The sequence below is a fragment of the Amycolatopsis sp. NBC_01286 genome, from assembly GCF_035982555.1.
Classification (GTDB): Bacteria; Actinomycetota; Actinomycetes; order Mycobacteriales; family Pseudonocardiaceae; genus Amycolatopsis.
The window spans coordinates 229,557-286,354 of the sequence record NZ_CP108428.1; the positions used below are offsets into that span (position 1 = coordinate 229,557).

A 56,798-nucleotide genomic window follows, 5' to 3' on the forward strand; every position below is an offset into this window, starting at 1 on the left:
CAGGACGGCACCCGCGCTGGGGAACCAGCCGAGCCGCACGCTCCCGCCGTCGGCGGGCAGCCCGGCCAGCTCACGCCCGGCGGCGTCGATCTGGTCCAGCACCGCGATCGCCCGGCGCAGCACGACATTCCCGCCCGCGGTCAGGCGGACCCCGCCGGGACGCCGGTCCAGCACCGGTGTCCCGGCCACGCGCTCGAGCGAGGCGATCTGCCGTGACACCGCGGACTGCGTGTAGCCCAGGGCCGCCGCAGCGGCGGTGAGCGTGCCGCGTTCGGCGACCTCGCGGAACACGCGGAGGGCCACCAGGGAGACGTCGCCGAAGTCCATGACGTTCACGCATACCAGGCTTGCCGATCTCTCGCTGGGCGCATGGCCCGGACGGACCTAGCGTGATGGCATGACACGTACCGCTGTGGTGACCGGAGCCAACCAAGGCCTCGGCTTCGCCCTGACCCAGGGACTCGCCACCCGCCTCGGCCCGGACGACCTCGTCCTGCTCACCGGCCGCGACACCGAGCGCGTGGCGGCCGCCGCCGAGCGCGTCGCCGCGAACCCCGCGACGCGCGCCCGGGTGGAAGGCCGCGTCCTCGATGTCTCGGACGCCGACGCCGTCACCCGCTTCGCCGCGGACCTCGGCGCGGCGGACATCGTGCTGTCCAACGCCGTCGGCCCGCTCGATCCCGGACGACCCCAGGCCGAGCAGGCCGACGTCTTCCTCGACGTCGCGAACGCCGGCACCCATGCGGTGCTGCGCTCGTTCGGCCCGATCCTGCGTCCGGGCGGCAGGCTGCTCGTCGTCGCCAGCTCGCTGGGCACGCTCGGCCACCTGCCCGAAGCCTTGCGGCCCCGGTTCGACGGAGTGTCGCTCGACGACGTCGAGCAAGCCGTCGAGGACTTGCGCGCCGCGATCCACGACGGCCGGGCGAACGAGCTGGGCTGGCCGGAGTGGATCAACGTGCCCTCGAAGGTCGCCCAGGTCGCCGCCGTACGCGCGGTGGCCGCGGAGCGCCGGGACCGAGACCTCGCGGACGGCACCCTGGTCGCGGCGGTCTGCCCCGGCCTGGTCGACACGCGGGCGTCGCGCCCGTGGTTCGCCGACTTCAGCCAGGCCCAAACGCCCGACCAGGCCGCACGTGCGGTGCTCGATCTGACGCTCGACGACCTCGACCCGTCGACGTACGGCGAGCTGGTCCGGTTCGGCGCCGTGCTGCCGTGGCACAGCGGCAACCCGACGCGACACGAGGAACTGACCCGCTAGCCGCGCCTGGGCAGGCCCACGCGCGACCGCCGGCCCGGGTCCCGTGCGACCACCGGTGACGACGACCACCGGTCACGCCCGGTTCAACGGCGCCGGCTCAGAGCACGCAGAACTCGTTGCCTTCGGGATCCGCCATCACGACGTGGTCCGGGCGGCCGCCCGCCTCGTGCTCCTGCTGCACCGTCGCGCCCGCCGCGATGAGCCGGGCGATCGCCTCGGCGACCCGCTCCCACCGCGTCTCCCAAGGCACCTCGCGACCGCCTCCCGCCTGGATGTCCAGGTGCAGCCGGTTCTTCACGACCTTGTCTTCGGGAACCTTGAGGAAGCTCAGGCTCGGCAGGACACCTTCCGGGTCGGCCAGGTACGCGCCGTCGTCCCATTCGTCCTCGGGGACCCCGAACTCGGTGAACCAGGCTTCCCAGCTCGCGAACCCGGCCGGTGGTGGCCGCTCGATGTAGCCGAGGGCCACCGCCCAGAACCTCGCCAGCGCGCGGGGCGCCGCGCAATCGATCGTCAGACTCCAGCGCACCGTCACCGGCGCAGCGTAGCCGCCAACAGCGCCACCGCCCCCCTCGCGACCGCGATTCCTCGTGCCGCGACGTGGTTTTCGTCCAGAGGCGTCACCGGGTCCGACACCATGACGCTCGTGACCAGTGACCGGCCGTCGGCCGTCCGGGCCAGGTAGTTCAAGGTCAGCACACCGGGTTCGCTGCCGCCCTTGAACCAGACCTCCGGGAACTTCGCCTTGTCGAGGCCGAGCCCGCCGTCGTTGAGCGACAGCGCGTGCCCGATCTCCGGTTGGTTCTCCTTCTGCAGCCCGGAAAACGCCCGGCAGATGTCGTCCGGGGAGCCAAACCACTCGAGCTGGTCGATCTTCTCGGGACTGGGCCAGGAGGCGAGTCCGGTGAGCGGGAGCCGTTCGAGTCCCGCGACCGCGGCGGGACGTGCCCAGCGTGGCAACGCCAGGTAGGCATCGGCGCGGGCCGGGTACTGCGTCGCCTTGAGCTCGAACAGCGCCTTGGTCGTCAGGAACGGGATGTTCGCCGACGGCCGCTGGTTGCCGAACGCGGTGACCTGCCGCTGCACGGCGTCGCGACCGAGCCGGCGGATCAGGTGGTCGGCAGCGGTGTTGTCGCTGATCGAGATCATCTTGTCGGCGTATTCCGACAGCGGGAGCCGGGTGCCGGCCGGCTGGTTCTGCAGCACGCCCGACGGCAGGCTCTTCCAGTCGTCGCGGATAGCGAGCTGTTCGGTCCAGGACGCCTTGTGCTCCGCGACCGCGGTGCCGAGCGCACCCAGGACGTAGAGCTTGAACGCCGAGCCCAGAGGCCGTTGCACATTGTCCCGCACGCCGTGTACGTCACGGCAGCGCCCGTCCGGCAGGATCTCCGACGCGCCGAACGAGACGCGCCCGCCGAGCGCCGCGAGCTGGGCGTCCACCTCCGGCCACGACGACGGCACCGGGTCGTCCGCGGTCGCCCGCAGCCCGTCGATCAGCCCGGCCTGGTCGACATGGAGATCCAGCAGGTAGTCGTCCGCCGGGCCGTGGACCAGCGCCTCGACGTGGTCGGGCGCCTCGGTGACGACCCGCTCCACCTCGAGCCGGCCGAGCCCGGTCAGTGCGGCGTTGATGCCCGCCGTGCCGCCCGCCGCGGTCACCAGGACCTGCGCGATGTGCTGCTGCAGCTCGGCGTCGGACACCGGGACGCGCCCGGTGGCGTCGACGACCCATTCAAGCTGGTCCCCCGCCGTGGGCACCTCGGCGGCGTGGGCGGCCGGAGCCACCAGCGGCGCGAGAACCGCGATCACGCCCGCGATTGCTGTTTTCATCGTTCCCCCTGTTCACAACTGTGCTCACAACTGTTCGGCCGACCGGATCCACAGCCCGGCCACCTGACCGTCCTCGCGGTAGGTCACCTGCACGGTCCGCTCACCGGCCTCGAAGGCCACCGGCAGGTGGACGATCGTGTAGTCCCCCGCCGACCGTGCGTACGCCTCTCCCATCCGTTCGTAGCGTCCGACCGATCCGGCCAGCTGCGTCCAGGCGAGCTGCAGCTCCTCTTCGCCGACCGACGCGAGCATGCGGTCGTCGAAGTCCCGGCGTACCTCGTGCCACCGGCACCCGACGAGCTCGAACACAAGCTCCTCGGCGAGGTGAATCGCGTCGGGCCGCTTCAGTTCCGTCATCGACGCGCCCGTCGCCGGATCGACCGGCCGGCCGAACCGCTGGAACGCGGCCTGCCGGCTGGTGCCCAGCAGGTCACCGATCTCCTGCCAGGTGTGCCCGGCCGCCCTGGCCGCGTCCACGGTGTCCCGCAGTGCGGCTTCCGCGTCGCGGACCTTCCGCAACGCCGCACCGACCGCGGCCAAAGGTTCGTCCGGCACGGTGTCAAGAGTGGATTGACGACCGGAAGTTGTCAAGTCGTTCTTTACGTGCGTTCGCTGCCTGCGGGCAGCGCTCCGGCACGTGGCGTCGCAGTACTGGCGATTTCGCCCAGCTCCGCGACGAGGTGGCAGCGGCTTGCCACACACGGCACATTTCATACGTTCGAGTGTAGCGCACGGAATACCAAACCGTGCTAATGTCGGCAGCACGAAATGACCGCGCCCACCACCTGGGAGGCGTGGCCGACCGAAGGGGAGGACGGTTACGGTGAGGACCGATGAGTGAACGCACCTGGGGTTTCCGGACCCGCGCATTGCACGCGGGCGGAACGCCCGACCCGGCGACCGGTGCGCGTGCCGTGCCGATCTACCAGACCACGAGCTTCGTCTTCGAGGACGCGGCCGACGCGGCGAACCTGTTCGCGCTGCAGAAGTACGGCAACATCTACAGCCGGATCGGGAACCCGACCGTGGCGGCGTTCGAGGAGCGGATCGCCAGCCTCGAGGGTGCGATCGGCGGTGTCGCCACCGGCAGCGGGCAGGCCGCGGAGTTCCTCACCTTCAGCGCGCTCGCCGAGGCCGGCGACCACATCGTGTCGGCGAGCGGTCTCTACGGCGGCACGGTCACCCAGCTCACCGGCACGCTCCGGCGATTCGGCGTGGAGACGACGTTCGTCAGCGGCGGCATCGACGACTACGCGGCGGCGATCACCGACCGGACCCGGCTGCTCTACACCGAGGTGATCGGCAACCCGGGTGGCGGCATCGCGGACCTCACCGCGCTGGCGGACCTGGCGCACGCCCACGACATCCCGCTGGTGGTCGACGCGACGCTGGCGACGCCGTACCTCTGCCGGCCGATGGAGCACGGCGCGGACATCGTGCTGCACTCGGCGACGAAGTTCCTCGGCGGCCACGGGACGACACTCGGCGGGATCGTCGTCGAGTCGGGGAAGTTCGACTGGGGCAACGGGAAGTTCCCCCGGATGACCGAGGCCGTCGAAAGCTACGGCGGCCTCAAGTACTGGGAGAACTTCGGCGAGTACGCGTTCTGCACGCGGCTTCGCGCGGAGCAGCTGCGGGACATCGGCGCGGTCCTCTCGCCACACTCGGCTTTCCTGCTGCTGCAGGGTGTCGAGACCTTGCCCCAGCGGATGGACGCACACGTAGCCAACGCCCGTGCCGTCGCCGAATACCTCGACGCGGACCCACGCGTGGCCTGGGTGTCCTACGCGGGGCTGCCGGCGCACCCACACCACGACCTGGCGAAGAAGTACCTGCCCGCCGGGCCAGGGGCGGTGTTCTCCTTCGGCATCGACGGCGGGCGCACAGCGGGCGAAAGGTTCGTCGAGTCGGTGGAGCTGTTGTCGCACCTGGCGAACGTCGGGGACGCCCGCACGCTCGTGATCCACCCGGCGTCGACGACCCACGCGCAGCTGTCCGAGGAGCAGCTCACGGCCGCGGGCGTGGGACCTGACCTGATCCGGCTGTCGGTCGGGCTGGAAGACGTCGAGGACATCCTCTGGGACCTCGACCAGGCCCTGGGCAAGGCGGTGGCCGGATGACGTATGCCGTGGGCGCTGTCGAGCGGCGCGCGATCCTGAACCGGGCGAAGTCGGTGACGCTGGTGGGAGCGTCCGCGAACCCGTCGCGGCCGAGCTACTTCGTCGCGACCTACCTGCTCTCGTCGACGCGGTACGAGGTCAACTTCGTCAACCCCCGCCTGGACACCCTGTTCGGGAAGCCGGTGTACGCCTCGCTCAAGGACGTGCCGGGCGAACCGGACCTCGTCAGCGTGTTCCGGAAACACGATGACTTGCCTCAGGTGGCCGAGGACGTGATCGACGCCGGCGCGCGGACGTTGTGGCTGCAACTCGGGTTGTGGCACGAACCGGTGGCCGACCGGGCTCGGGAGGCGGGGCTGGACGTCGTGATGAACCGGTGCGTGAAGATCGAGCACGCGCGGTTCGCCGGGGGCCTGCACCTGGCCGGGTTCAACACCGGCGTGATCAGCTCGCGGAGGCAGTCGGCACCCTAGGGAAGAGCGCACCCGTTCCCGTCGTTGGCCCCGGTATGACCGAGAAACTCGGGATCACCCTGTCCGGTGGTCCGACCGCACTCCTGGAACTGGGCGGCGTCCGGCTGCTCACCGACCCGACGTTCGATCCGCCGGGTGATCACTCGATCGGCCAGCGCGTGCTGGTCAAGACCGAGGACTCGGTGCTGACCGAGGACGCCGTCGGCGTGGTGGACGCCGTGCTGCTGTCCCACGACCAGCATCCGGACAACTTGGACGATCGCGGGCGCGACTACCTCAAGACGGTGCCGCTGACCCTGACCACCCCGAGCGGCGCCGAGCGGCTGGGCGGGACTGCGCGGGGCCTGGAGCCGTGGGAGGAGACGCAGGTCGGGCGGCTCACGATCACCGCGGTCCCGGCGTTGCACGGGCCTGACGGAGCGGAGCAGCTCGCCGGTGACGTCACCGGGTTCGTGCTCAGCGGCGAAGGCCTGCCGACGGTGTACGTCAGCGGGGACAACGCGTCGGTGGACCTGGTGCGGGAGATCGCGTCGCGGTTCAGCGTCGACATCGCGGTGCTGTTCGCCGGTGCCGCGAGGACGAAGCTGTTCGACGGGGCTCCCCTGACGTTGACCAGCGAAAACGCCGCCGCGGCGGCGAAGGTGCTCGGCTCGGCGAAGGTCGTCCCGTTGCACTTCCGGGGCTGGCAGCACTTCAGCGAAGGTCCTGACGTACTGAGGAAGGAGTTCGAGGCGGCCGGCCTGACCGACCGACTGGTGCTGCTCGAACCCGGGGAGCGCGCAGAGGTCTGATGTGGACCCGTGAGAGGCTGGCGGTATGGCCAAACCGACGCCGCTGCAGTTCCGGAACATCCTCGTCGCCCTCCTGGCGGCGGCGGGCTTCGTGTGGAGCATCGTGGCGGGTCTGCCGTGGTGGGTCAGCGCGATCATCGGCTGCGCGTGCGTCTTGTCGCTGGCCTCGGCCTACCTGAACCGTCCCGACGCGGGCTGACCACGGGTCGTCGACAAGGTTTACGGCACTCGTCGACGACCCGCGAGTTCAGGCGGGGATACCGCGCCGGGGTTCAAACACTGGACCGACGTGCTCCGCTGGAGTGTGACGCGACAGCCGTACGGCTCGGCAAAGAACACGCGACTCGTCACCCCGACGTGCGTGACCCAACCGACTTGCGCGACTTGTCGCACACGACGCCGACTCCCAAATGCGGGCCGTGCGAGCCTCAGCGGGTTTTGGCGAACCGGGCTTTCACGTTCGCGCGGCCCGTCTCCGTCAGGCGGCCGAACAGGCGCAGCCTGGCCAGGCCGCCGTCCGGGTAGATGTCCAGGCGGGCCTCTGTCACCTCGGGGCCGTCCGGTACGGCGAAGCGGTGGCGGGTGTCCGGCTGCAGGCGCGTCTTCGGCAGCAGCTCCACCCACTCGCCGTACGTGTCGCGACCGCTGATCGATGCCCAGCCCGGGGCGTTGCCCTTGAGGTTGCTCGTGTCCAGCTCGACAAACCGGACAGTGCCGGCGCCGGCCAGTCTGAAGGTTGCCCAGTCGTTGCCGTCGTCGCGGCGGCGGGCCGTCTCCCAGCCCTCCGCCTGGTGGGCCGCGAGACCCGGCGAGAGCATGTTGTTCGGCGACGAATAGAACATGTTGCTGCACCCCGTCACCAGGGCGCCGTTCTCCAGGGCCGCCAAGTCCAGCGCGTCGAGGTCGAGCAGGTCCGGGTCCGGGATCGGGGCGCCGTGGACGCGCAGGCGGGCGACGCCGCCGTCGGGGTGCTGGGTCAGGCGAACGTGGGTGTACCTGCGGGAACCGTTGACCGTGTGGAAGTTCTCCGTGTGGCCCGCCGCGGGCGCGCGGTCGACCAGGATGTCCCAGTCCGCCGTCGCCAGCTCGGCCGCGCTCGGGTAACCCGGCACCGAAGCCGCTTCGACCGAGACGAACGGCGGGTAGTTGCCCTTGAAGAACGCCGTGTCGACGACCACCCCCGTGACCGTGCCCGCCAGGCCGAGCCGGAGGATCGCCTCGTCGTCGCCCGGTTCGCGGTGGCGGCGGGTCTCCCAGCCGTCGTAGACCTGGCCCTTCGGGCCGAACGTCTCGGCGCGGTGCGCCGGCGTCCACGGGTTGACCAGGTTCTCCTTCTCGGCGAACAGCTCGTCGGTCGCCCACATCACGGTCCCGCCGAAGCGACGTGAAGCGAGGTCGGGCAGATCTGTCCACTCAGGACGGTCAGACAACACAGCCTCCATCTCAGCAGTTCCCCCGGGTCAGCAACGCCCCGAAGGGCGCGTCGCCGGTGATTTCGGTGCCGCGCAACCAGGTCGAGCGGACCACGCCGGCGAGCGGGCGGCGGTCGTAGGCGCTCACCGGGTTGCGGTGCTTCAGTTTCGCGACGTCGACGACGAACGCCTCGTCCGGCGCGAACACGCAGAAGTCGGCGTCGTAGCCCGCCGCGAGGTGGCCCTTGCGACGCATCCCTGCCTGCGCGGCGGGGTGCTCGGCCATCCAGCGGACGACGTCGGTGAGCGCGAACCCGCGTTGCCGCGCCTGCGTCCAGATCGCCGGGAGACCCAGCTGCAGGCTCGAAATCCCACCCCAGGCCTGCCCGAAATCGCCGCTGTCGAAGCGTTTCAGCTCCGTCGTGCACGGCGAATGGTCGCTGACGACGCAGTCGATCACGCCGTCGGCGAGCCCCTGCCACAGCTGTTCGCGGTTGGCCGCCTCGCGGATCGGCGGGCAGCACTTGAACTGCGTCGCGCCGTCGCGGATCTCCTCGGCGACGAAGCTCAGGTAGTGCGGGCAGGTCTCGGCGGTCAGCGCGACGCCGTCGCGGCGGGCCTCCGCCACGAGCGGCAGGGCTTCCGCGGACGACAGGTGCAGGATGTGCGCCCGCGCCGAGTTGCGGCGGGCCGCCTCGATCACGTGCGTGACGGCCAGATTCTCTGCCGCCCGCGGGCGCGAGTGCAGAAAGTCGACATAGCGACCGCCGTGCGGCTCGGGCGCCTCGTCGATTTCGTGCGCGTCCTCGGCGTGGACGATCATCAGCGCGTCGAAGGAACTCAGCTCCCGCAACGCTTCGTCGAGGCCGGCCGGGTCAAGTGGCGGGAACTCGTCGACGCCGGAGTGCAGCAGGAAGCACTTGAACCCGAAGACGCCGGCCTCGTACAGCCCGCGCAGGTCCGAGACGTTGCCGGGGATCGCGCCGCCCCAGAAACCGACGTCGACGTGCACCCGGCCGGTCGCCGCCTTGCGCTTGACCTCCAGGGCCGCGACGTCGACCGTCGGCGGCAGGCTGTTGAGCGGCATGTCCACGATCGTGGTCACTCCGCCCGCCGCCGCCGCGCGGGTGGCCGTCTCGAAGCCCTCCCACTCGGCGCGGCCGGGATCGTTGACGTGGACGTGCGTGTCGACCAACCCGGGCAGCAGAACGACGTCGTCGCCGAGTTCGACGACGCGGTCGCCGGTCAGCGAAGCGCCGCCGGGTTCGACGGCGACGATCCGGCCGCCGTTGACGCCGAGCGTCACCGGGACCTCACCCTCGGCCGTGACCGCCCGGGCTGCGCGCACCACAAGATCCATCCGAGAACCCTTCGCCGGGAGAAGTGACCACCGCCGATTTCACAGTACGGAAAGACGGTTTCGCACAACGACACTAACCACGGCTCGCGCCGCTCGTCAACGACGGACGCGGCGCGTTACGGTCACCTCGTGCGGCTTGAAGCGGAGTTCACCAGCGAACCGTTCCACGGCGAGGGTTCGCCGCCCGAGCACGCGCTCGCCGCGCGCGACGCGGCCGTGGAAGCGGGGCTGGACACCGACTTCGGGCCGCTCGGCACGCTCGTCCGCGGTGACGCGAAGGCCCTTCTCGAGGCCTTGCCCAGGATCACGCAGGCGGCGCTCGACGGCGGCGCCACCCAGGTCACGCTGCAGGTGCGCCAGGTCGTCGCGGCGGACGCCGGCGCCGCGGCCGAGGAGGGAGATCAACCCGGCGGACCGACCGAGCCGGAGGTCGTTTCCGCCGCCGACCAGCGCGATCCGACGACTGCCCGAGCTGCCGAACCGCACACGACGGACGGTCCTGTGGTCGCTCCACACGCGACGGGCGATCCGGCAGGCAAGCTGCACGCGGCGGGCGGTCCAACAGGCAAACCACACGCGACCGGCGGCCAGGCAGGCAAACTGCACGCGACCGGCGGCCAAGCAGGCAAGCCACACGCGACGGGCGATTCAGCAGACAAGTCGCACACGGCGAGCGGCCTGGCAGGGAAACCGCGCTCGACGGGCGATCCAGCAGGTAAACCGCACACGGCCGACAGTCGAGCAGGCGGAACGAACACGACGGGCGACCAGGCGGGTGGCCCGAACACGGCGGGCAGTCAGGCGGGCGAATCGCACGGCGTCGACAGCGCCCCATCCGTCGAGCTGAACGATGCGCTCGCCCGGCTGATCGCCGATGTAGAGCGCGAACTCGGCGCCGAACTGGGCGATCTCGACCGCGCCGGGAAGCAGCGCGCGGTGCGGCTGCTGCGCGAACGCGGCGCCTTCGGCCTGCGGAAGTCCGTCTCGTCGGTGGCCGACGCGCTGGGCGTCACACGGTTCACCGTTTACAACTATCTCAACCGCGAAGCCGACTGACCAGCGCTTTCAACAAAATGTTGACGGAACTCCGGCGCCGACGTACGGTCAGCGGGACGCCACTCACGAGGAGTTCCCCGTGCCGCTCACCCTCACCGATTTCAACACCGCCGACGCCGGCGACGTACGTCCGGCGTTGACGGCGTGCCTCGCCGTCCCCCGCTGGGCGGACGCGGTTCTCGACCGCAGGCCCTACGACAACCTCGACGCGCTGCAAGCCGCCGCGGACCTGCCGTTGAGCAGTGACGAGATCCGCCAGGCCATGGCCGCGCACCCCCGGATCGGCGAAAAGCCGAAGCAGCAAGGGACCGAGGCCGACTGGTCCCGCAGCGAACAGTCCGGTGTGGACAACGCCGACGAGTTCGCCGCCGCGAACGCCGAATACGAAGCCAAGTTCGGGCACGTCTATCTCGTCTGCGCCAGCGGGCGCAGCGGCGACGAACTGCTGAAGATCCTCCGCGAGCGCATCGGCAACGACCCGGCGACCGAGCTCGGCGTCGCCGGGCAGGAGCTGCTCAAGATCGCCGGCCTGCGGCTGGCCAAGGCGGTGACGGCGTGAGTCTGGTGACGACGCACGTGCTCGACACGGCGCAAGGCCGGCCCGCAAAGGGAATTACCGTCCGTTTCGAAACCGCCGAGGGCAAGCCGATCGCCGACGGGCGCACCGACGACGACGGCCGCGTCCGCGACCTCGGCCCCGAGACGCTGGAACCCGGCGTCTACCGGCTGGTCTTCGACACCGGCGCCTACCTCGGCCCGGACGCGTTCTTCCCGGAGGTGGCCCTCACCTTCCGGATCTCCGACGGCACCACGCACCACCACGTGCCGCTCCTGCTCAGCCCGTTCGCCTATTCGACTTACCGAGGGAGCTGAACCGTGGCCATCACCCTGGGCCCCAACCAGTACGGCAAGGCGGAGGTCCGCCTGGTCACGGTGCGCCGCGACGGCCCCGTCCACCACCTGAAAGACCTCACCGTGTCGACGTCGCTGCGTGGCGAGCTGGCCGCGACGCACCTGACCGGCGACAACGCCGCGGTGCTCGCGACCGACACGCAGAAGAACACCGTGTACGCCTTCGCGAAAGAGGCGCCGGTCGGCGAGATCGAGGACTTCGGCCTGCGCTTGGCCCGGCACTTCACCGGCACGCAGGGGAGCATCTCCGGCGCCCGGATCAAGATCGACGAGCACAGCTGGGACCGGATCACCGTCGACGGCGCGCCGCACGACCACGCGTTCAGCGGCGCCGGCAACGAACGGCGCACCACGGCCGTCACGATCCAGGGCGACCGCGCGTGGGTCGTGTCCGGGATCGACGGCCTGGTCGTGCTCAAGTCGACCGGCTCGGAGTTCCACGGCTTCCCGCGCGACGAGTACACGACGCTCGCCGAGACCGACGACCGGATCCTCGCGACTGCCGTCACCGCGCGCTGGCGCTACCAGGGCGACGGCATCGACTGGGCGGAGAGCCACCGCGAAATCCGGCGCGCGATGCTGGAGACCTTCGCGACGAAGCACAGCCTTTCGCTGCAGCAGACGCTGTACGCGATGGGCCAGTCGGTGCTCGAACGGCGGCCCGAGGTCGCGGAGGTGCGGCTGTCGCTGCCGAACAAGCACCACTTCCTCGTGGACCTGAGCCCGTTCGGGCTGAAGAACGACAACGAGGTGTTCTACGCCGCCGACCGGCCATACGGGCTGATCGAGGGCACGATCCTGCGCGACGACGCCGAGGACCCCGGCCCTGCTTGGGACATCCACTAGCGAGCGCCTGCCGCCTGCCGCCTCGCAAAAAGCAGCCCCCGCCCTCTCCGGGGGACCGGCCCCGCTTCCAGCGTATCGGGACCCTCCGACGGAGAGCCGTAAAAGCCGATGTCGGGGCCGGGTTGTCCACATCACGGGTGGGGTGTGGACAACCTGGGCCGGAGTAGCAAGTCCCAGGTCGGGGCGCGGATGGGTAGGCCGAGTGTGGAACGGCTTGGCTGAGGGCGCGGACACGATTGGTGGGATCTGCAGGATCGGCCGGACCTGCGGAATTTGGCGCCATCGGCGGGATCGGCCAGCTCGGCGGGACTTGGCAGGATCGGCAGGAACGGCCAGATCCGCAGGAACGGGCAGCTCGGCGCGATCGGCAGGAAACGGCGCGATCGACGGGATCGGCGGCGAGCGCGGGTCCGAGGTGGAGCGCCTCGAACGGCCGGGCGGTGCGGGGCGAGCCAGTTGGGTTGCGGACAGTTGCCGAGGGTAGGCAAGGGCATTGGCCTGGACCACACCTCGCCGGGCGTGGGCAAGCCCCGGAAGAGGCGTGGACATGCCGGTCGGGCATAAACCCGCCGCCGAAACGTGGGCGACAGACCGCGCGCGGCGAGCCGATCAAGCGGGCAGCAGTGGCTGCCGAGGCGCGAGCGGGCCGATCGAGTGTGGAGCGGACTGCTGAGGCATGGGCGAGTCGGCCGAGCGGGGAACAGACCGCTGAAGCGTGGGTGAGCCGATCGAACGTGGAGCGGACCGCCAAGGCATAGGCGAGCCGACCGAGTGAGGAACAGACCGCTGACGCGTGTGCGAGCCGATCACGTGCAGAGCGGACCGCCAAGGCATAGGCGAGCCGACCGAGCGGGGAACAGACCGCTGAAGCGTGAGCGGGTCGATCGAGCGTGGAACAGACCGCCAAGGCGCGGGCGAGTCGGCCCAGCGTGGAGGGGACTGCTGAAGCGTGGGCGAGCCGGCCCAGCGGGGAACTGACTACGTGGCGCGGGCGAGCAGACCGAGCGTCGATCCCGCCTGCGAGACGTGAGCGAGCCGACCGAACGCGGATCCCGCTCGCCGAGCCGCGGGGCAGGACGCCTGGAGTTGATAGAACGCTCTAACGACCGCGTATCCTCTAACCGTGGCAGGGACCAAGGAACGCATCATGGCCGCCGGGGCTGAGCTTTTTCGGCGCAATGGGTACAGCGGTACCGGGCTCAAGCAGATCGTCAGTGAGGCGAATGCTCCCTTCGGCTCGCTCTACCACTTCTTTCCCGGCGGGAAGGAGCAGCTCGGTGCCGAGGTCGTCCGGAGTTCCGGGCTTGCCTACATCCAGCTGTTCGACCTCTTCATCGACCCGGCACCCGACCTGATCAGCGGGATCGAGGCGTTCTTCGCCGCCGGGATCGCGACGCTCGAAGCCACCGACTACGTCGAAGGCTGCCCGATCGCTACCGTTGCTCTCGAGGTCGCGAGTACCAACGAACCGCTGCGGGAAGCCACCGCTGACGTCTTCACCGCGTGGATCGACGCCGGGACCGAGAAGTTCGCCCGGTTCGGGCTCGGCCGGGAGGCCGCACGGACGCTCACCATCTCCGTCGTCAACAGCCTCGAAGGCGCCTTTGTCCTCTGCCGGGCGCTGCGGGACACCGAGGCCATGGCCGTCGCCGGCGCGACCAGCGTGGACGTCGCCAAGCGGCTTCAGGGCGAGCAACTTTAGTCGGGAATCCAACAAGAATACTCAAAATGGCGCTTGACCGATCAGCATCGGACATCAAGGCTGCAGAGTGGTCTAGTCCTCCTGCCTCAACACCGTCGTTCGGTTGGAGCCGCCATGCGCCGTGTCCTCGCCGTCCTCGCCACCGCCGTCGCCGTCATCGGGATCACCGGTCAACCCGCCGATGCCCTGGAAAACGGGCTCGCGAGAACACCCCCGATGGGGTGGAACACCTGGAACACCTTCGAGTGCAACATCAACGAGACGCTCGTCAAGCAGACCACCGACCTGATGGTCAGTTCCGGGATGCGCGACCGCGGCTACACCTACGTCAACCTCGACGACTGCTGGATGACCAAGAACCGGGACGGCGCGGGCAACCTCGTCGCCGACCCGGCTAAGTTCCCCAGCGGCCTCAAGGCGCTCGGTGACTACATCCACGCGCGCGGGATGAAGTTCGGGATCTACGAGAGCGCCGGCAGCGAGACCTGCCAGCACTACCCCGGCAGCCTCGGCCACGAGCAGACCGACGCCAACAGCTACGCGAGCTGGGGCGTCGACTACCTCAAGTACGACAACTGCGGCAGCCCCGGCGGCGAAACCCAGCAGGACTACGTCCGCCGCTACTCCGCGATGCGTGACGCGCTCAAGGCCACCGGCCGCCCGATCGCCTACAGCATCTGCGAGTGGGGCAACTTCTCCCCCTCGACCTGGGCACCCGATGTCGGCAACCTGTGGCGCACCACCGGCGACATCACCAACAACTGGGGCAGCATCGACTCGATCTACCGCCAGAACGTCGGCCTCGCGTCCGCCGCGAAGCCCGGCGCCTGGAACGACCCCGACATGCTCGAGGTCGGCGACGGCATGGACTTCCAGGAGGACCGCGCGCACTTCACGCTCTGGGCGGCGATGGCCGCACCGCTGATCGCCGGCGCCGACCTGCGCTCCGCGAGCGTCGCGACCTTCTCGACCTATCTCAACTCGGACGTCATCGCCGTCGACCAGGACTCCCTCGGCAAGCAGGCGACGCGCATCTCGTCGAGCGGCGGGCTGGACGTCCTGCGGAAGCCCCTCCAGGACGGGGACGTCGCCGTCGTCCTGTTCAACGAGAACACCACCACGAAAACCGTCTCGACGACGGCCGCCGCGGCCGGGTTGCCCAGCGCGTCGAACTACCGGCTGACCAACCTGTGGTCGAAGGAGCTGACCACCAGCACCGGCACGATCAGCGCCGCCGTCCCGTCGCACAGCACCGTGATCTACCGCGTGAAGGCCAACGCGAGCGGCTCCAGCATCGGCACGGCCAAGGCGCTGCAGGGCGCGTCGTCGTCGCGGTGCGTCGACATCAACGGCAACCTCACGACGCCCGGCACCAAGGTCGACATCTGGGACTGCGACGGCGGGTCGAACCAGTCCTGGACGTTCACCAGCGCCGGTGAGCTGAAGGCCAACGGCCTCTGCCTCGACGCCGACGGCGGTGCGACCGCGGCCGGGACCAAGCTGATCGTCTGGACGTGCCACGGCGGCACGAACCAGCAGTTCAAGCTGAACGTCGACGGCTCCATCAGGGGCACGCAGTCCGGCCTCTGCGTCGACGTCACCGGCGGCGACAAGCCCGCCGGCAACGTCAACGGCACTCAGCTCGAACTGTGGGGCTGCAACGACGACGCCAACCAGAACTGGTCCCTCAAGTAGTTCAGGTCCCCGTCAGGTGTTCGGGCCGCACCGGGACGCGCGTGAGCGCGAGCCCGGTCGCGGCCCGGATCGCCGCCACGATCGCCGGGGTCGACGAGATCGTCGGCGGCTCCCCCACCCCGCGCAGGCCGTACGGCGCGTGCGGGTCCGGGCGTTCCAGGACGTCGATGCTCATCGGCGGCATGTCCAGGACCGTCGGGATCAGGTAGTCGGTGAAGGAGGGGTTCCGGATCTTCCCGCCGGAGGTCTGGATCTCCTCCATCACCGCGAGCCCGAGCCCCTGCGCCGAACCACCCTGGATCTGGCCCAGCACGGCCTGCGGGTTCAGCGCCTTGCCGACGTCCTGCGCGCAGTCCAGCGCGACCACCTTGACCAGGCCCAGCTCGACGTCGACGTCGACGACGGCCCGGTGCGCGGCGAACGCGTACTGCACGTGCGCCATGCCCTGCCCGGTTTCCGGATCCAACGACGAAGTAGGCCGGTGCCGCCACTCCACCGTCTCGTCGTAGACGTCGTCGGCGAGGACGTCCACCAGGTCGGCGAGCACCTGGCCGTCGATCGCGACGAGCTTGCCGCCGACGACGCGTGTCTTCCGGTCGAACCGGGACAGCAGCCGCGCCCGCACCGCCACGCAGGCGGCCTGCACCGCGCCGCCGGTCACGTACGACTGGCGTGACGCCGACGTCGAGCCGCCGTTGCCGATCGAGGTGTCCATCGGCAGCACCGTCACCTGCTCGACGCCCAGCTCGGTCCGGACGATCTGCTGCATGATCGTCACCAGGCCCTGGCCGACTTCGCAGGCCGCGGTGTGCACGGTCGCCGCCGGCTCGCCGCCGACCAGCTGCAGCCGCACCCGCGCGGTCGAGTAGTCGTCGAAGCCTTCGGAGAAGCAGACGTTCTTGATCCCGACGGCGTAGCCGACGCCGCGGACGACGCCTTCGCCGTGCGTCGTGTTGGAGACGCCGCCCGGCATGTGCCGCAGGTCGAACGGCCGGTCCGGGGGCATCGGCTTGGCGCGCACCAGGTCCAGCAGCTCGGCGACCGGGGCGGCGGAGTCGACGGCCTGGCCGGTCGGCATCAGCGCGCCTTCGCTCATCGCGTTGCGGACGCGGATCTCCACCGGGTCGAGGCCGCAGGCAGCCGCGAGCTTGTCCATCTGCGACTCGTAGCCGAACGCCGCCTGCACCGCGCCGAAGCCGCGCATCGCGCCGCACGGCGGGTTGTTCGTGTAGGTGCCCCAGCAGTCGACCGCCACACTGTCCACTGTGTACGGTCCGACGCCGAGCGTGGCGGCGTTCGCGACCACCGCGCCGGTCGAGGACGCGTACGCGCCGCCGTCGAGGAACAACCGCGTCCGCACGTAGACGAGCCGGCCGTCACGGGTGGCGCCGTGCTCGTAGTACATCTTCGCCGGGTGGCGGTGCACGTGCCCGTAGAAGGACTCTTCGCGGTTGTAGACCATCTTCACCGGCTTGCCGGTGTGCAATGCCAGCAGGCACGCGTGGACCTGCATCGACAGGTCCTCACGCCCGCCGAACGCGCCCCCGACGCCGCCGAGCGTGAGCCGCACCTTCTCCACCGGCAGCCCCAGCGCGGCGACGATCTGCTGCTGGTCGACGTGCAGCCACTGCGTCGCGACGTACAGGTCGACACCGCCTTCGGTGTCCGGCACGGCGAGCCCGGACTCCGGGCCGAGGAACGCCTGGTCCTGCATGCCGACCTCGTAGACGCCGGAGACGACGACGTCCGCGGAAAGATCCTGCGGCCCGCGGCGGATCTTCACGTGCCGGACGACGTTGCCGCCGTCGTGCAGCGAAGCACCTTCGCCGGCGACGGCCGCTTCGGAGTCCGTTACGGGAGAGAGTTCTTCGTAGGAAACGACGATCCGCTTCATCGCGCGCCGAGCGGTTTCCGGGTGGTCGGCGGCGACCAGCGCGACCGGCTCACCCTGGTACCGCACAACGGAAGAAGCGAGCACGGGCTGGTCGGTGTGCTCCAGCCCGTAGCGGTTGACGCCGGGGACGTCCTCGTGGGTCAGCACGGCGTAGACCCCGGGCACCTTCAGCGCGTCGGTGATGTCGATCCCGGTGATCCGCGCGTACGGGTGCGGGCTGCGCAGGGTCACGCCCCACACCATGTCCTCGTGCCACAGGTCCGAGGAGTACGCGAACTCGCCGCGCACCTTGACCGTCCCGTCGGGACGCCGCGGCGAGGTGCCGACGCCGTTGCCCGTCTGGGTGCCGACGGTGGCGGTCATCGGTCCTCCCGCAGTCTGGCGCTCGCCGACTTCAGCTCCGACGCGATCTCGGACTCGTCCGCCTCCCGCAGCGTGCCGTCCTCGACGACGGCCTTGCCACCGACGAACAGCCGCCGCACCGGCGGTGTCGTGCCCAGGACCAGCGCCGCGACCGGATCCGTGATGCCCGCGTAGTTCAGGCCGGTCAGGTCCCAGATCGCCAGGTCGGCGAGCTTGCCGGGCTCGATCGAGCCGAGGTCGTCCGCCCGGCCGAGGCAGCGGGCGCCGCCCAGCGTGCCCATCCACAGCGCTTCCCGCGTGGTCAGCCCGCGCGGGCCGCCGCGTTGACGCGCCTGCAGCAACGCCTGGTGCAGCTCTTCGCCGAGCCCGCCGGACTCGTTGGACGCGGCCCCGTCGGCGCCGAGGCCGACCGCGACCCCCGCGTCGAGCAGGTCGCGGACCGGGGCGATGCCGGCGCCGATGCGGCCGTTGGACGTCGGGCAGTGCGCCGAGCCGGTGCCGGTCGCGCCGAAGCGGCGGATCGCGTCGGGCGCGAGGTGGATGGTGTGCGCGAGCCAGACGTCGTCGGCGAGCCAGCCCAGCTTGTCGGCGTATTCGGCGGGCGTGCAGCCGACTTCGGCGAGGCACTGCTGCTCTTCGTCGAGGGTTTCGGCGAGGTGCGTGTGGAGCCGGACGCCCTTGCTGCGGGCCAGTTCGGCCGCGCCGGACATCAGCCGTTCGGTGACCGAGAACGGCGAGCACGGGCCGACGGCGATCTGCAGGTGCGCTTCCGCCGAGTCGTCGTGGAAGCGGCCGATCGCCGCTTCGGTGCCGGCCAGCGCGTCGTCGGTCGTCTCGACGAGGTTGTCCGGCGGCAGCCCGCCGTCGGACTCGCCGCGGTCCATCGAACCGCGCACGACGTGCAGCCGGACGCCGATCCGCTGCCGGGCCGACGCCAGCGCGGCCACCTGGTCGCCGCCGTCGCGGGGGAAGACGTAGTGGTGGTCGGCGACGGTGGTGCAGCCGGTCAGGGCCAGCCGCGCCATCCCGGCCGTGGCGGCGGCGTGCGTGATCTCCGCATCGAGCCGGCCCCAGACCGGGTAGAGCGCGACCAGCCACTGGAAGAGCGTGTGGTCGGCGGCCATCCCGCGGGTCGCCCACTGGTAGAGGTGGTGGTGGGTGTTGATCAGGCCGGGGGTGACCAGGCAGCCCGACGCGTCGACGCGCTCGTCGAACTCGCCGGTGTAAACGCCTTCGCCGACTTCGGCGATCCTGTCGTTCTCGACGACGACGTATCCGCTGGCGTACTCCTCGCCGCTGACCGTGGCGATCGCCCCGCCGGTGATGAGTGTCCTCACGCGACCCCGCCCTTCGCCACGGCGCGCACGGCGTCGAGGATCTTTTCGTAGCCGGTGCAGCGGCAGAGGTTGCCGGCCAGCGCTTCGCGGATCTCTTCGTCGCTGGGATCGGCGACGCGGTTCAGCAGGTCGTGCGCGGCGACGACCAGCCCCGGCGTGCAGAACCCGCACTGGACCGCGCCCTGGTCCACAAAGGACTGCTGGATCGGGTCGAGGACGTCGCCGTCGGCCAGGCCCTCGACCGTGCGCACCACGCGCCCCTCGGCCTGTCCGGCCGCGACCAGGCAGGCGCACACCGGGACGGCGTCGAGGTAGACCGTGCAGGAGCCGCATTCGCCCTGCTCACAGGCGTTCTTCGAGCCCGGCAGGCCGAGTCGCTCGCGCAGCACGTAGAGCAGGCTTTCGCCCTCCCAGACGTCGTCGGCCTGCCGTTTCTCGCCGTTGATCGTGACATTCAGGCGCAAACCCGCTCCCCCGTCCGGTGCTCGTCCCAGGCCCACGTCAACGTACGCCGCGCGAGCACCGACAGCGCGTGTTTGCGGTACGCGGCGCTGCCGCGGACGTCGTCGATCGGCGACGTCGCTTCGGCGACCAGGCCGCCGAAGCGACGTTTCAGGGAGTCCGGCAACGGCTCCGGCGAGCCCCACGGCAGTTCCGCGGCGAGGAACTCCTCGGCGGCGCGGGCCCGGCGCGGCGTGGGTGCGGCGGAGCCGATGGCCGCGCCGACCTCGCCGTCGCGCAGGGCCAGCGCGAAGGAGCAGACCGCGATGACCATCGCGTTGCGCGTCCCGACCTTGGCGAACTGCTGCGGCCCGGCGTGCGCGGGCAGGTGGACGGCGGTGATCAGCTCGTCCGGCGCCAGCGAGTGGCGCTTCACCCCGACGTAGAACTCCTCCGCCGGGAGGATCCGGCTCCCCCGCACGGAGGCGACCTCGACCCGCGCGTCCAGGGCCAGCAGCACCGGGTGGGTGTCGCCGGCGGGTGAGGCGGCGCCGAGGTTGCCGCCGACCGTGCCGCGGTTGCGGATCTGGGGCGAGCCGACCGTGCGCGAGGCCATGGCCAGCGCCGGGACGAGTTCACCCACTTCGGCGATGACGCGGCTGTACGGGACGCCGGCGCCGAGCCGGACCGTGCCGTCCGTTGTGGACCACTCCGCCAGTTCAGGCACGCGAGTCAGGTCGAGCAGGGCGTCCGGGCGGCGGTGGTCGAAGTTCAGCTCGACCATGACGTCCGTGCCGCCGGCGATGGGGACGGCGTCCGGGCGCTCGGCTTTATGGGCCAGGGCCTCGGCGAGCGTCGTGGGACGCAGGAACTCCACTCGTGCTCCTTTTCGAAGAGGGCGATAGACCAGTAGACGCCCAACCGGGCGGGGCGGCAACGGCGCGGGCCATGAAACGCACCCGAGCGGAACCCCGCGCGTTTGTGCTTTCCTACAAGCCTGATGACGACCGTGAAAACTCTGCTGGACCTGCCGGGACTGCGGCTGCGCCCGCGGGCCGGGGCCGACCTGCTCGACCGTCCGGTGACGCGCATCTACGTCACCGAGTTGCCCGACCCCGGACGGTACCTGTCGGCCGGTGAGCTGGTGCTTTCCGGCTTGCTCTGGTGGCGCGGGCCGGGGGACGCCGAGCCGTTCGTGGCCGCGCTGGCCCGCTCCGGCGCGGCGGCGCTGGCCGCGTCCGGCGCCGACTCCGACGGCATCCCGGACGACGTCGTCGACGCCTGCGAACGGCACCGGATCCCGCTGCTCGAAGTGCCGATCGACCTGTCGTTCTCGGTGGTCACCGAGCAGGTGGTGCTGGCGCTCGCGGCCGCGTCCGACAGCTCCCGCAAACGTTTGCTGGCCGCCGCGGACGCCCCGGTCGGGACGCTGCTGGAGAGCGCGTCGGCCGAGCTGGGCCTGCCCTGCTGGGTGCTGTCGACGCTGGGCCGGGTGGTCGCCGGGACGGCGCCGCTGCCGATGCCGGTCGAGGACGTCGTCCAGCGGTACGCCGCGAAACAGGACACGGCGGGGCCGTTGACGCTGACGCCGGTGGAGGGCCGGCACGCCGTGCCGTGGCTGATCGCCGTCGGCGGGCCGCTGAGCACCGCTCAGACCGAGCTGACCGAGGAGCTGGCGGGGCTCGTCGGCGTCACCCGGGCGCGCGCGAAGCCGTCGGAAGCCGACCTGACCGGCGACGTGCGTGTGGTCGCGTTGCGGACCGAAGGCAGCGACGAGAGCCGGGACGTCCTGCGGGAGCTGCTGCCGGACGCGACGCTGGTCGAACCCGGCGGCGAGACGACGTACGCCGTGACCGCGCGGTGGCCGTCGGACGCTTTCACGGCTCTGTCCACAGTGGAGCCATTGCTCGCGGCCCGCCGGATCGTCTGCGGGGTCGGCGATGCCGCGCCTCGCGATGAGGCACGCGAGGTCGCGGCCTACGCGCTGGCGGTGGCGTCGCGGCGCCCCGGGCGGGTCGTCGTGGTGCCGGGTGAGGAGATCGGCGTGCACCAGCTGCTGCTCGCCGGGGCGCCGGACGGGCTGCGGGCCGCGCTGCGCCGGCGCGTCCTCGGGCCGCTGCTGGACTACGACGCCGAGCAGCACACGGACCTGGTGCACACGGTGCGGGTGTTCCTGGAGTGCTCGGGCTCGCCGACCCGCGCGGCGAAGGCGCTGCACGTCCACGTCAACACCCTGCGCTACCGCATCGGCCGGGCCGGCGAGCTGCTCGGCGCGGACCTGACGGAGTTCACCGACCAGCTCGACGTCTACCTGGCGCTGCGCGCCGGGGACCAAGCAGGATGATGGGGAGCGTGGAACCCGAAATCACCTCGGCGCGGCAGGCGGGGCACGACCCCCGCGTGCTGGCCTTCGGGCGGCTCCAGGGCGCGGCGAACCGGCTCGAATACCTGCTCGGGCGCGCGCTGGAGAAGGAGTGCGGGATCACCCACCTGATGTACGAGGTGCTGCTGATCGTCGGGCGCGCGGGCGACGACGGGCTGACGATGCGCTCGATCGCCCAGGAGCAGGTGCTGACGACCGGCGGCGCGACCCGGCTGGTCGACCGGATGGAGGCCCTCGGCCTGGTGACCCGCACGGCCCACCCGCGCGACCGGCGCGTCCAGCTGGTGCGCCTGACCGAGCTCGGCGAGCGGACGACGGTGCGTGCGAGCCGGCTGCACGTGGCGAACATCGAGCAGTACTTCTTCTCGCCGTTGCCGGAGGAGCACCGGGAGCGGTTCGCCGACGACCTGCGGCGGCTGAGCCACGCGGCCCGCGACGCCCTCCCCCGGCTGCGCTGAGCGGGCTTTCCGATCGAGGGGTTGAGAAGTGGGTAAGCAGAAGCGCCGGGCGGCCGTCGAGGACGTCCCGGCGCCCCGGACGGCCGGGGAGTTCGGCGACGCCCTGCTCGCCGCGGCCTACGACGTCGCGCGCGGCGTTCCCGGCGCGGCCAAGGCGTCCGCGAAGAGGCTCGCGAAGGGCTTCGAACCGGCACCGGAACTCGCGGAAGGCGCTGACCTGGCCGCCCGGCGGGCGATCACCCGGCCCTGCCGCAACGGCTGGCTGCCCGAGGACGTCGACCAGGCGGCCCGGCGGCGGGTCGACGAGTTCGCCGTCTCGTACGTGCTCGACACGCTCGCCGGCTACGCCGGGCAGTTCGCGACCCTGCACCCGGGCTGGCGGGAACAGCTGGACGACGTCGGCGCCGTCGCCTGGTGGTCGACGTCCGAGCCGCACTTCACGCAGTGGGCGGCGAAGCACATCCTGACCCCCGCCGAAGCGGTGACGACCGTCGTCGAAGCCCTTGGGCTCCTGGTGTCGATGCCGGCGCTGAACCCTGTTCTGCCGGTACCCGGGACGCCTTATCGGCCACCGGTCCACCACGCCGTGGACGAGAAGAAGCTGGGCCGGGTCCGCGCGCTGCTGGCCAAGGCCGAGTCGAGCTCGTTCCCGGAGGAGGCCGAGGCGCTGTCCGCGAAGGCGCAGGAGCTGATGACCCGGTACGCGCTCGACCGCGTGCTGGTGGAGACGTCGGTCCCGGACGTGCCGGCGTCGCGGCGGCTCTGGCTCGACACGCCGTACCTCGACGCCAAGTCGCTGCTGGTCCACGTGGTCGCGACGGCGAACCGCTGCCAGGCCGTCTTCGACCCGCGCTGGGGGTTCGTCACCGTCGTCGGCGACGAGAACGACCTGGACGCCATCGCGCTGCTGACGACGTCACTGCTGGTCCAGGCGACGCGCGCGATGATCGCCGACCCGGCCGGCCGCTCACGCGCGTTCCGGCAGTCGTTCCTCGTCTCCTACGCGACGCGGATCGGCGAGCGGCTGGAGAAGGCCGCCAAGACGACCCTGTCGTCCTCGCCCGACTCGGACCGGCTGCTGCCGGTGCTGGCGTCCCACGAGCTGAAGGTGAAGGCGGCGTTCACGGAGCTGTTCCCGGAGGTGGTGGGCAAGTCGGTGACGGTCCGCGACCTGGACGGCTGGGACGCGGGACGGTCGGCCGCCGACCGCGCCCGGCTTCAGGGCTCGTGAGTGGTAATGCGGGTTAGAACCCTCATTACCACTCACGACCCTCACACTTCGCGACGCGCGTACTTCTCCAGCACCGGGCGTCCGAACGGCAGCTCACCTTCGTCGAGCGCCCCACAGTCCAGGCCCCGCAACAGGTACACCGCCAGCGCCTGGGCCGTCGCGGGTTCGTCCAGCACTCCCCCGGACGTCTTGTCCGCGTACGCGCGCAACCGGTCCACCGCCGACGGGAAGTTCTCGCGGTAGAACGTGTACGTCGCGGCGAAGCGGGTCGGCAGCTGGTGGGCGTGCAGGTCCCAGCCCTGGTAGAAGCCGCGTTCCAGCGACCGGCGGACCAGGCGCAGGTGCTCGGCCCACGCCGACGGGAGCGCGTCGCCGAGGGGGAGGCGGTTGGTCGAGCCGTCCGAGAGGCGGACGCCCGTGCCCGCCGCCGAGACCTGCATCAGCTGCTTGGCCAGGTCGGCCGCCGGGTGCTCCATGCTCTGGTACGCCGCCGCGATGCCGAGGCCGGCGCTGTAGTCGTACGTGCCGTAGTGCAGGCCCGAACAGCGGCCGTCCGCGGCGTGCACGATGCGGGCCACCGCCAGCGTGCCGTCGGCGTCCACAATGGACTGCGTCGTCTCGATCTGGACCTCGAAGCGCAACGTCCGCTCGGGCAGGTCGTACGCGGATTCCAGGCGGGCCAGCACTTCCGCGGCCACCGAGACCTGGTCCACCGCGGTCACCTTCGGCAGCGTGACGACGAACCCGGACGGCAGTGGCCCGTGCTCCAGCAGGCTGCCCAGGAACAGGTCCAGGGTGCGGATCCCGCGGTGGCGCGTCAAAGCCTCGAAGCTCTTGAAGCGGATGCCGACGAACGGCGTGCCGCCCGTGGTCGCGAGGGTCTGCCCGGCCGCGCGCGCCGCCGCGTCCTCGACGTCGTCCGGGACGCGGCCGAAGCCGTCCTCGAAGTCGATCCGCAGGTCCTCGATCGGCTCGGTGAGCAGCTTGGCGCGGACGCGCTCGTAGACGTCGGCGTCCAGGCCCAGCAGGTCCTCGTGCTCGACGAAGACCCGCATGGCCTGTTTGCCCCAGTCCGCGACCAGCCGCGTCCGGTACTGCGACGCCGGGACGTACACCGTGTGCACCGGCTGCCGCCCCGGCCGCTCCCCCGGGTACAACGCCGCGACGCGCGCGTCGGCCTCGGCCAGGCGCGCGTCGGCGGCGTCGTAGACGTCCTGGGACAGCCGCACTACTTGATCCGCTCGTACGCGGGCAGCGTCAGGAAGTCCGGGAAGCCGTCGGCCAGCGCGACCTGCTCGAACAGCTCGACGGCCGGCTCCAGCTGCTCCGGCTTGATCTCCGCGGCCAGCTCGCCGCGGACCTCGGCCAGCACGCCGCGCACCAGCTCGGACGTCACGACATCGCCGGTGTCCAAAGTGGTCCCGTTCTTGACCCACTGCCAGACCTGCGAACGCGAGATCTCCGCCGTCGCCGCGTCTTCCATCAGGTTGTGGATCGCCGCCGCGCCGTTGCCGGACAGCCAGGACGCGATGTAGCGGATGCCGACGTCCACCGCCGCGCGCAGGCCGGCCGCCGTCGCGCCACCCGGTGTCGAGGCGACGTCGAGCAGCTGGTCGGCGGTGGCAGAGAGATCCCAGTCCTCGTCGCGCCTGCGCTCCAGCTGGTTCGGCTGGTCGCCGAGGACCTTGTCGAACTCCTCGCGGCAGATGTCGACCATGCCGGGGTGCGCCACCCAGGAGCCGTCGAAGCCGTCGCCGGCCTCGCGGCTCTTGTCGGCGCGGACCTTGTCGAGCGCGGCCTTGGTGACGTCCGGGTCGTTGCGGTTCGGGATGAACGCGGCCATGCCGCCGATCGCGAACGCGCCGCGCTTGTGGCAGGTGCGCACGAGCAGCTCGGTGTAGGCACGCATGAACGGCGCGGTCATGGTGACGGAGTTGCGGTCCGGCAGCACGAACTTCTCGCCGGCGTCGCGGAAGTACTTGATCATGCTGAACAGGTAGTCCCAGCGGCCCGCGTTGAGGCCCGAGGCGTGCTCGCGCAGCTCGTAGAGGATCTCCTCCATCTCGAACGCGGCCGGGATGGTCTCGATCAGCACGGTCGCGCGGACGGTGCCGTGCTCGATGCCGAGCGTCTTCTCGGCGTGGGTGAAGACGTCGTTCCAGAGCCGCGCTTCGAGGTGGCTCTCCATCTTCGGGAGGTAGTAGTACGGGCCCTTGCCGCGGCTGAGCGACTCCTTCGCGTTGTGGAAGAAGTGCAGGCCGAAGTCGATCAGCGCGCCGACGGCCTGGCGCCCGCCGAAGGACAGGCCGCGCTCGTCGAGGTGCCAGCCGCGCGGGCGGACGACGATGGTGGCGTGCTCGACGTCGTCCTTCAGCGCGTAGCTCTTGCCGCCGCTCTCCAGCGTGATGTCCTCGCGGACGGCGTCGTACAGGTTGACCTGCCCGGACACGACGTTCGCCCAGTGCGGGGTGTTGGCGTCTTCGAGGTCGGCCAGCCACACCTTCGCGCCGGAGTTGAGCGCGTTGATGGTCATCTTGCGGTCGGTCGGCCCGGTGATCTCGACGCGGCGGTCGCGCAGCGCGGCCGGCGCCTCGGCGACCTGCCAGTCGCCCTCGCGGATCTCCTTCGTCTCCGGCAGGAAATCCAGCTTGCCGGTGGTGCGGGCCTCCTCGCGGCGCTTGCCGCGCGCCTGCAGCAGCTCGTCGCGGCGGCCGGCGAAGGCGTCGTGCAGGCCGGCGAGGAAGGCGAGCGCCTCCGGCGTCAGGATCTCGTCGCCGCGCTCGACCGGGTCGCCCAGCACCTGGACTTCAGAAGACATGTGGAACACCTCGAGGGTTCGGATCTTTGGATAACGGCCCTACGGTTTTCTACCAGCCGGACTATAGTTTCTGCATAGCGGAAGCTCAACGCAGACGTAAGGAGGACCACCGGTGGCAGCGGAGAAGAACGGGCGCGATGGCGGCGTCCAGTCCCTGCAGCGTGCCTTCGAGCTGCTGGAACACCTCGCGGACACCGGCGGTGAAGCCAGCTTGTCCGAGCTCGCGACGCTGTCCGGGCTGCCGATGCCGACGATCCACCGGCTCATCCGCACCCTGGTCGACCTGGGGTACGTCCGGCAGAACACCAACCGCCGGTACGCGCTGGGCGCGCGGCTGATCCGGCTCGGCGAGAACGCGAGCATGCAGTTCGGCGCCTGGGCGCGGCCGCTGCTGGCGGAGCTGGTCGAGGAGGTCGGCGAGACGGCGAACCTGGCGGTCCTGGAGCGCGACGAGGTCGTCTACGTGGCCCAGGTGCCCTCGAAGCACTCGATGCGCATGTTCACCGAGGTCGGCCGGCGGCTGCTGCCGCACGGCACCGGCGTCGGCAAGGCCATGCTGGCCCACCTGCCCGCGGACGACGTGCGGTCGCTGCTCTCGCGGACCGGCATGCCGGCCTATACCGAGCACACGTTCACCGACGCGGACGCGCTGGCCGTGGAGCTGGCCCGGATCGCCACGCAGGGGTACGCGCTGGACGAGGCGGAGCAGGAGCTGGGGGTCCGTTGCGTCGCGGTGGCCGTGCCGGGCGCGCCGGTGCCGGCCGCGGTGTCGGTGTCCGGGCCGTCGGGCCGGCTGACCGCCGAGGCGGTGGCGCACATCGCCCCGGCGGTGCAGCGGGTGGCGGACGCTCTGGGCGCGAGCCTCTCCCAGGCCACGGTCACGGTCTAGGTCAGCTCACCGACCAGCATGTCCATGAGCAGGCCGTCGCGCCAGGTGCCGTCCGGGGCGCGTTCGTAGCGGCGCAGCACGCCGACCGGGCGGAAGCCCAGCTTCGTGTAGACCCGGATCGCCGTCTCGTTGGACGCCGCCGGGTCGATCGTCAGGCGGTGGTGGCCGTTGTCCAGCAGGTGGCGGGCCAGCGTGCGGAGGGCGTCCGTGCCGAGGCCGCGGCCGTGGAAGTCCGGATGCAGCGAGATGTCGATGCCCGCGTGGCGGTACTGCGGCTCCAGCTCCTCACAGCTCTGGATGATCCCGACGACCAGGCCGTCGAGTTCGATCACGTAGCTGGTGTAGCCGGCCTCGACCTCGTACAGGCCGTCGACCTCGTGGGCCGCGTCGCCCCACCAGCGGGCGACCTCCGGGGTGGCGAGGATTTCGCTGACGCGGGCGCGATCTTTTGCCGAAATGGTACGCAAAAGTACCCGCGCACCGTGGATGATGGGCATGATTGGTCCTCTCTCGCGGCGAATGACGGCTTTGGGACGTCTGGGGCGAGGAGGGGCACGAGCGGACCTGCGTCAACCGGGCATGCCCGGATTCTCCTTCGGCGCGCACCCGCCCGTCATCCGATTTTCGCGGAAGGACGGCATGGACTCCCATACCGGCGGCGCGCTCGCCTGGCTCGCTCAGGGCGCCGCCTCGAACCTGCTCGACCGGCTCGTCGACCGCGCGCTCAACGGGCCGCCGCTACCGCCCTCCTGGCCGCCGCGCCCGGGTGGGTCGGTGCCGGGGACGGTCGAGATCTCGGTGCGGCACCAGCTGACGATCCGGACCCGGACGCCGGTGATCCTCACGCTGCAGGAAGACGGCAGCCGCACGGGCACGGTCTTCTCGATCGTCCTCGGCCACACGACCCGCGTGAACCTGCCGGGCGGCGACTACTTCGGCGCCGCGATGATCGTCGACCCGTTGGCGCGCAAGCGCTCCGGTCAGACGCTGCAGGGCATCGGCTGGTCCCGCCTGACGGTCACCGCCCGCCGGACGTCACCCCTGATCATCCCGGCCCACCACCCGTCGGCGCCGGTGCTGCTGCAGCTGGGACTGCGGAAGGCGGACGGCACGCCGTTGTTCCGTTTACCGCCTTCCCGGCTCTAGCCGGTATCCGGCCGCCGTCTCGCGACTCTGAAGGAGAGCGAGAGGGGGCTCGACTTGGAACCGTTCACCGGATCACTCGTCTGGCTGGGTCAGGCCGCGGCTGCGGCGGTCGTCGGCAGGCTCGCCGAACGGGCCGTGGACCGGGCCTTCGACGGTTCACGGCGGGCTGTCACGTTGCCGGATCCCCGGCGCCACCGGATCGGCGACGTGACCAGCGACGTCGACATCGTCGTACGGCACGTGCCCGCCGGACGGCGTCCCGTGCTGCTGGCCTTCCAAACGGCCCCGGCCGGGACCGCCGGGGAACCGCACGGGGTGACGGTGCCGATGCTGCTCGGCGAGACCGCGCACCTGACCCTGGCACGCGACGACTACCTGATCAGCGCGCTGGTCCTCGACGCGCCCGCGCAGCTCGGCGGCAACCCGGTGCTGCACGGCGTCGGCTGGGTCCGCCACTGGGTGGCCAGCAACCGGACCGATCAGCTCAGCATCACCACCGAGGCGCCGACCAAGGAGCTGCTCGAACGGCTCGGCCTGCGCAGGCCGGACGGGACAAGCCCGTTCGAGCTGCCGCCGCGCCCCGACCGGCCGCAGCTGCCGACCTCATGGGTTCGCGCGCGCCAAGCCGCGCTGCTCGCGGAGCAGCCGGCTGCCTTCACCGCCACGGCGAACGCGCGGTGCCGCGCGAGCGTGGTGCACCGCGGCTCGCGCTGCACCATGGCGGTTTCCACCTTCAGCGCGAACGGACTGTGCATGCACCACGACAGCCACTTCAAGGCGGGTGGCACCGTCCACGACTGGGCCACCCGGAAACGGATCCGCTAGCCCAGCAACGCGTCCACGAACGCACCCGGCTCGAACGGCGCCAGGTCGTCCGGACCCTCGCCGAGGCCCACGAGCTTCACCGGGACGCCCAGCTCGCGCTGGACCTGGAACACGATGCCGCCCTTGGCGGTGCCGTCCAGCTTGGTCAGCACGATGCCCGTGACGTCGATGACCTCGGCGAACACCCGGGCCTGCATCAGGCCGTTCTGGCCCGTGGTCGCGTCCAGGACCAGCAGGACCTCGTCGACCTTCGCCTGCTTCTCGACGACTCGCTTGACCTTGCCCAGCTCGTCCATCAGGCCGGTCTTCGTGTGCAACCGGCCCGCGGTGTCGATCAGGACCGCGTCGACGCCCGTGTCCACGCCGCGCTTGACCGCGTCGAACGCGACCGCCGCCGGGTCCGCGCCTTCCTTGCCGCGCACGACCTCCGCGCCGACGCGCTCGGCCCACGTCTGCAGCTGGTCGGCCGCCGCCGCGCGGAACGTGTCCGCCGCGCCCAGGACCACCGTGGCGCCCTGGGCGACCAGCACCCGCGCGAGCTTGCCCGTGGTCGTCGTCTTGCCCGTGCCGTTGACGCCCGCGACCAGCACCACCGCGGGCTGCTTCTGCCCATCGACGGTGTGCGGCAGCGCGCGCACCGCGCGGTGGCCGTCGGTGGACAGCTCCGCCGTCAGCACCTCGTGCAGCACCTCGCGGGCCTCGGCCGAGTTTCGCACCGCGCGGCGGGACAGCTCGTCGCGCAGCCGCTCGACGATGTGGTTCGTGGTCGCCGCGCCGAGGTCGGCCATCAGCAGCGTGTCTTCAACGTCCTGCCAGGAGTCCTCGTCGAGGTCGCCGGCGCCGAGCAGGCCCAGCAGGCTCTGGCCGAACATCGAGCGCGACTTCGTGAGCCGACCGCGCAGCCGCTCCAGCCGGCCGGCCGCGGGGTCGATCTCCTCGGCGACGGGCGCCGGCTCGACGACCTCGGTGTCCGACGGCGTGGCGTCCGGCAGCTTGACGTCCCGGACCGTGCGCTGGGCCGAGTCGCGCGGGACCGCGGCGTCGTCGCCGACGGCGGGCTGGCCGTCGGTCTCCGGGCGGTCGTCGACCGGGTGCTCGGCCGGCTCTTCGACCTCGGGCGCCGCGCCGCCGGGCGCGAGCGCGATGCCCCCGCTGGCCGCGTAGCTGCCGCCCTTCGGTTTCGCTTCGACCTCACGCTGGGCGTCCAGGCTGATGCGGCGCTTGCGCGCGATCAGCAGGCCGGTCACCAGCAGGGCGACCAGCACGACGACCGCGATGACTACGAAGATGAACCAGGAGCTCGACACCGCACCATCCTTTCATTGGCCCGCCGTCACCGCGGACCCGCCGTCCACGCAGGCAATTCGTAACGACGTACATCCCGATTGGGCCAAGACTTCACGGCGTGGGTTGCGTCACAGGCAACGCTGCACTAAACCCCTCCGGATGGGGAAACGCGCCAGCCACGGCTTCCGGGTGATCGGGTTGATTTCGGGCACGTCGGTCGACGGCATCGACGTCGCCGCGGCCGACCTGCTCGCCGAAGACGGCACCGTGGTGCTGACGCCGCTCGGCGAGCTCGACGTCCCCTACCCCGAACCGCTGCGCGAAGGCCTGCTCGCCGCGCTGCCGCCGAACCCGTGCACCGCCGGGGAGCTGACGCGGCTCGACACCGGCGTCGGCCAGGCGTTCGCCGACGCCGGCCTGCGCGGGGCCGTCGAGCTGGCGGGCGGCACCGCGGACCTCGTCGCCTCGCTGGGCCAGACGGTGTTCCACTGGGTCGAGGACGGCAGCGTCCGCGGCACCCTGCAGCTCGGCCAGCCCGCGTGGATCGCCGAACGCACCGGGCTGCCGGTGCTCGCCGACCTGCGCGCCCGGGACGTCGCCGCCGGCGGCCACGGCGCGCCGCTGGCCAGCACCTTCGACCAGCTCTGGCTGCGCGGCCTGGCCGAGGACAGCGGCCGTCCGGTCGCCGCGCTCAACCTGGGCGGGATCGCGAACATCACCGTTGTCGCCGCGGACGCGCCCGCGATCGCCTACGACACCGGGCCCGCCAACGCGCTGCTCGACCTCGCCGCCCACCGCGTCACCGGGCACCGCAGCGACCTCGACGGGCGGCTCGCGCTGAGCGGTTCGGTGCGCGCCGACCTGCTGGTGGCGCTGCTCGCCGACCCGTACTTCGCCGCCCCGGCGCCGAAGTCCACCGGCAAGGAGTACTTCAACGCGGCCTACCTCGACGCCGCCCTCGCCGGGCTGCCGCCGGTAGCCGCGGCCGACCTGCTCGCGACGCTGACCGAGCTCACCGCCGTCACGGTCGCCGAGCAGTGCCACCACCACGGCGTGACGACGGTGATCGCGTCCGGTGGCGGCGTCGCCAACCCGGCGCTGATGACGGCGCTCGCGCGGAACCTGCCCTCGGCGGTGCTCAAGACCAGCGACGACCTCGGCCTGCCCGGCGCCGGCAAAGAGGCGTACCTGACGGCGCTGCTGGGCTGGCTCACCTGGTGCGGCGTGCCCGGTACGGTGCCGTCGGCGACCGGTGCGCGGGGACCGCGCCTGCTCGGCGCCCTCGTCCCGGGTGCCGGGCCCTTGACCCTTCCTGCCCCGCTGGGGGGCGCCGTGACGCGGTTGCGCGTCGCGGAGAAGGCCGGATGAGGAGTAGGAGAAGTCCATGCGGGGTGTTGATCTGGCCATCATCGTGGTCTATCTGGCGGCGATGCCGCTGATAGGCGTGCTGGTCGGGCGGAAACAACGGTCGGCCGCCGACTACTTCGTCGGGGAGCGCAGCCTGCCGTGGGGTGCGGTGATGCTGTCCGTGGTGGCCACCGAGACGTCGACGCTGACCGTGATCAGTACGCCGGGCCTGGTGTTCGGCAACGCGTTCCTGTTCCTGCAGCTGGCCTTCGGCTACATCATCGGCCGGGTCATCGCCGCGTTCGTGCTGCTGCCGCGGTACTTCCGCGGCAACCTGGTGAGCGCGTACGCCTTCCTGGGCAAGCGGTTCGGCTCGGGGTTGCAGGGCACCGCGTCGGTGACGTTCGTGGTGACGCGGCTGCTCGCCGAGGGCGTCCGGCTCTTCGCCGGCGCGATCCCGATCAAGGTGATCCTGGGGCACTACAACATCCACCTCGACTACTGGGTGATCGTGGTGATCCTGACCGCGCTCACGCTGGTCTACGCCTACATCGGCGGGATCAAGGCGGTCGTCTGGGTCGACGTCATCCAGCTGACCCTGTACCTCGGCGGTGCCGCGGTGGCGGCGATCGTGCTGCTGAACAAGCTGCCGGGCGACTGGGTGAGCCAGGCGTCCGCGGACGGGAAGTTCGCGCTGGTCGACTTCACGAAGAACCTGCTGACCAGCCCGTACGCCTTCGTGACGGCGGTGCTCGGCGGCGCGGCGTTGTCGATGGCCTCGCACGGCGCCGACCAGCTGATCGCGCAGCGGCTGATGGCCACGCGCAGCCTGCGCGACGGCCAGAAGGCGCTCATCGGCAGCGGGCTCATCGTCACCGTGCAGTTCGCGCTGTTCCTGCTGGTCGGGGCGATGCTGTGGGTGTTCAACGGCCGGAAGTCCGTGGCGGAGCTCGGCCTGCAGAGCCCGGACGACGTGTTCTCGAAGTTCATCATCGACGACCTGCCGGTCGGGGTGTCGGGCCTGCTCATCGCCGGCGTGCTCGCCTCGACCATGGGCGCGCTCGCGTCGGCGCTCAACGCGCTCTCGACGTCGACGGTGGCCGACCTCTACCAGCGCTTCACCAAGAAGGCGCCCGAGGACTCGAAGCTGCTCAAGCACGGTCGCATGTGGACGCTGATCTGGGCCGTGGTGTTCGCGGTGTTCGCGTCGCTGTTCTCCACCACGAAGAACTCGGTGATCGAGCTCGGCCTGGCGATCACCGGCTACACCTACGGCGCGCTGCTCGGGGCGTTCCTGCTCGGCCTGCTGATCAAGAAGGCCCGGCAGGTGGACGCGATCGTCGCGTTCGTCGCGACGGTCGTGGTGATGGCGTTCGTGATCCTCGGCCTGAAGTTCAGCGCGAAGAGCGGTTCGCTGATCGGCGTCGACTTCAGCAAGGCGGCCGGCGACCGCGTCGCGCTCGCCTACCCCTGGTACACGCTGCTGGGCGTGGTGATCACGCTGGTCGTCGGCGGGTTGCTCTCGCTGCGCCACCGCACGCCCGACCCGAAGGCCGCGGAGGCCAACGCCGTGGGCGAAGAAGTCACTTCCGCCTGATTCTTCTGAACCGGTTCCGGCGGGCGCCCGTGTTGGTCAACGGGAGCCCGCCGGGAAGCGGCGGGAGGATTCGAAGGTGGGAACATGAAACGGATTTTGGTTGCGCTCGCGGTCGGCTCGCTGGCCCTCGGCGGCGCGGCGACGGCTTCGGCCGCCACGGCGACCCCGAAGGTCCCGGTGGCGATCCAGGTCCCGGACGGCAACCGGCCCCTCGCCACGTACTCCGGTGACGGCGTCCAGATCTACGGCTGCACGAACGGCGCCTGGGCGCTGATCCAGCCCGCGGCCGTGCTGTCGAAACACGGTCAGCCGGTGGCGATCCACAGCAAGGGTCCGGTGTGGACATCCACTGTGGACGGAAGCACGGTCGGCGCGGCTGCGGCGGCGACCTCGCCGCGTGACGGCGCGATCCCGGAACTGCTCCTCAAGGCGAACCTCAACAGCGGCACCGGGGTGTTCGGCAAGGTCACCTACGTCCAGCGCCTGAACACCCGCGGCGGCGTCGCGCCGGCCGGAGCGTGCACGGAAGGCGCGCAGACCGCGGTCCACTACACGGCCGACTACGCCTTCTGGGTGGCCCAGTAGCAAGAGCCCCAAGGCGGCCTCGGTTGCGTGAGACGCACCGAAGGCCGCCTTGGTTCGTTCAGGGCCCGGTGAAAGCTGAGCGCTAGCCGACCGCGACCGGTTCGTCGTCGGCGGTGCGCAGGCGCTGCGAGATCACCTTCGTGATGCCGTCGCCCTGCATGCTCACGCCGTAGAGCGCGTCGGCGATCTCCATCGTCGGCTTCTGGTGGGTGATGATGATCAGCTGGGACGAGTCGCGCAGCTGCTCCAGCAGGCCGATCAGCCGGCGCATGTTGGTGTCGTCCAGCGCCGCCTCGACCTCGTCCATGACGTAGAAGGGTGAGGGGCGGGCGCGGAAGATCGCGACCAGCATGCCCACCGCGACCAGCGACTTCTCGCCACCCGACAGCAGCGACAGCCGCTTGACCTTCTTGCCCGGCGGGCGCGCCTCGACGTCGACGCCGGTGGCGAGCAGGTCGTCCGGCTGGGTGAGGACCATCCGGCCCTCGCCACCGGGGAAGAGCACGCTGAACACCGTCTCGAACTCGCGCGCCACGTCCGCGTAGGCGCCGGCGAAGACCTCGAGGATCTTCTCGTCGACCTGCTTGATCACGGCCTCGAGGTCCTTGCGGGTGTCCCGGAGGTCCTCGAGCTGCGTGGAGAGGAACTTGTACCGCTCCTCCAGCGCCGCGAACTCCTCCAGCGCGAGCGGGTTCACCTTGCCCAGCAGGGAAAGGTCCTTCTCGGCGCGCTTGGCGCGGCGGGTCTGGGTGTCGCGGTCGAAGGGCATCGGCGGCGGCGGGGTGACGTCCTCACCGCGCTCCTTGGCCGCCTCGTACTCGGCCATCTCGCCCGCGCTCGGCGGCACCGGGACGTCCGGGCCGTACTCCTGGACCAGGTCGGCGAGGCCGATGCCGAAGTCCTCGGCGATCTTGGCTTCCAGGGTCTCCAGCCGCAGCCGCTGCTCGGCGCGCTGGACCTCGTCGCGGTGGACGGCGTCGGTCAGCTTCTCCAGTTCGCCGGTCAGCTCGCGGACCTTGGCGCGGACGCCGGTCAGCGCGGATTCGCGGCTCTGGCGCCGGGACTGGACCTGGTCGCGCTCGGTGGCCGCGCGCTGGACCGAACGCTCGATGCGCTCGAGCGCGATCTCACCACCGTCGACGACGGCGTCGGCGATCCGCGCGCCGTGCTTGCGGGCCGCGGCGGCACGCTCGGCGCGTTCCCGGGCCTGCTGCTCGGCGTGGGCGGCGCGGCGGAGGCCTTCGGCCCGCCCCGCGATGCTGCGCGCCCGCTCCTCGGCGGTGCGCTGCGCGAGCCGCGCCTCCATCTCCTCCTGCCGGACGACGGCCAGCTCTTCGACGGCCTGGTCGCGCTCGGCGGTGTCCGGGTCGTCCTCGACGGGCTGCTCGGCGACGGCGGCGAGGCGTTCCTCCAGCTCGGCGAGCTGGGCCAGCGCCTGGATGCGGCTGTGCTCGACCTTCGCGCGCTGCCCGGTGAGGCGTTCGACCTCGGCCTGCGCGGCGCGGGCGGCCTGCTGCAGCCGGTTGAGCCGCTCCGACGAGCGGGCCTTGCGCACCTTGGCGTCGCCGAGGGCGTCCTTGGCCTGGGAGACCTCTTCGCGGCGGGCCTGCTGCTCGGCGCGGGCGCCTTCCAGCTCGGCCGTGTACTGCTCCACCTGGCGTTCGGCCGTGCGCAGCCGCACGCCGGCCTCGTCGACGGCGGCCTGGACCTCGATCACGCTCTCGCGGGCGCCGGACCCGCCGATCGCCCAGCGGGCGCCGAAGACGTCACCCTCGGCGGTGACCGCGCGGACGTCCGGGTGCGCGGCGACCAGGTGCCGGGCCGACTCGAGGTCGCGGACCAAGGCGAGCTTGTCGAGCGCCTGCTCGACGGCGGGCCGCAGCTGGGCCGGCGCGGAGACGACCTCACGGGCCCAGCGCGCGCCTTCCGGCAGCGCGGGCCAGGAATAGATGTCCACAGTGGACTCGGGCGCGCCGAGCACGATGCCCGCGCGGCCGGAGTCCGTGTCCTTCAAGTACTTCAGGGCGCGCAGGGCGTCTTCGCCGCCGCTGACGGCGACCGCGTCGGCCACCGGGCCGAGCGCCGCGGCCAGCGCGACCTCGTGGCCGGGCTCGACGGTCAGCAGCGCGGCGACCGAGCCGAGCAGGCCCGGCAGCTCGTGGGACGCGCCGAGCAGCGCGCCCGCGCCGTCCTTGCGCTTGAGCCCCATGGACAGCGCCTCGACGCGGGCCTTCTCCGACGCGATCTCGCGCTCGGCGGTGCGTTCGGCCTTGACCAGCTCTTCGACGCGCGCCTTGGCCGCGTTGTTGGCCTCGACCGCGCGGTCGTGGTGGGCCATCAGGCCGGAGTCGTCGGACTCCTCGACGCCGCCCTCGGCCTTGGCCTCTTCGAGCTCTTCGTTGGCGAGTTCGGCGCGCTCGGCGGACTCCTCGATGGAGACGCTGAGCCGGTCGATCTCGTCGGTGGTGGCGCCGTTCTTGCTGCGCAGCGCCTCGACCTGACCGGTCAGCTTGGCCATGCCCTCGCGGCGGTCGGCGATGGCGCGGACGGCGGCCCAGTGCGCGCGCTCGGCGGCCTGGACGCGCTGTTCGAGGTCTTCGCGCCGCAGCACGGTCTGGGCCAGCAGCTCCCGGGCCTCCATGACGGCCTCGTTGAGCTCTTCCTCCTGCTCGGCGACGCGCTCGGCTTCTTCGAGCAGCTCTTCGGGGTCGCGGCCGCCGGTGTGCGCGGCGACGTCGGCCGAGAGGTGCCGCTGCCGCTCGATGGCGAGGCGGACGGTGCCGCGCAGGCGCTCGGCCAGCGCGGACAGCCTGTACCAGGTCTCCTGGGCGCTCTGCAGCAGCGGCGCGTCCTCGGCCAGCGACGACTCCAGCTCGGTCTCCTCGGCGGAGACGATCTCGAGGGTCTGCTCGACCTCGGCGCGGCGCTGGCGCGCGACCTTCTCGTCGGCCTCTTCCCGCGCGATCGAGCCGCGCTGGCTGACCAGGTCGTCGGCGAACAGGCGCAGCCGGGAGTCGCGCAGCTCGGACTGGACGTACTGGGCCTTGCGGGCGATCTCGGCCTGTTTGCCCAGCGGCTTGAGCTGGCGGCGCAGCTCGGTGGTGAGGTCGCCGAGGCGGTCGAGGTTGCCCTGCATGTTGGCCAGCTTGCGCAGGGTCTGTTCCTTGCGCTTGCGGTGCTTGAGGACGCCGGCGGCCTCTTCGATGAAGGCGCGGCGCTCCTCGGGCTTGGACTCGAGGATCGCCGAGAGCTGGCCCTGCCCGACGATGACGTGCATCTCGCGGCCGATACCGGAGTCCGAGAGCAGCTCCTGGACGTCCATCAGGCGGCAGCGGTCGCCGTTGATCTCGTACTCGCTGGCGCCGTCGCGGAACATCCGGCGGGTGATCGACACCTCGCCGTACTCGATCGGCAGCGCGCCGTCGGCGTTGTCGATGGTGAGGGTGACCTCGGCGCGGCCGAGCGGGGCGCGGCCCGCGGTGCCGGCGAAGATGACGTCCTCCATCTTCCCGCCGCGCAGGTCCTTGGCGCCCTGGGTGCCCATGACCCAGCGCAGGGCGTCCAGCACGTTCGACTTGCCGGAGCCGTTCGGGCCGACCACGCAGGTGATGCCCGGTTCGAAGCGCAGCGTGGTGGCCGAGGCGAAGGACTTGAAGCCCTTGAGCGTCAGGCTTTTCAGGTGCACTGGGTGCTGACCCCTCTGGCTGCCGGTTCGGGCGTTTCAATCGTCCCAGGCTACCTGGGGGTGTCCCGGGACCGCGGGACGCGCCCCCTCTCCGGCGCGCCTTAGCACAGCGTGATCGGCGTCGGCAACCTCCTGCGTCACACCCGCCCCGGAAGTACCAAGGCCCGGGCTACCGCTCGGCGAAGCCGCTGAGCCCCCCTTTCGGGTCGGACCAGCGCTCGATGACCGTCTCCACACTTCCGGGTGATTCTCCGGATCGGAGGGCGGCCAACAGCCGCTCACAGTGGTCGCGATCACCCTCCGCTATGACCTCGACACGACCGTCGGGCATGTTGCGAGCACTGCCGACGAGCCCGAGCTCGAGCGCCCGGCTGCGCGTCCACCAGCGGAAACCGACGCCTTGCACCCGCCCGCGGACCCACGCCGTCATCCTGGTGTTCGTTTGTCCCTCACTCACACGTTCATCCTTTCCGGACAGTTTGACTGCGCTCAGTGATCACGCAGGCTCCCTACCTGGGCGAATGCGGCACTGACGGTGATAATCTCCCCGCCGAGGTCGCCCTCCCGGGTTCCCCCGCTCGGGCAAGCAGTGATCGTTCGACGACCTCGAGCCGCAGGTTTTGGAGTCACCCCGATCTTCTAGGAGCCTCTATGCCCCGCCCCGACGGGTCGGATTCGAGCTCACGCATCACCAGGATCGACACCACCGCACCGCCGAAGAGCAGCAAACCGAACCGCGCCGGGTACGTCGTGCTCGGGGTGGCCGGGCTGGTCGTCGCGACGGCGTTCGCGGCCGTCGCCGAGCTCGCCGGACCGGCCCCCGCGACCACCGCGGGCGGCACCGGCGCCCCGGGCGGCCAGGGCACCTCGCCCGCCGGCGTCCAGACGGTGTCGGGCACCCCGACCCCGGGCGGCCCGTCCACCCTCGGCGGCCCGCCGCCGCCGACGGAGACGCAGTCGTCGAGCGCGCCGACCACGGTGGTCTCGGTCAGCCCGGACGGCAAGACGACCACCACGGTCGTCACCCAGGCCCCGCCGCCCCCGTACACGCCCCCGCCGGGCGGCCCGGGCAGCACACCGCCACCGGTGACCAAGACGACGACGAAGACCCCGCCACCGGTGACGACCACTCCGACGACGCCGCCGCCGACCACGACGTCGCCGCGGACCGACCCGCCGACCGACACGACCACGCCGGCCGGCGGTGGCGGCAGCTCGTCGGGCGCCCCGTCGGTGAGCACGACCGGCACGTCGCCGACGACCAAGTAAGCGCGAAGTCCCCGAAGGCCACCGCCGCGGCGGTGGCCTTCGGCGTTTCCGGCCTCCGCACGCACGGCTCACCTAGCTGCACCGGCCGGGGGTCGTGAGTGGCAATGTGGGTTAGAACCCTCATTGCCACTCACGACCTGCGCGTCAGGCCTCGAAGCGGTAGCCCATGCCCGGCTCCGTCAGCAGGTGGCGGGGCCGTGAAGGCTCCGGCTCCAGCTTGCGCCGCAGCTGGGCCAGGTAGACCCGCAGGTAGTGGGACTCCGTCTCGTACGACGGGCCCCACACCTCGTGCAGCAGCTGCTTCTGCGCGACCAGCCGGCCGCGGTTGCGGACCAGCAGTTCCAGCACGCCCCACTCCGTCTTGGTCAGGTGGACTTCGTGGCCGTCGCGGCGGACCTTCTTGGCCGCCAAGTCGATGCTGAACGACGCCGTGTCCACCACCGCGTCCACGTCGTCGGCGCCCGCCACCGCCGAGCGGCGGACCGCCGCGCGCAACCGCGCCAGCAGCTCGTCCATGCCGAACGGCTTGGTGACGTAGTCGTCGGCGCCCGCGTCGAGCGCCTGGACCTTGTCCGCCGAGTCGCCGCGGGCGGACAGGACGATGATCGGGACCGTCGTCCAGCCGCGCAGGCCGGCGATGACCTCGGTGCCGTCGAGGTCGGGCAGGCCGAGGTCGAGCACGACGACGTCCGGCTTCGTCTCGGCGACGGCCTTGAGCGCGGCTGTGCCGTCGTGGGCGGTGATCACCTTGTAGCCGCGCGCGGTGAGGTTGATCCGCAGTGCCCGCACGATCTGCGGCTCGTCGTCCACCACCAGCACGGTGGCCCCGATGTCGGTCATCGCACCCCCTCTTCGACTTTGTACGTGACGCTCTCGGCGGGCAGGGACACGACGACCGTGAGCCCGCCGCCCGGGGTGTCCTCGGCGCGGATCGTGCCGCCCATCGCCTCGGTGAACCCCTTCGCCACCGACAGCCCGAGCCCGACCCCCGGCGTCGCGTCCCGGTCGCCGCCGAGCCGCTGGAACGGCGCGAACGCCGAGTCCGCCGTCCCCTTCCGCAGGCCCTTGCCGTGGTCGACGATCCGCAGCTCGACGTGGCCGGAGTGGGCGCTGGCCCGGGCCGACACCCGGCCCCCGCCGTGCCGCAGCGCGTTGTCCAGCACGTTCGCCACCACCCGTTCCAGCAGGCCGGGATCGGCGAGTACCGACGGCAGCTGGTCGTCGACCGCGACGACCACCGCGTCGGAGGCGTCCACATTGGACAACGCGTGCGCGACGACCTCGTCGTAGCCGACCGGACGCAGGAGCGGCACCACCGCGCCGGTGGCCAGCCGCGAGGAATCCAGGAGGTTGTCGATCAGCCCGGCCAGCCGGTCGGCGGACAGTTCGATGGCCTCCATCAGCTCCGCCGTGTCCTCTTCGGACAGTTGCAGGTCGGGCGCGCGCAGGCTGCCGATGGACGCCTTGATCGACGTCAACGGCGTCCGCAGGTCGTGCCCGACGGCCGAAAGCAACGTCGTGCGCAGCTCGGTGGCCTCGGCCTTGCGCTCGGCTTTCGCCGCGGCGTCGGCACTGCGCTGCTGCCGCAGCGAAAGCAGCGCTTGCCCGGCCACGGCCTCCAGCACTCGCCGGTCGGCCGCGGGCAGCGCGCGCCCCCGCAAGGTCAGGTGGACGTCGGCGGTGACGGCGATGTCGACGTCGGCCTCGTCCGGGTCGGCGCACGGGTGCTCCCCCGCCGTCGCCACGCCCCGCCACTCGCCTTCGCGCTTTTCCAGCAGTGTCACGGAAGTCAGCGCGAAGTTCTCGCGGACCTTCTCCAGCAGCCGCTCGATCGGGTTCGCGTGGGTCAGCACGGTCCGCGCGTAGGAGGCGAGCAGCGCCGCCTCGGTCCGCGCCCGCGCCGCCTGCGTCGCCCGGCGCGCGGCCGCGTCGACGACCAGCGCGACGAGCACCGCGACCACGACCATCGCGATCAGCGTCACGAGGTTCTGCGGGGTGTGCACGGTGAGCGTGTACAGCGGCGGCGTGAAGAAGAAGTTGAGCAGCCCGGCCCCGAGCACGGCCGCGACCAGCGCCGGGCCGAGGCCGCCGACCAGCGCGACGACGACCGTGGCCAGCACGTACGAAATCACGTCGGTGGCGAAGTCGAACCCGGTGCGCACGAATAGCCCGATGACCGTCACCAGCACCGGCAGCACGACGCTCAGCACCCAGCCCGCGACCAGCCGCGAGAACCCCAGCGGGCTCGCGCCGAGCCGGGCGCGCAGCCGGCCGCCGGCTTCGGCGTGGGTGACCATGTGGACGTCGATGGGCCCGGACTGGCGGACCACCGTGGCGCCGATGCCCTCGTCGAACAGCCGCGCCACGCGCGAACGGCGTGACGTGCCGATCACCAGCTGGGTCGCGTTGACGCCGCGGGCGAAGTCCAGCAGCGCGGTCGGGACGTCGTCGCCGACGACCGTGTGGAACGTCGCGCCGACCTCCTCGGCGAGGGTGCGGCAGCGGGCGATCGCGGTGGGGCCGAGCCCGGACAGGCCGTCGCCGCGCAGGATGTGGAGGACCTGCAGCTCGGCGCCGGCGCGGGTGGCGATCCGGCTGGCGCGGCGCATCAGCGTCTCGCTCTCCGGCCCGCCGGTGATGGAGACGACGACGCGTTCGCGCGTCTCCCAGGTGTCGGTGATCTGCTGCTCGGCGCGGTACCGCTGCAGCGCGACGTCGACCTGGTCGGCCACCCACAGCAGGGCCAGCTCGCGCAACGCGGTGAGATTGCCGGGGCGGAAGTAGTTGCCGAGCGCGGCGTCGATCCGCTCGGCCGGGTAGACGTTGCCGTGCGCGAGCCGCCGCCGCAGCGCCTCGGGCGTGATGTCGACCAGCTCGAGCTGCTCGGCGCGGCGGACGACCTCGTCGGGCACGGTCTCCTGCTGGGTGACGCCGGTGATGCGCTCGACGACGTCGTTGAGGCTCTGCAGGTGCTGCACGTTGACCGTGGACAGCACGTCGATGCCGGCCTCCAGCAGTTCCTCGACGTCCTGCCAGCGCTTGGCGTTGCGCGAGCCCGGCACGTTGGTGTGCGCCAGTTCGTCGACGACGGCGACCTCGGGCGCGCGGGCGAGGATGGCGTCGACGTCCATCTCCTCGAAGGCGCGGCCGCGGTGCTCGGCGTGGCGGCGCGGCACGATCTCGAGGTCTTCGAGCAGCACCGCGGTCTTCTCGCGGCCGTGCGTCTCCACCAGCCCGGCGACGACGTCGGTGCCGCGGTCGAGCCGGCGCCGCGCCTCGCCGAGCATGGCGAAGGTCTTGCCGACGCCCGGAGCCGCGCCGAGGTAGATCCTCAGCTCCCCCCGGCGCGGCTTCTTCGTACTGGTCACGCTGTCAGTGTGCCCCTCCGGCCGCACCTTGCACGGCCAAGTTGAGCTGGAGCACATTCACCCCGGGGAGACCGATCCCGGCACCCGACGTGTTCGCTTCGACGAGCTGCTTCACGCGGTCGGCCGGCAACCCCGTCACCCGGGCGACCCGGGCGATCTGGAGGTCGGCGTAGGCCACGCTGATCGCCGGGTCGAGCCCGGAACCCGACGCCGTCACCGCGTCCGGCGGTACCTGATCGGGTGACACGCCTTCCCGCTTCGCGATGGCGTCCTTCCGCTCGCCGATGGTCTTCACGAGGTCCTCGTTGTACGGGCCCTTGTTGGACGCGCCGGACGGCATGCTCGGGCCGGCAGCCGAGGGACGGTTGTGGAACCACGGGTCCTTCGCCGGGTCGGCGGGCACCGGGTCGACGCCGATGAGCGACGACCCGACGGCCTGGCCGTTCTGCGTGACGACCGAGCCTTCGGCGTGGCCCTCCAGCCCCGGGATGCGGGCGATCGCCCACACCGCGAGGGGGTAGATCACCCCGAGCAGGACCGTCATCACGATGAGGACGCGCAGCCCGGCCCAGGTCTGCTTGACGAGAGTGTTCACGAGTTCACCCGATTCCAGGGATGAGGCGCACGAGCAGGTCGATCAGCCAGATCCCGAGGAAGGGGCTGACGATGCCGCCGAGGCCGTAGACGAGCAGGTTGCGGCGCAGCAGGGCCGAGGCCGACGACGGCTTGTACCGCACGCCGCGCAGGGCCAGCGGAATGAGCACGACGATGATCAGCGCGTTGAAGATGACGGCGGAGAGGATCGCCGACTTCGGTGTGGCCAGGTGCATGACGTTCAACGCGCCGAGCTGGGCGAAGATGCCGGTGAACATCGCCGGCAGGATCGCGAAGTACTTCGCGAGGTCGTTCGCCACGCTGAACGTCGTCAGCGCGCCGCGGGTGATCAGCAGCTGCTTGCCGATCTCGACGATCTCGATCAGCTTCGTCGGGTCGCTGTCGAGGTCGACCATGTTGCCGGCCTCCTTCGCGGCCGACGTGCCGGTGTTCATCGCGACGCCGACGTCGGACTGCGCGAGCGCGGGGGCGTCGTTGGTGCCGTCGCCGGTCATCGCGACCAGCCGGCCGCCTTCCTGCTCCTTCTTGATGAGCGCCATCTTGTCTTCGGGCTTGGCCTCGGCGAGGTAGTCGTCGACGCCGGCGTCCGCCGCGATGGCCTTGGCGGTGAGCGGGTTGTCGCCGGTGATCATCACCGTCTTGATGCCCATCGCCCGCAGTTCCTTGAAGCGCTCCTTCATGCCCGGCTTGACGACGTCGGACAGCCGGATCACGCCGTGCACCACGGTGTCCTCGGCGACCACCAGCGGAGTGCCGCCCTGGGCGCTGATCTCGTCGACCACACGCTCGGTCTCGTCGGGGAACTGCCCGCCGTTGTCACGCACCCACGCGCGCACGGCACTCGCCGCACCCTTGCGGATCCGCCGGTCACCGACGTCGAGCCCGCTCATCCGGGTCTGCGCGGTGAACGGCACGAACTCGCCGTGCACGTCGTCACCCGCGTGGGCCTCGGTCAGCTCGACGACGCTGCGGCCTTCGGGCGTTTCGTCGGCGAGGCTCGCCAGCCGGGCGGCGCGGGTGAGGTCGTCCGGAGTGGACGATCCCACCGGGATCAGCTCGGTGGCCCGGCGGTTGCCGAAGGTGATGGTGCCGGTCTTGTCGAGCAGCAGCGTCGAGACGTCGCCCGCGGCCTCGACCGCGCGGCCGGAGGTCGCGAGGACGTTGCGCTGCACCAGCCGGTCCATCCCGGCGATGCCGATGGCGCTCAGCAGGGCGCCGATCGTCGTCGGGATGAGGCAGACCAGCAACGCCGTCAGCACGATCACCGACTGCTCGGACCCGGAGTAGCCGGCCATCGGCTGCAGCGCCACGACGGCGAGCAGGAAGATGATGGTCAACGTGGCCAGCAGGATGGTCAGCGCGATCTCGTTCGGCGTCTTCTGCCGGGAAGCGCCTTCCACCAACGCGATCATGCGGTCCACAAAGGACTCGCCCGGCTTGGTCGTGATCTTCACGACGACCCGGTCGCTCAGCACGGTCGTGCCGCCGGTGACGGCGCTGCGGTCGCCGCCGGACTCGCGGATGACCGGCGCGGACTCGCCGGTGATGGCCGACTCGTCGACGGTCGCGATGCCCTCGACGACGTCGCCGTCACCCGGGATCACCTGGCCGGCCTCGACGACCACGAGGTCGCCGACGCGCAGTTCGGCGCCAGGCACCTGCTCCTCGTCGCCGTTCGCGGTGAGGCGCCGCGCGACGGTCTCCTTCTTCGACCGCCGCAGGCTTTCCGCCTGCGCCTTGCCACGCCCTTCGGCGACGGCCTCGGCGAGGTTCGCGAAGATGACCGTGAACCACAGCCAGATCGCGATGAGGATGGTGAAGACGCTCGGGTCGGTGACGGCGAAGACGGTGGTCAGCGCCGAGCCGACCCACACCACGAACATCACCGGGTTGGCGAGCTGGTGCTTCGGGTTGAGCTTCTTGAAGGCATCCGGCAGCGACGTCCAGAGCTGGCGGGGGCTGAAGACCCCGGCGCCGACGCGACCGGTGTGCTCTTCGTGGGTCACCTGAGGTCGTTCTTCGGTGACGGTCATGCGAGTGCCTCCGCGATGGGCCCGAGCGCGAGCGCCGGGATGAACGTGAGGGCCGCGACGAGCACCACCGTGCCGGTGAGCATGGTGGCGAACAGCGGCCCGGTGGTGGGCAGCGTCCCCGCCGTTTCGGGGACCTTCCGCTGCGCGGCCAGGGAACCGGCCAGGCAGAGCACGGCGACGATCGGGATGAACCGGCCGAGCGCCATGGCGACGCCGAACGACGACTGGAACCAGTCGCTCGTCGCGGTCAGGCCGCCGAACGCACTGCCGTTGTTGTTGCCGGTCGAGGCGTAGCCGTAGAGGATCTCGGACAGCCCGTGCGCGCCGCTGTTGCCGAGCGCGCCCGCCGTGCCCGGCAGCATCAGGGCGATCCCGCTGCCCAGGAGCACGACCAGCGGCATGGCCAGCATCGAGATCGCCGCGCAGGTGACCTCGCGCTTGCCGAGCTTCTTGCCCAGGTACTCCGGCGTCCGCCCGACCATCAGGCCGGCCAGGAACATCGCGATGATCGCCATCACGAGGATGCCGTAGAGGCCGGTGCCGACGCCGCCCGGCGAGATCTCGCCGTAGAGCATGTTGAGCAGCGGACCGCCGCCACCCAGCCCGGACAGGCTGTCGTGGGCGCCGTTGACCGCGCCCGTGGACGTGCCGGTGGTGGTGTCGGCGAAGATCGACGTGCTCGAGATGCCGAACCGCTGTTCCTTGCCCTCCATGCTCGCCCCGGCGGCCAGCGCGGCCGGGTTGCTCGCCTTGGCCTCGGAGAACCAGATGATCGCCAGCGACGCGGCCCAGAGCAGGCTCATCACGCCGAGCAGGACGTACCCCTGCTTGGGCTTGCCGACGAGCTTGCCGAACGTGCGGGTCAGGCTGACCGGGATCACCAGGATCAGGAACAGCTCGATCAGGTTCGTCCACGCGTTGGGGTTCTCGAACGGGTGCGCCGAGTTGGCGTTGAGGATGCCGCCGCCGTTGGTGCCGAGCTCCTTGATCGCCTCCTGGCTCGCCGCCGGGGCCAGCGCGATGGTGCTCCGGCTGCCGTCGGGGTTGGTGACGGCGACGCCCGCCTTGAGGCTCTGCACGACGCCGAGGGCGATCAGCACGAGCGCGAACACGAAGGCCATCGGCAGCAGGACGCGGACGGTGCCGCGCGTGAGGTCCACCCAGAAGTTGCCGAGCCGGTCGGTCCGCGAGCGGATGAACCCGCGGGTCAGCGCGATGGCGACGGCCAGCCCGACGCCCGCGGACAGGAAGTTCTGCACGGTCAGCCCGGCCATCTGCACGAAGTGGCCCATCGTCGTCTCGGGGACGTAGGACTGCCAGTTCGTGTTGGTGACGAAGGAGATCGCCGTGTTGAACGCGACGCCAGGGCTCACCGAGCCGCGGCCCAGGCTCCACGGCAGGATCGGCTGCAGCCGTTGCAGCAGGTAGAGCAGGACGACCGAGACGAACGAGAAGCCGAGCACGCCGGCGGCGTAGGTCGGCCACCGCTGCTCGGAGTCCGGGTTGACGCGGAAGAGCTTGTAGAGGCCCTTCTCGAGCTTCAGGTGCTTCTCGGTGGAGAAGACGCGCGCCATGTAGTCGCCGAGTGGTTTGTAAACCACGGCGAGCGCGACGAGGAGGAGACCGAGCTGGACCAGCCCGGCCGCGGTGTCGGACATCAGAATTTCTCCGGCCTGATCAAGGCGACGAACAGGTAGACGAGAAGGCCCAGCGCCAGCAGTCCGCCGACGACGTTGGCCACGGTGCCCGCGCCGCTCACAGCTTCTCCAAGCCACGCAGCGCCAGCGCGATAACGACGAAAATGCCGATCAGGAGAACGGCGTACAGCAAGTCGGCCACTAGGCACCTCTCAGGACAGGTCACCGCTTTCGGTGACCAGGGACGAGGCCAACTGTGCGGCCGTTCCGGCCCGCCGCGGAGGGTGGCTGACGGCGCGTTAACGCCGTCCTGATGCGCATTTACGCCGTCTTTATGGCGGGTGGCGCCGATCACGCAAGCGTTTGCCTTCACCTCGGCGCGGCCGTGGTTGGTGAGTGACTCACGGCACACTGCGTGATCGAATGAGCGCGGAACGTGCAATTCGGGCAGACAAGATGTTCTCCCCGTGTTACACCTGTGTTACCGATAGTTGTACTAGCTAAGTAAAAGCTTGGAGGGGTCCGTATGTGCGGTATCGCCGGCTGGGTTTCCTACGACGCCGACCTCACGCGCCGGCAGGACGTCGTGGACGCCATGACGGAGACCATGGCCTGCCGTGGTCCGGACGGCGTCGGTACCTGGGTGCGCAAGCACGTCGCGCTCGGCCACCGGCGCCTCGCCATCATCGACCTGCCCGGCGGCCGGCAGCCGATGTCCGTGCACACGCCGAACGGCGACGTCGCGATGGTCTACAGCGGTGAGGCCTACAACTTCACCGAGCTGAAGGACGAGCTCACGAAGCTCGGCCACAAGTGGGAGACCGACAGCGACACCGAAGTGGTGCTGCACGGCTACCTGCAGTGGGGCGACGCCGTCGTCGACCACCTCAACGGCATGTACGCCTTCGCGATCTGGGACGAGCGCGACGACCGGCTCGTGATGATCCGCGACCGGATGGGCATCAAGCCGTTCTACTACTACCCGACGGCCGACGGCGTGCTGTTCGGCTCCGAACCGAAGGCGATCCTCGCGAACCCGCTCACCCGCAAGGTGGTCGACACCGACGGCCTGCGCGAGCTGATGGCGTTCACCAAGCGCCCCGGCTGGTCGCTGTGGAAGGACATGGAGGAGGTCCAGCCCGGCACGATCGTCACCGTGTCGCGCGAGGGCATTCGCACCCGCACGTACTGGAAGCTCGACGCCAAGCAGCACACGGACGACCAGGAGACCACGGTCGAACGCGTCCGCGAGCTGATGACCGACATCGTGCACCGCCAGCTCGTCGCCGACGTCCCGCGTTGCGTGCTGCTGTCCGGCGGCCTGGACTCCAGCGCCGTCACCGGCCTCGCCGCGCCCCACCTCGCCGAGCAGGGCGAGCAGCTGCGGACGTTCTCCGTCGACTTCTTCGGCCAGGAGGAGAACTTCAAGCCGGACGAGATGCGCGACACCGCGGACTCGCCCTACATCCGCGACGTCGCCGACCTGGTCGGGTCCGCGCACCAGAACGTCATGCTCAACCCGGCGGAGCTGAGCGACCCGGCGGTGCGGCGCGCGGTGCTGAAGGCCCGCGACATCCCGGCCGGCCTCGGTGACATGGACACGTCGCTGTACCTGCTGTTCAAGGCCATCCGCGGCGAGTCGACGGTGGCCCTGTCGGGCGAGTCGGCCGACGAGGTGTTCGGCGGCTACCGCTGGTTCCACGACGAGAAGGCCGTCAACACCGACACGTTCCCGTGGCTGGCGTTCCGGAACTCGATGATGGAGGACCGGGCGTCGCTCTACACGCCCGAGCTGGTGCGCAAGCTCAACCTCGAGACCTACATCGCGGACCAGTACGCGACGGCGGTCTCGTCGGTGGACCACCTCGACGGCGAGTCCGCGAAGGAAGCGCGGATGAGGACGATCTGCAACCTGCACCTGACGCGGTTCGTGCGGATGCTGCTCGACCGCAAGGACCGCGCGTCGATGGCGGTGGGCCTGGAGGTCCGCGTGCCGTTCTGCGACCACCGGCTGGTCGAGTACGTCTACAACACGCCGTGGTCGCTCAAGACGTTCGACGGCCGCGAGAAGAGCCTCCTGCGGCACGCGACCAAACACGTCCTCCCGGAGTCGGTGGCCCAGCGGGTGAAGAGCCCGTACCCCTCGACGCAGGACCCGGGCTACGCGGCGGCGCTGCAGCAGCAGGTCAAGGAGGTCCTCGCCGAGCCGAACCACGCGGTGTTCGGCCTGGTCGACAAGGCCTGGGCGCACCGGGTGTCCGAAGTGGACTCGGCCACCATGGACCCGGGCGCCCGCATCGGCCTGGACCGGCTGCTCGACCTGTACCACTGGATCGAGATGTACTCCCCGGAGCTGCAGCTCGACTGAGGTCTTGACCTGGGTCTTGACCTCAAGCGCCCTTGAGGTCGGACGCTGGGCGGCATGAACGTGCTGCTGTTCGGCCGCAACCCGGCCACGGTCTCGAGGGTGACGGCGGCGCTGTCCGCGGCGGGTTTCGCCGCGGACGGCGTCGCTTCGGAGGAAGCGGCGCTGTCCCGCCTGGGCGTCGTGGACGCGCTGGTGCTGGGCGCCGGGGTGGTGGGCCCGCTGCGGGAGCGCCTCACGGCCGCGGCGGCCCGGCACGGGGTGCGGTGGGTGCAGGGGCCGCACATCCTCCCGGAGCGGGACGCCCTGGAGTACGTCCGCACGGAGATCCTGCCGCGGCTGAAGTCAGGCCAGCGGTAGTTCCGCCGTCACGTCGTCGCCTTCCGTGGCCAAGCTCGCGCCGATTCCGCTCAGCAGGGTCCGGGCTCCGCGGTTGCCCGCGGTGGTCGAGGCGATGAACTTCGTCGCGTCGCCGTCCTTCGCGAGGTCCAGCAGCGACGCCGTCACCTGCTTGCCGATCCCCCGGCCGCGGACGTCGCGGCTCAGCCAGATGCCCGCCTCCACCGCATCGCCGTGACGTTCCAGGCGGGCCGCGCCGACCGCCGTCCCCGCGACGTCGACCACCCACGTGCGCTCCACCGCCGTCTCCGGGCGCAGTGACCTGGCCCGGTGGAACTCCAGGAACGCCGCGCGGCGTTCGGGCGTCCAGCCGGGTGGGCCGTCGACTGGGGGCATCACATCCAGGGGGTCCGCGCCGGCGACGGCGGCCTCCAGCAGCCGCGCCAGTGCGGGCTCGTCCAGCGGGGTCAGGATCACGCCCGGAGTGTGGCGGACGGCCGCGGCGACCGCGACCGGTTTCGGGCCAGTGCGCGCAGGAACCGGATGTAGCGCGACCACCTCGCAGGCCGGGACACCCGGCCGGTCACGGCCAGTTCGGCGCGATCCAGCAGTTGTTCCAGGAGCGCGTCGTGCAGGGGGCGGAACACCAGGGGCCAGCTCAAGCGGGTCCAGCCGTGCAGGGTTCCTTCCAGGACGTGCGTCAGCGCGTCACCCGAAATCGTGAACTCGTGGAAGCCGTGCAGGCCCGTCGGCGCCGTGAAGCGGAACCGCAGGCGATCGGGCGCGACCTCTTCGAGGACGTACCGGACCGGGCCGTGACCGGCGGTCGTGCCCGGGACGAGCGGGCCGTCGAGGCGGGTGGGCGGCCAGTCGGCGACCGGCCAGAGGCGGTCGTCCTCGGTGCCGAGCGTGGCCAGCAGCTCCGGCGGCACCGGCCGCGGGAACCTCCGGGTGTGGACGTTGCGGATCATGGCACAACCCTCCGTTCTGGAGACTGTCCTCCAGAACGTATCAGAGGATAGTCTCCAGAACCATGGGCCGGCCGGCGACGCACACCACAGCGCAGTTCCTCGACGCCGCGACGACGTTGTTCGCCGAGGGCGGCGCCCGCGCGGTCACGATGGCTGCGACGGCCAAGGCCGCGGGCGCGCCGAACGGCTCGATCTACCACCGCTTCCCGGACCGCCCGGCGCTGCTGGCCGCGCTCTGGCTCCGCACCCTGCGCGACTTCCAGGACCTGTTCGTCGAGACCCTCGGCGACGCCGCCTCGGTGGACGCCGCGGTCGAGGCCGCGACGAGCGTCGTCCGCTGGTGCCGCAAGCACCCCGACGGCGCCCGGGTCCTCGACGCGGGCAAGCAGGCCTTCGGCCCCGCCGACTGGTCCCCCGAAGCCGCCGCGGCCCTGACCGCCGCGGAGGAAGAACTCCGCACGGCCCTGAAACAGGCGACGCTCTCGCTGCCCCCGCTCACCGGCTGCACCGACGAGGACGTCGTGCTGGCCTTGGTCGAGATCCCGCGCGCGATCGTCCACCGCTACCTCTCGACCGGCCGCACTCCCCCGCCGAAGGCCGCCGACCTGGTGGAACGCACAGTCCGCAAGCTCCTCCGCCCGTGATCAGAAGGCCGGCACGCGTGATTGAGAGGTCAACTCGCGTGATTGAAGCGACGACACGACCAGCTCGCGGCGTGTCGTCCCCCCAATCACGCGTGTCGGCTTGCAATCACGCGTGTCGGCTCCTCCATCACAACGTCAGCGGCGGACCTCCGTCAGCTTCACCGGGCGGCGCTCGCGGCGCGAGACTTCGCACGCTTCGGCGATGTAGAACGCTTCGAGCGCGTCGGCCGCGACGCACGGTGATGGCGCGCGGCCGGCGACGACGTCGAGGAACGCCCGCAGCTCCGTCGTGTACGCCGGACGGAAGCGCTCCATGAAGCCCGGGTACGCCGGGCCCGGCAGCGGCGGGACCCCCGGCTCGACCGAGCGCAGCGGCGCCCGGTCGTCCAGGCCGACGACCACGCCGGAGACCGAACCCAGCGCCTCCAGGCGGACGTCGTAACCCGCGCCGTTGTAGCGGGTCAGGGACACCGTCGCCAAGGAGCCGTCATCCAAGGTGAGGGTGGCCGCCGCCGTGTCGACGTCGCCCGCGTCGGCGAAGAACCGCTCGCCGCGGTTGGCGCCGATCGCGTAGACCTCCTCGATCTCGCGGCCGCTCACCCAGCGGATGATGTCGAAGTCGTGGACGCCACAGTCGCGGAACAGCCCGCCCGAGTGCGCCACGTACTCCGCCGGCGGGGGCGCCGGGTCGAACGTCGTCGCGCGCAACGTGTGCAGCCAGCCCAGCTCACCCGACGCGACCGCCGCCCGGGCCGCCGCGTAACCCGCGTCGAACCGGCGCTGGAAGCCGATCTGGACCGGGACGTCGGACGCGCCGATCCGGTCGATCACCGCCAGGGTGCCCGGGATGTCGGCCGCGACCGGCTTCTCGCAGAACACCGGCAGGCCCGCGTCGACGGCCGCGATGATCAGCCCCGGATGGGCGTCGGTGGCCGCGGTGACGACCAGCCCGTCGAGGCCCGCGGCGAACAGCCCCTCGATGCTCGCCGCGACCTCCACTCCCAGCTTCGCCCCCGCGGCCTGGGCGCGCGCGGTGTCGACGTCGGCCACCAGGACCGACTCGACCTCGTCGAACCCCTTGAGCGTTTCCGCGTGCGCGGTGCCGATCCGCCCGGTGCCCGCCAGTCCCAGCCTCATCGTCGTGAACCCTCCTGTGTGCGAAAGTCGGAAACTCAGCGGTGCGTCGGAAAGCCCAGGTCGACGCCCTGCGCTTGCCGCGGCCAGCGCGACGTCACGGCCTTCGCCCGCGTGTAGAACCGGACGCCCTCGGCGCCGTGGACGTGGGTGTCGCCGAACAGCGAGTCCTTCCAGCCGCCGAAGGAGTAGTAGGCCATCGGGACCGGGATCGGGACGTTGATGCCGACCATGCCCACCTGCACCCGCCGCTCGAACTCGCGCGCGGCCAGGCCGTCGGTGGTGAAGATCGCCGTGCCGTTGCCGTACGGGTTGGCGTTCACCAGCGCGAGCGCCTCCTCGAAGGTGCCCGCGCGCACGACCACCAGCACCGGGCCGAAGATCTCGTCGGTGTAGACCGACATGTCGGTGGTGACGTGGTCGAACAGCGTCGGCCCGACCCAGAACCCGGCGCCGGGCCCCTCGAAGGTCCGGCCGTCGACGACCAGGGACGCGCCGGCCCGCTCGCCCGCGTCCACATAGGACACGATCCGGTCGCGCGCGGCGCCGGTGACGACCGGGCCCATCTGCGAAGTCTCGTCGGTGCCCGGCCCGGTCTTCAGCTCGCGGGTCCGGGACGCGATCGCGTCGACCAGGTCGTCACCGCGGTCGCCGACCGCCACCACGACCGAGATCGCCATGCACCGCTCCCCCGCGCTGCCGTAGCCCGCGGACACAGCGGCATCGGCCGCGCCGTCGAGATCCGCGTCCGGGAGCACGATCATGTGGTTCTTCGCGCCGCCGAGGGCCTGGACGCGCTTGCCCGCGGCCGTCCCCGTCTCGTAGACGTGCCGCGCGATCGGCGTCGAGCCGACGAACGACACCCCGGCGATGTCGGGGTGCACGAGCAGCGCGTTGACGGCCTCGGCGTCACCCTGGACGACGTTGAGCACGCCCGGCGGCAGCCCGGCCTCGGCGAACAGCTCGGCGAGGCGGACCGACGCCGACGGGTCGCGGTCGGACGGCTTGAGCACGAACGTGTTGCCGCAGGCGATGGCGATCGGGAACATCCACATCGGCACCATCACCGGGAAGTTGAACGGCGTGATGCCGGCGACGACGCCGAGCGGCTGGCGCAGCGAGTACGCGTCGATGCCGCGGGAGACCTGGTCGGAGTGCTCACCCTTGAGCACCTGGGCGATGCCGCAGGCGAACTCGACGACCTCCAGGCCGCGCTGCACCTCGCCCGCGGCGTCCGACAGGACCTTGCCGTGCTCGGCGGTGATCAGCGCGGCCAGCTCGTCGCGGTGCGCGTCGACCAGCTCGCGGAACTTGAACAGGATGCGGGTGCGGGCGGACAGCGAGCTGTCCGACCAGTCGAGCGACGCCTTGACGGCCGACGCCACCGCGGCGTCCACATCGGACTGTCCGGCCAGGACGACCTGCCTGGCCACCTCCCCGGTCGCGGGCTGGTAGACGTCGCCGCGGCGGGACGACACCCCGGCCGTGCGAGCGCCGTCGATCCAGTGCTGGACGAGTTCGGACACGGAATCTCCTATGCGTGTGCGGTGGTCGACCGGACCACCAGGGACGGGTGCAGCAGGTGCCGGACCGGCTCGGTGCGCTCCCCGCGCACGCGTTCGAGCAGGGCTTCGAAGGCCAGCCGCGCCATGTCCTTGCGCGGCTGGTCCACCGTGGTCAGGGAGAGGTGGCGCAACGCGGCGAGCGACGTGTTGTCGTAGCCGACGACCGACACGTCCTCCGGCACGCGCAGCCCGGCTTCCTCGAGGGCCGAAATCGCCCCCACGGCGTTGAAGTCGTTGCCGGCGACCAGCCCCGTCGGCAGGTCCCGGCGCGCGTACGCGGTGAGCAGCTCCCGCACGGCGTTCTCGCCGCCGATGTCGGTGTGTTCGCTGCGCACGACGATCGGCTCGAGACCGTGCCCCCGCATGGCGGCCTCGAAGCCGCGCCGCCGCTGCGCCGCCCCGGCCGCACCACCGCCGTCGAGGTGGGCGATGCGCCGGTGCCCCAGGCCGACCAGGTGGCCGACGGCCAGCGCGGAGCCCGCCTCGCCGTCGTCGTTCACCGTGTCCACTGTGGACGCGCGGGCGGTGCGCGAGACCAGCACGACCGGGCACTGCTTGGCCGCGACCTGGATCGCCGAGGCCGGCACGACCGGCGACAGCAGGACGATGCCCGCCGGCCGGAAGGAAAGCAGGTTGTGCAGGGCGTTCCACTCGCGCGTGGGACTGCGGCCGCCCGTGTTGAGGATGAGGTCGAAGCCCGCCGCCTGCGCGGCGCTGTCCAGCTCTTCGACGATGTCCGCGAAGAACGCGTTGCGCAGGTCGTTCACCATCACGCCGAGCACCGTCGAGGTCCGGCTGGCCAGCGACCGCGCCATGATGTGCGGCTGGTACCCGAGTTCCTCGGCCGCGCGCAGGACGGCGGTGCGCCGCGCGTCGGAGACCTTCGGTGAATTCCTCATCACCAGGGAGACCAGTGCGCGGGAAACCCCCGCTCGCGCGGCCACGTCCTCCATGGTCGGACGCACCATCGCCGCACCTCCCCGCCTGTGGGTTACGGGCCGGAAACAAGCCCTTGACTTTGCTGTGACGGACGCTACAAGATTAGAGCGCTCTAATCAATAGAGCGCTCCAACGGACCAACGGAGGCCCTCTGTGTCAGCGACGATCCGCGTCGCCGCCGCCCCGATCTCTTGGGGTGTCTGCGAAGTCCCGGGCTGGGGCCGCGTGCTGGACGCGCCGACCGTGCTGCGCGAGATGGCGGAACTCGGCGTCCAGGCGACGGAGCTGGGCCCGCCCGGGTACCTCCCCCGCGACCCGGCCGAGCTGCGCACGCTGCTCGGGGAGCACGACCTGACGCTCGTGGGCGGGTTCCTCGCCGTCGTGCTGCACGCCGACCGGGAAAAGGCGCTCGCCGAGGCCGAGGAGTCCGCCGCGCTGTTCGCCGCGTGCGGGGGCGACGTCCTCGTGCTCGCCGCCGCGACCGGGCTCGACGGCTACGACGAACGTCCGCGGCTCACCGACACCGAATGGGCGACACTCGTCGAGACCGCGGGCCGGATCCGGGACATCGCCGGTGGTCACGGCCTGCGCACCGTGCTGCACCCGCACATCGGGACGCACGTGGAGCAGCAGGCCGAGGTCGAGCGCTTCCTGCGCGACTCCGATCTGGGGTTGTGCCTCGACACCGGACACCTGATGATCGGCGGGACCGATCCGGTCGAGCTGGCGAAGCGGTTTCCCGAGCGGGTGGCGCACGTGCATCTGAAGGACGTCAAGGGGGACCTGGCCGCCGAGGTGCGCGCGGGGCGGCTCGGCTACACCGAAGCGGTCGGGCGGGGCCTCTACGTGCCGCTCGGCGAGGGGGACGTGGACGTGGCGTCGATGGTGCGCTCCGTCCAGGCGGCGGGTTACGACGGCTGGTACGTCCTCGAACAGGACACCGCCCTCGGCGAGGCGAGCCCCGACGACGTGCCTCGCCGCGACACCGAGCGCAGCCTCGCGGAACTCGCGAAGATCGTGCAAGCCCTCTAACTGGTCCCAAAGGAGTGACTGTGTTTTCGTTCAAGAGAAGCTTCGCCGTGGTGGCGGCCGTCGCCGCCACCGGCCTGGTGCTCGCCGCCTGCAGCGGCCCCAGCGCCGACAACTCGACCAGCAGCTCCGGCGCCAATTCGTCCGCCGCGGCGCCGCCGAGTTCGAGCGGCCCGCTCAAGGTCGCCGTGGTCACCCACGGCAGCGCCGGTGACGCGTTCTGGAACGTCGTCAAGAACGGCGCCGAGCAGGCCGGCAAGGACCTCAACGTCGGCGTCGACTACTACTCCGACGGCGACCCCGGCAACCAGGCCAAGCTGATCGACAACGCCGTCGCGCAGAAGGTCGGCGGCCTGGTCGTGTCGATGGCGAACCCGCAGGCGCTGCAGACGTCGATCCAGAACGCCGTCAAGGCCGGCATCCCGGTCGTCACGATCAACTCGGGTGAGGACCAGAGCGCCGCGTTCGGCGCGATCGCGCACGTCGGGCAGAGCGAGGGCCTCGCCGGCCAGGGTGCCGGGCAGCGGCTCAAGGCGGCCGGCAAGACGAAGCTGCTCTGCGTGATCCACGAGGCCGGCAACATCGGCCAGAACCAGCGCTGTGACGGCGCGAAGCAGGCCTTCGGCACCGTCTCGACACTGCAGGTCGACATCTCCAACCCGACCGACGCGCAGGCGCGGATCCGCGGCGCGCTGCAGGCCGACCCGTCGATCGACGCGGTCCTGGCGCTGAACTCGCAGGTCGCGGCCCGCGCGGTGGACGCGGCGAAGGAAGCCAGCTCGAAGGCGCAGGTGGCGACGTTCGACCTGAACGCCGACGTCGTGGCCGCCATCAAGGCGGGCACCATCCTCTTCGCCGTCGACCAGCAGCAGTACGAGCAGGGCTACCTGCCCATCGTGTTCCTCAAGCTCTACAAGGAGAACGGCAACACCATCGGTGGTGGCCACCCGGTGCAGACCGGTCCGGGCTTCGTCGACAAGACCAACATCGACACCGTGGCCCCGTACGCGCAGCGCGGCACCCGCTAAGGGGAGTGAAATGACCGCAGCGTCTTCTGGGGCCGAGCCCCAGACCCCGGCCGGGGGACAAGCCCCCCTGGACCCCCCAAAGACGGCTGGGATCCAGGCAGAACCGGACGAACGAATAGCC

The 56,798-nt window shown here is 71.2% G+C and carries 53 protein-coding genes and 1 pseudogene (2 of these 54 cut by a window edge); 27 read left to right on the top strand and 27 right to left on the bottom strand.

The window, feature by feature from the left end:
- On the bottom strand, nt 1-327 hold the start of the coding sequence (locus OG570_RS01040) for a LysR substrate-binding domain-containing protein (RefSeq protein ID WP_326959824.1). Its footprint begins 600 nt before the window's first position; only the first 327 of its 927 coding nucleotides appear in the window; its start codon is at nt 325-327; the stop codon falls past the left edge of the window.
- Nucleotides 328-397: 70 nt separating this feature from the next.
- Here OG570_RS01040 and OG570_RS01045 point away from each other — a divergent pair, with 70 nt between their 5' ends.
- Nucleotides 398-1,258, top strand: a complete 861-nt coding sequence (locus tag OG570_RS01045; RefSeq protein ID WP_326955235.1) for an SDR family NAD(P)-dependent oxidoreductase — start codon at nt 398-400, stop codon at nt 1,256-1,258.
- A 97-nt stretch (nt 1,259-1,355) separates the two neighbouring features.
- On the opposite strand, the gene OG570_RS01050 is transcribed toward OG570_RS01045, so the two are convergent.
- Genes OG570_RS01050 through OG570_RS01060 form a run of 3 tightly spaced genes read right to left on the bottom strand, consistent with a single transcriptional unit; the run spans nt 1,356 to nt 3,643 of the window.
- A complete protein-coding gene (locus OG570_RS01050; RefSeq protein WP_247062344.1) occupies nt 1,356-1,793 on the bottom strand; it encodes a VOC family protein in 438 nt (145 codons plus the stop codon).
- Complete coding sequence (locus tag OG570_RS01055) at nt 1,790-3,088, bottom strand: serine hydrolase (protein WP_326955236.1); 1,299 nt, start codon at nt 3,086-3,088, stop codon at nt 1,790-1,792. The genes OG570_RS01050 and OG570_RS01055 overlap by 4 nt, the downstream gene beginning before the upstream one ends.
- Before the next feature lie 24 nt (nt 3,089-3,112).
- Nucleotides 3,113-3,643: a DUF3887 domain-containing protein gene (locus OG570_RS01060; protein ID WP_247062340.1), complete on the bottom strand. Its 531-nt coding sequence runs from the start codon at nt 3,641-3,643 to the stop codon at nt 3,113-3,115.
- Between the two features lie 278 nt (nt 3,644-3,921).
- Here OG570_RS01060 and OG570_RS01065 point away from each other — a divergent pair, with 278 nt between their 5' ends.
- The 4 genes from OG570_RS01065 to OG570_RS01080 are packed head-to-tail and all read left to right on the top strand — an operon-like array spanning nt 3,922 to nt 6,671.
- Entirely contained in the window at nt 3,922-5,208 is a 1,287-nt protein-coding gene (locus tag OG570_RS01065; RefSeq protein WP_326955237.1) for an O-acetylhomoserine aminocarboxypropyltransferase/cysteine synthase family protein, read from the top strand.
- On the top strand, nt 5,205-5,681 hold the full coding sequence (locus OG570_RS01070) for a CoA-binding protein (RefSeq protein WP_326947149.1): 477 nt from the start codon (nt 5,205-5,207) through the stop codon (nt 5,679-5,681). The genes OG570_RS01065 and OG570_RS01070 overlap by 4 nt, the downstream gene beginning before the upstream one ends.
- A gap of 35 nt (nt 5,682-5,716) precedes the next feature.
- Nucleotides 5,717-6,472 (top strand): MBL fold metallo-hydrolase, encoded by a 756-nt coding sequence (locus tag OG570_RS01075; RefSeq protein WP_326955238.1) that lies wholly within the window; start codon nt 5,717-5,719, stop codon nt 6,470-6,472.
- A gap of 25 nt (nt 6,473-6,497) precedes the next feature.
- Complete coding sequence (locus OG570_RS01080) at nt 6,498-6,671, top strand: hypothetical protein (RefSeq protein ID WP_247062336.1); 174 nt, start codon at nt 6,498-6,500, stop codon at nt 6,669-6,671.
- A 229-nt stretch (nt 6,672-6,900) separates the two neighbouring features.
- Here the strand turns inward: OG570_RS01080 and alc are convergent, their stop codons facing one another.
- Both alc and allB read right to left on the bottom strand, forming a co-directional pair.
- Nucleotides 6,901-7,914: an allantoicase gene (gene alc / locus OG570_RS01085; RefSeq protein ID WP_326955239.1), complete on the bottom strand. Its 1,014-nt coding sequence runs from the start codon at nt 7,912-7,914 to the stop codon at nt 6,901-6,903.
- A 1-nt stretch (nt 7,915) separates the two neighbouring features.
- Nucleotides 7,916-9,244: an allantoinase AllB gene (allB, locus tag OG570_RS01090; RefSeq protein WP_326955240.1), complete on the bottom strand. Its 1,329-nt coding sequence runs from the start codon at nt 9,242-9,244 to the stop codon at nt 7,916-7,918.
- 822 nt (nt 9,245-10,066) lie between these two features.
- Between allB and OG570_RS01100 the strand changes: the two are divergent.
- The 6 genes and pseudogenes from OG570_RS01100 to OG570_RS01125 form a co-directional block, all read left to right on the top strand.
- Nucleotides 10,067-10,300, top strand: a pseudogene (locus tag OG570_RS01100) (helix-turn-helix domain-containing protein); the annotation flags it as partial.
- Nucleotides 10,301-10,379: 79 nt separating this feature from the next.
- Entirely contained in the window at nt 10,380-10,859 is a 480-nt protein-coding gene (uraD, locus tag OG570_RS01105) for a 2-oxo-4-hydroxy-4-carboxy-5-ureidoimidazoline decarboxylase (protein ID WP_326947145.1), read from the top strand.
- On the top strand, nt 10,856-11,173 hold the full coding sequence (uraH, locus tag OG570_RS01110) for a hydroxyisourate hydrolase (RefSeq protein ID WP_326955241.1): 318 nt from the start codon (nt 10,856-10,858) through the stop codon (nt 11,171-11,173). Before uraD ends, uraH begins: the two co-directional genes overlap by 4 nt.
- A 3-nt stretch (nt 11,174-11,176) precedes the next feature.
- Nucleotides 11,177-12,058 (top strand): factor-independent urate hydroxylase, encoded by an 882-nt coding sequence (gene pucL / locus OG570_RS01115; protein WP_326955242.1) that lies wholly within the window; start codon nt 11,177-11,179, stop codon nt 12,056-12,058.
- 1,123 nt (nt 12,059-13,181) lie between these two features.
- Entirely contained in the window at nt 13,182-13,760 is a 579-nt protein-coding gene (locus OG570_RS01120; protein ID WP_442788241.1) for a TetR/AcrR family transcriptional regulator, read from the top strand.
- A gap of 114 nt (nt 13,761-13,874) precedes the next feature.
- The gene (locus tag OG570_RS01125; protein ID WP_326955243.1) at nt 13,875-15,455 is read left to right on the top strand and encodes a glycoside hydrolase family 27 protein; all 1,581 of its coding nucleotides are present in this window, start codon (nt 13,875-13,877) and stop codon (nt 15,453-15,455) included.
- 1 nt (nt 15,456) lies between these two features.
- Here OG570_RS01125 and pucD read toward each other — a convergent pair whose 3' ends face one another.
- The 4 genes from pucD to OG570_RS01145 are packed head-to-tail and all read right to left on the bottom strand — an operon-like array spanning nt 15,457 to nt 20,367.
- The gene (gene pucD, locus OG570_RS01130) at nt 15,457-17,712 is read right to left on the bottom strand and encodes a xanthine dehydrogenase subunit D (protein ID WP_326955244.1); all 2,256 of its coding nucleotides are present in this window, start codon (nt 17,710-17,712) and stop codon (nt 15,457-15,459) included.
- On the bottom strand, nt 17,709-19,049 hold the full coding sequence (locus tag OG570_RS01135; RefSeq protein ID WP_326955245.1) for an 8-oxoguanine deaminase: 1,341 nt from the start codon (nt 19,047-19,049) through the stop codon (nt 17,709-17,711). The genes pucD and OG570_RS01135 overlap by 4 nt, the downstream gene beginning before the upstream one ends.
- Nucleotides 19,046-19,513 carry a (2Fe-2S)-binding protein gene (locus OG570_RS01140; protein ID WP_326947138.1) on the bottom strand — a complete coding sequence of 156 codons (468 nt, stop codon included), beginning with the start codon at nt 19,511-19,513 and terminating at the stop codon, nt 19,046-19,048. Before OG570_RS01140 ends, OG570_RS01135 begins: the two co-directional genes overlap by 4 nt.
- The gene (locus tag OG570_RS01145) at nt 19,504-20,367 is read right to left on the bottom strand and encodes an FAD binding domain-containing protein (protein WP_326955246.1); all 864 of its coding nucleotides are present in this window, start codon (nt 20,365-20,367) and stop codon (nt 19,504-19,506) included. Before OG570_RS01145 ends, OG570_RS01140 begins: the two co-directional genes overlap by 10 nt.
- A gap of 123 nt (nt 20,368-20,490) precedes the next feature.
- On the opposite strand from OG570_RS01145, the gene OG570_RS01150 reads away from it, so the two are divergent.
- The 3 genes from OG570_RS01150 to OG570_RS01160 are packed head-to-tail and all read left to right on the top strand — an operon-like array spanning nt 20,491 to nt 23,562.
- Nucleotides 20,491-21,834, top strand: coding sequence for a PucR family transcriptional regulator (locus OG570_RS01150; protein ID WP_326947136.1), 1,344 nt, complete (start codon nt 20,491-20,493; stop codon nt 21,832-21,834).
- Nucleotides 21,835-21,842: 8 nt separating this feature from the next.
- A complete protein-coding gene (locus OG570_RS01155) occupies nt 21,843-22,331 on the top strand; it encodes a MarR family winged helix-turn-helix transcriptional regulator (protein ID WP_326947135.1) in 489 nt (162 codons plus the stop codon).
- A 28-nt stretch (nt 22,332-22,359) separates the two neighbouring features.
- On the top strand, nt 22,360-23,562 hold the full coding sequence (locus OG570_RS01160) for a DUF2786 domain-containing protein (protein ID WP_326955247.1): 1,203 nt from the start codon (nt 22,360-22,362) through the stop codon (nt 23,560-23,562).
- Nucleotides 23,563-23,603: 41 nt separating this feature from the next.
- On the opposite strand, the gene OG570_RS01165 is transcribed toward OG570_RS01160, so the two are convergent.
- On the bottom strand, nt 23,604-24,791 hold the full coding sequence (locus tag OG570_RS01165) for a DUF6986 family protein (RefSeq protein ID WP_326955248.1): 1,188 nt from the start codon (nt 24,789-24,791) through the stop codon (nt 23,604-23,606).
- Nucleotides 24,791-26,380 (bottom strand): malate synthase A, encoded by a 1,590-nt coding sequence (aceB, locus tag OG570_RS01170; RefSeq protein WP_326955249.1) that lies wholly within the window; start codon nt 26,378-26,380, stop codon nt 24,791-24,793. Before aceB ends, OG570_RS01165 begins: the two co-directional genes overlap by 1 nt.
- A gap of 112 nt (nt 26,381-26,492) precedes the next feature.
- On the opposite strand from aceB, the gene OG570_RS01175 reads away from it, so the two are divergent.
- A complete protein-coding gene (locus OG570_RS01175; RefSeq protein WP_326955250.1) occupies nt 26,493-27,269 on the top strand; it encodes an IclR family transcriptional regulator in 777 nt (258 codons plus the stop codon).
- Here OG570_RS01175 and OG570_RS01180 read toward each other — a convergent pair.
- Complete coding sequence (locus tag OG570_RS01180; RefSeq protein WP_326955251.1) at nt 27,266-27,766, bottom strand: GNAT family N-acetyltransferase; 501 nt, start codon at nt 27,764-27,766, stop codon at nt 27,266-27,268. The two genes, OG570_RS01175 and OG570_RS01180, sit on opposite strands and share 4 nt — an antisense overlap.
- A gap of 82 nt (nt 27,767-27,848) precedes the next feature.
- Here OG570_RS01180 and OG570_RS01185 point away from each other — a divergent pair, with 82 nt between their 5' ends.
- Nucleotides 27,849-28,415: a hypothetical protein gene (locus tag OG570_RS01185; RefSeq protein ID WP_326955252.1), complete on the top strand. Its 567-nt coding sequence runs from the start codon at nt 27,849-27,851 to the stop codon at nt 28,413-28,415.
- Nucleotides 28,416-28,469: 54 nt separating this feature from the next.
- Complete coding sequence (locus tag OG570_RS01190) at nt 28,470-29,240, top strand: hypothetical protein (RefSeq protein WP_326955253.1); 771 nt, start codon at nt 28,470-28,472, stop codon at nt 29,238-29,240.
- Here the strand turns inward: OG570_RS01190 and ftsY are convergent.
- Entirely contained in the window at nt 29,237-30,547 is a 1,311-nt protein-coding gene (ftsY, locus tag OG570_RS01195) for a signal recognition particle-docking protein FtsY (protein ID WP_326955254.1), read from the bottom strand. The genes OG570_RS01190 and ftsY overlap by 4 nt on opposite strands.
- A 139-nt stretch (nt 30,548-30,686) precedes the next feature.
- Here ftsY and OG570_RS01200 point away from each other — a divergent pair, with 139 nt between their 5' ends.
- From OG570_RS01200 to OG570_RS01210, 3 genes are all read left to right on the top strand, one after another.
- Nucleotides 30,687-31,895 carry an anhydro-N-acetylmuramic acid kinase gene (locus tag OG570_RS01200; RefSeq protein WP_326955255.1) on the top strand — a complete coding sequence of 403 codons (1,209 nt, stop codon included), beginning with the start codon at nt 30,687-30,689 and terminating at the stop codon, nt 31,893-31,895.
- A 16-nt stretch (nt 31,896-31,911) separates the two neighbouring features.
- Complete coding sequence (locus OG570_RS01205; protein ID WP_326955256.1) at nt 31,912-33,471, top strand: sodium:solute symporter; 1,560 nt, start codon at nt 31,912-31,914, stop codon at nt 33,469-33,471.
- Nucleotides 33,472-33,555: 84 nt separating this feature from the next.
- On the top strand, nt 33,556-34,056 hold the full coding sequence (locus OG570_RS01210; RefSeq protein WP_326955257.1) for a DUF3455 domain-containing protein: 501 nt from the start codon (nt 33,556-33,558) through the stop codon (nt 34,054-34,056).
- A gap of 82 nt (nt 34,057-34,138) precedes the next feature.
- Here OG570_RS01210 and smc read toward each other — a convergent pair whose 3' ends face one another.
- Together smc and OG570_RS01220 are read right to left on the bottom strand one after the other, a co-directional pair.
- Entirely contained in the window at nt 34,139-37,741 is a 3,603-nt protein-coding gene (gene smc, locus OG570_RS01215; protein ID WP_326955258.1) for a chromosome segregation protein SMC, read from the bottom strand.
- A gap of 169 nt (nt 37,742-37,910) precedes the next feature.
- Nucleotides 37,911-38,171: an acylphosphatase gene (locus OG570_RS01220; protein ID WP_326955259.1), complete on the bottom strand. Its 261-nt coding sequence runs from the start codon at nt 38,169-38,171 to the stop codon at nt 37,911-37,913.
- Between the two features lie 221 nt (nt 38,172-38,392).
- Here OG570_RS01220 and OG570_RS01225 point away from each other — a divergent pair, with 221 nt between their 5' ends.
- A complete protein-coding gene (locus OG570_RS01225) occupies nt 38,393-39,010 on the top strand; it encodes a hypothetical protein (protein WP_326947121.1) in 618 nt (205 codons plus the stop codon).
- A gap of 144 nt (nt 39,011-39,154) precedes the next feature.
- On the opposite strand, the gene OG570_RS01230 is transcribed toward OG570_RS01225, so the two are convergent.
- From OG570_RS01230 to kdpF, 6 genes are read right to left on the bottom strand one after another with little or no spacing between them, the layout of a single operon-like run.
- Nucleotides 39,155-39,850 (bottom strand): response regulator, encoded by a 696-nt coding sequence (locus OG570_RS01230; protein WP_247062303.1) that lies wholly within the window; start codon nt 39,848-39,850, stop codon nt 39,155-39,157.
- Nucleotides 39,847-42,378 carry a sensor histidine kinase gene (locus OG570_RS01235; protein WP_326947120.1) on the bottom strand — a complete coding sequence of 844 codons (2,532 nt, stop codon included), beginning with the start codon at nt 42,376-42,378 and terminating at the stop codon, nt 39,847-39,849. Before OG570_RS01235 ends, OG570_RS01230 begins: the two co-directional genes overlap by 4 nt.
- A 4-nt stretch (nt 42,379-42,382) precedes the next feature.
- Nucleotides 42,383-42,973 carry a potassium-transporting ATPase subunit C gene (locus tag OG570_RS01240; RefSeq protein ID WP_326955260.1) on the bottom strand — a complete coding sequence of 197 codons (591 nt, stop codon included), beginning with the start codon at nt 42,971-42,973 and terminating at the stop codon, nt 42,383-42,385.
- A 4-nt stretch (nt 42,974-42,977) separates the two neighbouring features.
- Nucleotides 42,978-45,026: a potassium-transporting ATPase subunit KdpB gene (gene kdpB / locus OG570_RS01245; RefSeq protein ID WP_326955261.1), complete on the bottom strand. Its 2,049-nt coding sequence runs from the start codon at nt 45,024-45,026 to the stop codon at nt 42,978-42,980.
- Entirely contained in the window at nt 45,023-46,684 is a 1,662-nt protein-coding gene (kdpA, locus tag OG570_RS01250) for a potassium-transporting ATPase subunit KdpA (protein ID WP_326955262.1), read from the bottom strand. The genes kdpB and kdpA overlap by 4 nt, the downstream gene beginning before the upstream one ends.
- On the bottom strand, nt 46,684-46,785 hold the full coding sequence (gene kdpF, locus OG570_RS01255; RefSeq protein ID WP_247062298.1) for a K(+)-transporting ATPase subunit F: 102 nt from the start codon (nt 46,783-46,785) through the stop codon (nt 46,684-46,686). The genes kdpA and kdpF overlap by 1 nt, the downstream gene beginning before the upstream one ends.
- A gap of 404 nt (nt 46,786-47,189) precedes the next feature.
- On the opposite strand from kdpF, the gene asnB reads away from it, so the two are divergent.
- Together asnB and OG570_RS01265 are read left to right on the top strand one after the other, a co-directional pair.
- Nucleotides 47,190-49,031, top strand: a complete 1,842-nt coding sequence (asnB, locus tag OG570_RS01260) for an asparagine synthase (glutamine-hydrolyzing) (RefSeq protein ID WP_326955263.1) — start codon at nt 47,190-47,192, stop codon at nt 49,029-49,031.
- A gap of 54 nt (nt 49,032-49,085) precedes the next feature.
- A complete protein-coding gene (locus tag OG570_RS01265; RefSeq protein ID WP_326947114.1) occupies nt 49,086-49,388 on the top strand; it encodes a hypothetical protein in 303 nt (100 codons plus the stop codon).
- On the opposite strand, the gene OG570_RS01270 is transcribed toward OG570_RS01265, so the two are convergent.
- Nucleotides 49,374-49,844: a GNAT family N-acetyltransferase gene (locus tag OG570_RS01270; protein WP_326955264.1), complete on the bottom strand. Its 471-nt coding sequence runs from the start codon at nt 49,842-49,844 to the stop codon at nt 49,374-49,376. The two genes, OG570_RS01265 and OG570_RS01270, sit on opposite strands and share 15 nt — an antisense overlap.
- Nucleotides 49,841-50,338, bottom strand: a complete 498-nt coding sequence (locus tag OG570_RS01275; protein ID WP_326955265.1) for an SRPBCC family protein — start codon at nt 50,336-50,338, stop codon at nt 49,841-49,843. Before OG570_RS01275 ends, OG570_RS01270 begins: the two co-directional genes overlap by 4 nt.
- A gap of 62 nt (nt 50,339-50,400) precedes the next feature.
- On the opposite strand from OG570_RS01275, the gene OG570_RS01280 reads away from it, so the two are divergent.
- Complete coding sequence (locus OG570_RS01280; RefSeq protein ID WP_326955266.1) at nt 50,401-50,982, top strand: TetR/AcrR family transcriptional regulator; 582 nt, start codon at nt 50,401-50,403, stop codon at nt 50,980-50,982.
- A gap of 135 nt (nt 50,983-51,117) precedes the next feature.
- On the opposite strand, the gene OG570_RS01285 is transcribed toward OG570_RS01280, so the two are convergent.
- The 3 genes from OG570_RS01285 to OG570_RS01295 are packed head-to-tail and all read right to left on the bottom strand — an operon-like array spanning nt 51,118 to nt 54,649.
- The gene (locus OG570_RS01285) at nt 51,118-52,119 is read right to left on the bottom strand and encodes a Gfo/Idh/MocA family protein (protein ID WP_326947110.1); all 1,002 of its coding nucleotides are present in this window, start codon (nt 52,117-52,119) and stop codon (nt 51,118-51,120) included.
- A 35-nt stretch (nt 52,120-52,154) separates the two neighbouring features.
- Nucleotides 52,155-53,642: a CoA-acylating methylmalonate-semialdehyde dehydrogenase gene (locus OG570_RS01290; RefSeq protein ID WP_326955267.1), complete on the bottom strand. Its 1,488-nt coding sequence runs from the start codon at nt 53,640-53,642 to the stop codon at nt 52,155-52,157.
- An 8-nt stretch (nt 53,643-53,650) separates the two neighbouring features.
- Complete coding sequence (locus OG570_RS01295) at nt 53,651-54,649, bottom strand: LacI family DNA-binding transcriptional regulator (RefSeq protein WP_326955268.1); 999 nt, start codon at nt 54,647-54,649, stop codon at nt 53,651-53,653.
- A 124-nt stretch (nt 54,650-54,773) separates the two neighbouring features.
- On the opposite strand from OG570_RS01295, the gene OG570_RS01300 reads away from it, so the two are divergent.
- The 3 genes in view from OG570_RS01300 to OG570_RS01310 are tightly spaced (at most 20 nt apart) and all read left to right on the top strand, a layout consistent with a single transcriptional unit that may run on beyond the window.
- Nucleotides 54,774-55,652 carry a TIM barrel protein gene (locus OG570_RS01300; RefSeq protein WP_326955269.1) on the top strand — a complete coding sequence of 293 codons (879 nt, stop codon included), beginning with the start codon at nt 54,774-54,776 and terminating at the stop codon, nt 55,650-55,652.
- Nucleotides 55,653-55,672: 20 nt separating this feature from the next.
- Entirely contained in the window at nt 55,673-56,677 is a 1,005-nt protein-coding gene (locus OG570_RS01305; protein ID WP_326955270.1) for a sugar ABC transporter substrate-binding protein, read from the top strand.
- Nucleotides 56,678-56,687: 10 nt separating this feature from the next.
- Nucleotides 56,688-56,798: the beginning of an ABC transporter permease gene (locus tag OG570_RS01310; RefSeq protein WP_326955271.1), read on the top strand. It continues 1,002 nt past the right edge of the window; only the first 111 of its 1,113 coding nucleotides appear in the window; it begins with the start codon at nt 56,688-56,690; its stop codon lies off the right edge, out of view.

Excerpts from the sequence above, each read along its gene's own strand:
- OG570_RS01045 (WP_326955235.1), top strand. The coding sequence starts at position 398 with ATGACACGTACCGCTGTGGTGACCGGAGCCAACCAAGGCCTCGGCTTC.
- OG570_RS01055 (WP_326955236.1), bottom strand. The coding sequence starts at position 3,088 with ATGAAAACAGCAATCGCGGGCGTGATCGCGGTTCTCGCGCCGCTGGTG.
- OG570_RS01065 (WP_326955237.1), top strand. The coding sequence starts at position 3,922 with ATGAGTGAACGCACCTGGGGTTTCCGGACCCGCGCATTGCACGCGGGC.
- OG570_RS01070 (WP_326947149.1), top strand. The coding sequence starts at position 5,205 with ATGACGTATGCCGTGGGCGCTGTCGAGCGGCGCGCGATCCTGAACCGG.
- OG570_RS01075 (WP_326955238.1), top strand. The coding sequence starts at position 5,717 with ATGACCGAGAAACTCGGGATCACCCTGTCCGGTGGTCCGACCGCACTC.
- OG570_RS01080 (WP_247062336.1), top strand. The coding sequence starts at position 6,498 with ATGGCCAAACCGACGCCGCTGCAGTTCCGGAACATCCTCGTCGCCCTC.
- alc (WP_326955239.1), bottom strand. The coding sequence starts at position 7,914 with ATGGAGGCTGTGTTGTCTGACCGTCCTGAGTGGACAGATCTGCCCGAC.
- allB (WP_326955240.1), bottom strand. The coding sequence starts at position 9,244 with ATGGATCTTGTGGTGCGCGCAGCCCGGGCGGTCACGGCCGAGGGTGAG.
- OG570_RS01125 (WP_326955243.1), top strand. The coding sequence starts at position 13,875 with ATGCGCCGTGTCCTCGCCGTCCTCGCCACCGCCGTCGCCGTCATCGGG.
- pucD (WP_326955244.1), bottom strand. The coding sequence starts at position 17,712 with ATGACCGCCACCGTCGGCACCCAGACGGGCAACGGCGTCGGCACCTCG.
- OG570_RS01150 (WP_326947136.1), top strand. The coding sequence starts at position 20,491 with ATGACGACCGTGAAAACTCTGCTGGACCTGCCGGGACTGCGGCTGCGC.
- aceB (WP_326955249.1), bottom strand. The coding sequence starts at position 26,380 with ATGTCTTCTGAAGTCCAGGTGCTGGGCGACCCGGTCGAGCGCGGCGAC.
- OG570_RS01180 (WP_326955251.1), bottom strand. The coding sequence starts at position 27,766 with ATGCCCATCATCCACGGTGCGCGGGTACTTTTGCGTACCATTTCGGCA.
- OG570_RS01185 (WP_326955252.1), top strand. The coding sequence starts at position 27,849 with ATGCCCGGATTCTCCTTCGGCGCGCACCCGCCCGTCATCCGATTTTCG.
- OG570_RS01200 (WP_326955255.1), top strand. The coding sequence starts at position 30,687 with ATGGGGAAACGCGCCAGCCACGGCTTCCGGGTGATCGGGTTGATTTCG.
- OG570_RS01205 (WP_326955256.1), top strand. The coding sequence starts at position 31,912 with ATGCGGGGTGTTGATCTGGCCATCATCGTGGTCTATCTGGCGGCGATG.
- OG570_RS01210 (WP_326955257.1), top strand. The coding sequence starts at position 33,556 with ATGAAACGGATTTTGGTTGCGCTCGCGGTCGGCTCGCTGGCCCTCGGC.
- OG570_RS01220 (WP_326955259.1), bottom strand. The coding sequence starts at position 38,171 with ATGACGGCGTGGGTCCGCGGGCGGGTGCAAGGCGTCGGTTTCCGCTGG.
- OG570_RS01225 (WP_326947121.1), top strand. The coding sequence starts at position 38,393 with ATGCCCCGCCCCGACGGGTCGGATTCGAGCTCACGCATCACCAGGATC.
- OG570_RS01230 (WP_247062303.1), bottom strand. The coding sequence starts at position 39,850 with ATGACCGACATCGGGGCCACCGTGCTGGTGGTGGACGACGAGCCGCAG.
- kdpB (WP_326955261.1), bottom strand. The coding sequence starts at position 45,026 with ATGACCGTCACCGAAGAACGACCTCAGGTGACCCACGAAGAGCACACC.
- kdpA (WP_326955262.1), bottom strand. The coding sequence starts at position 46,684 with ATGTCCGACACCGCGGCCGGGCTGGTCCAGCTCGGTCTCCTCCTCGTC.
- asnB (WP_326955263.1), top strand. The coding sequence starts at position 47,190 with ATGTGCGGTATCGCCGGCTGGGTTTCCTACGACGCCGACCTCACGCGC.
- OG570_RS01265 (WP_326947114.1), top strand. The coding sequence starts at position 49,086 with ATGAACGTGCTGCTGTTCGGCCGCAACCCGGCCACGGTCTCGAGGGTG.
- OG570_RS01275 (WP_326955265.1), bottom strand. The coding sequence starts at position 50,338 with ATGATCCGCAACGTCCACACCCGGAGGTTCCCGCGGCCGGTGCCGCCG.
- OG570_RS01280 (WP_326955266.1), top strand. The coding sequence starts at position 50,401 with ATGGGCCGGCCGGCGACGCACACCACAGCGCAGTTCCTCGACGCCGCG.
- OG570_RS01285 (WP_326947110.1), bottom strand. The coding sequence starts at position 52,119 with ATGAGGCTGGGACTGGCGGGCACCGGGCGGATCGGCACCGCGCACGCG.
- OG570_RS01295 (WP_326955268.1), bottom strand. The coding sequence starts at position 54,649 with ATGGTGCGTCCGACCATGGAGGACGTGGCCGCGCGAGCGGGGGTTTCC.